Below are 57,671 nucleotides of genomic sequence, written 5' to 3' on the forward strand. Positions count from 1 at the left end.
GTTAACGGGCTGGTCGATTTGGCTTGGCAGGCTTACGGCCAAGAGGGAAACAGTTGATGATTTTGTGTGCTACTGGCGCGGATGGGTGGGTGTAAAACATCGGGTGGTAAGAAAGTGGCTGAATTTGTCTCTGAGCAACGTGAGTTCGACGTGAGTTCGACGGGTTGAAAAAGACAAAAAGCTTGCTATGTATTGATTTGCAAAACTGAGCATTCTCCAGACGATCGCTATAATTGATATCGAACACTCCCGCCATTTTTTAGTTCTATTGAACTCACGTCGGCTTATTGTCCTGTGGTCGATTAGATTAAAACAACTTAATGATGCACACATGATGCAAAAATTGATTCTCCTTTATAACGCTCATAAGGGAACAAAAGATCTAATTCTAGATGGAGAAAATATCCAGTGTTGCGAGCTGACAACTAATCTCTGCCGCTTTGCTGAAGCTGATGCTGTGATCTTTTATCTGCCATTTTTAACCAAGCTCGATCTCTCTGTTATCCGTAAACCTCCTAAACAAAAATGGGTAGCTTGGTCGATGGAAAGCGAGGACAGAATACCATTACTCAAAGATATTGAGTTTATGAGTCAGTTTGACATCACTATATCCTACCGTCAAGACTCAACAATATGGCATACCTATTTTAATCCTGCAACGGTTCGGGAAATGCAAACTACTTTACCTCATCCCAAAACAGAATCGGCTCTAGCTGTGATGTTTATGTCCAGTGGCATTAATAAAAGTAACCGAGAACAATTCGCACTAAAATTAATGCAAAAAATAAAAATAGACTCCTACGGACGCTGGCAGAGGAACAAGACTCTAACAGAAGATAAAGGGCGAGAGACCAAGTTATCTATAATATCTCGATATAAATTTACTTTAGCCTTTGAAAACTCTATTTGTCAGGATTATGTCACCGAAAAAATTTTTGAACCACTCATTGTTGGGTCTGTTCCAGTTTACCTCGGCTCTCCAAATATTGATGAATATGCTCCAGCACCTAAAAGCTTTATTAACGTGCATGATTTCTCTAGTGTGGATGAACTGGCTGAATATTTAACCTTTTTATCTAAAAATGAAGCTGAATATAACCAATATTTGACATGGAAAAAGAATGGGATTAGTGAATATTTTATAGAAAAAGCTGAACAGCATAGATATAGCGCTTTTTCTAAACTTTGTAAGTTCCTTCAATAAAGACTAAGTAGGTTGATATATGCCAATTCCTAAAATCATTCATCAGACTTGGAAAAATGAATCTATCCCCCAAGAAATGGCCACTTTCCAGCAAACTTGGAAAGAACATCACCCTGGCTGGGAATATCGGTTGTGGACTGACCGAGATAACCGCGAATTTATCGAAAATTATTACTCCTGGTTTTTACCTATCTATGATGCCTACAGAGAAAATATCTGTCGTGTCGATGCGGTTCGGTATTTTATCATGTATCATTACGGCGGATTGTATGTCGATTTAGATTTTGAATGTTTGCGACCTGTTGACCAACTATTAGAAGAACATCGCTTAATATTGGGACTAGAACCTTCTGCTCACGTTGATTTACCCCCAGTTAAATTTCGTAATTTCAAACATATTGTCTGTCCTTCTTTTATCGCCTCTGAACCTGCTCATCCTTTTTGGTCGTATTTTTTCCAGTATTTAGTTCTAAATTATTATTTACCAGGACCTTTGGATGCAACGGGGCCATTTGCTTTAACTCGTGCCTACAATGAATACTCTGCACCATCAGAAATCGAGCTATTACCAGCAAAATTGCTTTATCCGGTAACAAAATTTGATTGCTGGGAAGGGAGAATAAATGACCAAAAATTACGCCAAACTTTTGAACAAGAAGCCTTTGCAATTCATCACTGGCATGGGACATGGTTTAAAGATAAAATAGCAGCAAGGGCAGCACAATGGATAAAAAAGTTACCACTTTCATTATTGAAAAAAGGACGTGTTGTTCTGCATTCGAGTTTCCAGTACAACTTGTATCAATCACTGTCTGGTGCAGAGATTGAACTGCCACTCATTTCCTGTCTGATGGTCACTAAAAATCGCGTCGAACAGGCGAAATGTGCTATCCAATGCTTCAGTAACCAAACTTATGCTAATCGAGAATTAGTCATCATAGACGATGGCGAAGATGAGGGTTTAGCAGAATATACCCAACATTTGCAAGACTCACGGATCAAATACCTGCATTTGCCATCAGAGAATAAAACTTTAGGGGAATTGCGAAATCTGGCTGTACAGGCTGCTGGCGGTACTTATATCTGCCAATGGGACGACGATGATTTATCTGACCCCTTACGTCTAGAGGTGCAAATGGCAGCACTATTGGCATTAGCTGCTGAGGCGTGCTTTTTACAACGCTGGATGTTGTGGTGGCCTTCTAGTCGGCGGTGGGCGATATCTCGGAGTCGGATTTGGGAGGGGTCGATTTTGTGTTTAAAATCTAGAGTGCTAGCTTATCCAGAACAGGGGCAAGGCGAGGATACTCCCGTAGCCGGAAAAATTCTCGAACATTGTCGAGTAGCCCTGCTAGACTGTCCGCAACTTTATGCTTACGTTATTCATAATCGCAACACGTTTGATGCGGAGCATTTTGAACAACACTGGCAATTGGCAAGCGAAAGATTTGAAGGTAGCAATTATGACAGTATAATCAGCCAACTTTGCGATCGATTGCCGATAGAATGTTATCCACAGGTAAATGTAACTTCCCAACCCACTTTGCTACCTGTAGCTGAAGTATCAGCAGCAGCACCTAATTTGACATCATTCGTAGCTGAACCTAGCCAAGCACCATTGGTTTTAGACTCGAATGCATTCCCTAAAGTTTTAATATTGACTCCTGTTAAAGAGGCTAGGGAGTTTTTACCCAAATACTTAAAGAATTTGTTGCGTTTAACCTATCCTCATGACAAGATTTCGCTAGGATTATTGGAGAGCGATAGTACAGATGGAACTTTTGATTGGCTACAGGAAAAGTCTAATCAATTTCACCAGAATTTGGCTCGATATACTTTATTCAAACGAGATTTTAGTTTTCACCATACCCAACCTCGTTGGGAACCTAGCTTGCAATTTCAACGCCGCTCTATTTTGGCAAAAAGCCGGAATTTCTTGCTTTCTCAGTCTCTTCAAGATGAAGAATGGGTGCTTTGGTTAGATGTAGATGTGTCTGATTATCCTGAAGATATTATTCAAAGGCTTCTGAGAACAGGGAAAGAAATTGTAGTGCCGAATTGCGTTGTTGAGCCAGGAGGTCAAACATTCGATTTCAATACTTTTAAATTTAAACCGGGCGCTGAGTCGAGAGATTGGAGTGGTTACGTTATAGATGGTATTTTACAACCACCAAAAAGTGAAGGAAGATTTTATCTAAACGATTTGCGAGATCGGGAAATTGTTGAGATTGATGGAGTTGGCGGTACTATGTTGCTAATTAAAGCCGATCTGCATCGAGAAGGATTGATGTTTCCACCTTTTAGTTATAAGCTATACATCGAAACCGAAGGGCTGGGAATGATGGCAAAAGACATGGGTTATCGCTGTTGGGGATTACCTCAACTAGAAATTGTGCATGCTAACCATTAGAGGTTATTTGAAAAGTTATGGCAGGTATAGATCCCTCCTTAGTCCGCTTTCAAGGGTAGGGGTTTAAGAAAGGGGCGAGCAGCAGATAAAATGCAGAACTCAATCAGATTGCAGAAATACGCAAGGCAGACGCGGTGAAGAATTCAAAGGTGTAGGAGGGGGAATGCAGAATTCATTTTTAATTTATTACAAATGTTGCTATGTAGTAAAATAGATATTATTTTTATTCAAGATGGCAACGATTGTTATCACTAGCTCTGGTACACTAGGAGACCACCTGCCCTATGTGGCATTGGGACAAGCCCTGAAAGCGAGAGGGCACAGAGTTCGGATGGCAATTAGCCGACCGATGCATTCCTATGCTGTAAATGCCGGACTCGAAGCCGTTGCTTGCGGTTGCGATATGGGGCAAGAAGAAGCACAGAAATATTCTCAAGACTGGGATCACTGGTCGCCTAAAGGATCTTCATTACAAGAAAAGCTCCTAAAATTTCAGAAATTTGATATTCCCGGTCGTTTTCGAGATATTCTCGCAGCTTGTCAAGATGCAGACCTGTTAATCTCTAATCCAATGCAGGCATTTCCGGCGGCAATGGTTTGTGAAAAAACAGCCATTCCTTTGGTTGTGGCTTTTATGAGCGTTTTGTCAATAAAACCTTTGACAGAGATATCCAAACCAACAATTAACCAGCCCACTCCGTTAGAGGAACGCTTAGATGAAGACCTGCAAAAGCTTCGTGAGGAAGCAGGGCTTGTGAAACGTCCTCGTCCTTGGAGCGAAGGGAGACATACCTTGAAAGCCGACCAGATTATTGTAGCTATCAGCCCTCACTTCTTCAGCGAAAAGTCGGCTTTGTCTTACAATATGACCGGATTCTGGTTTTATGAAGACCAGGCATGGAGTAATTGGCAACCGTCTCAACAGTTGCAAGAATTTTTCCAGCAAGACCAAGAGCCTTTGGTGCTAGCATTCAGCAGTCAACCCCTCAAAAATCCCCGTGAGGTTGTAGAAGTTCATGTGCGAGCCGCAGCCAACTTAGGGCGACCGATTCTCATCCAGCACGGCTGGGCAGGTTTTAGTGAAGACCATTTACCTGCGGACATTGACCGCACGAGGGTGATGTTCGCCGGATTTCTGCCTCAAGATTGGCTGTTTGCCCGTGCTGCTGCGGTAATTCACCACGGTGGCATAGGCACGACAGCGCGAGCGTTGCGTCACGGCTGTCCGATGCTGGTAGAACCTTACGGGAACGATCAATTTATCAATGCCAAGCAGGTTCTCTTGCTGGGTGTGGGAGCTGCTGCACATCCCCACAAATTAAATGAAGCCGGATTGGTACAGATTCTTCAAGAAAAAGTGTTGACTCCTGAGTATAGACGACGTGCAGAGGAAATTGGTGAAAAAATCCAGCAGGAGCAGGGTTTAATCACCGCCTGCGATTTAATTGAAAGCAGTTTATCAACAAAAACGTCAGTAAGGCATTGACTTATGCAAAACCCCTAGAATTAAGGTCGGCAGTGCTTACCTGGCAAAATTACGAGCAATTTGGGATCTACGGGTACGAAACAACATTTTGTTTTACGATACGTCAAAGGAAAATACGGTAACTGACTGCGTGCAGGTATAAAAATCTAAACTCATACTCGTTTTTTTTATAATATGTTAATATCTGTTAAGAGAGCCAAAAAAAACGAGGAAAAAATTACGATGAATAAAGAACATAACGCCACCCCTGAACCTCAAGCATCACCGTTAAGTAGTTGTGAACTCGCTTTAGAGGATCTCGAACTTGTTGGTCGCGAACTTCTGGATGAGGAACTTGAAGTTGTAGTTGGTGGGGATGTTAACTTGGGAGTTTTTGGGTTTAATGTCGGGTTGAATATGCCTGGATTCTTATAGGAGTTGTGATATCAAGAGCCAATTTCTGGGTTGAGAATCATTTTTATTCTCCAATATTACCAAAAGTGTGCATCAAATGCACACGATTCTGTTAGCTTGGATAAACTTCTCTACCACAACTGCCACTTCGCGGCGTTTCAATACCTGGCACTGCTTCCATAGTGCCAACTTACCAGGTGATCAAAAGTGCCTACCTTTATTCGGGCTAATTTTGTGACCAGCTAGCAGCTTGCTTCCCCAATTCAACTTGCTGGCTGGTTTTGTTTTTGGTTTATAAGGCTTAGAGGTTAATTCCCTCCTAAGTCTAATGAAGATTATGTTTTAATCCTCATCCCTCTGGAGACATATCATTAGGCCGCTTTGAAGTCTGCTCTTGTGGCAGAGTACACAGCCAAGAAAACTTCGCCTAAAAGAACTTACGCTCAGCAAGACTTTGATTGCCACTTTCAGGCATCAATAAGTCCCTAATTGAAGAGTGAATGAGCCAACAGCGCGGCTTGAGTTCGATCGCGCAAATTTAACCTACTCAAAATATTCGTTACATAGTTCTTTACCGTGTTTTCCGACAAAAATAAGGTTTGAGCAATCTCTCGGTTGTTCGCGCCTGAAGCTATTAAACGCAATACTTCTAATTCTCTGGGCGTGAGTTGCTCTAATTCTGGCGGAGAAACAACCGTCGGATTGGTTACAGCAGGAGTCATCAGGGCTTTCTCAAATAATCCGGGGCCGAGTTGCGTGTGTCCTTTATAAACAGCGCGAATCGCTAACGCAAGTTCCTCGGGTTCGGTATCTTTGAGCAGGTAGCCTTTTGCGCCCAGCCGCATTGCTTGGCTGACATATTCATCGTCATCAAATGTGGTTAAAACCAGCACTTTTGTATCGGGATAAGATTTGGCGATCGCCCCGGTTGCTGCTACGCCATCCATCACGGGCATCCGAATATCCATCAGCACAATGTCGGGCTGTAGGATGGGAATTTGGGCGATCGCCTCCTGTCCGTTTTCAGCTTCACCAATTACCTGCATATCAGAATAGCATTCCAGGATACTCTTGATTCCCCGGCGAATAATATGCCGATCGTCCACTAGCAAAATCCGAATCATATAGCCTTTCTCAGAAAGATGAGGTACTCATGGGCATAGGGCATAGGGCATAGGGCATAGGGCATAGGGCATAGGGCATACCTCACTTTTTTGAGAACCGCTATATCACAATCCTCGCATCAATTAGCGTGGGAAAAGAACCGCACTGCCTTATCATTTATTCATTCTTTTAGAGAGGAACGAAAGTTTGTTGTATATATGCGGTTTCAACCGCTGAGTCCTATATGTTTTGAGAGGGCAAAGAAACCGAAATCCGGCAACCGTTTTCAGACTTGCTGTAAATCGCAAATTGACCGCCGACAGCGGCCACTCGTTCGCGCATTCCCTGGAGTCCGAATCCAGTGGTATTTTGTGCAGGGTCGAAGCCTTTGCCGTTGTCAGCAACCGACAAATAAATCTGTCCTGCGTGTTGCTGCAACCCAACTGTCACCACCTTTGCATCAGCGTGTTTGTGAATATTTGTGAGCGATTCTTGCACAATTCTGTAAAGTGTTGTATTGATTTCCTGAGATAGTAGAACTGGTAAGCGAATCGAGTTGGAAACTTCGATCGCAGTCATGCGCTGAAAGTCTTGGAGAAGTTTGTCTATCGCACTTTCGAGGGACAATCCTTGCAAAGGATTCGATCGCAACACCGAAACAGATTTGCGAATTTCTAACAAAGCTTCCGATCCGAGTTGTTTCGCCTGTTTCAGAAACGCCAGCGCTTTCTCATCCTCCGATTTCCAAAACAATAGGGCATTATTGAGCTGAATGGTTTGAGCCGCAAGGGTGTGTCCGAGTCCGTCATGGATTTCGCGGGCAATCCGATTGCGTTCCTGCAAAGTTGCCTGGTCTTCAATTCGCAGTGCATAATGGCGGAGTTGTTCGTGAGTTACGGCTAATTTATCGTGAGCGATTTCTAATTGCTCTCGGCTTTGGCGTTCCGCAATCAACGCATTAATTAACAATAAAGCGAACACTAATGTCAAGCCAAATAATAACACATTGCTAAATCGCCATTCCCAAACAGTTGCAATGACTTTTTCAGGTAAAATAGGTTTTAATAACAGTAGCGAGCTATAGGACAGCAGGGCTAAACCCAAGACTGTCACCTGCCCCGGCTGGCGGAAGATCAGACAACTACGCATCAGCAGCACGAGAAAAAGCAAAAAGCTCGATCGGCTAGATAACCCTTCCTGAACAATTGGCAGCAAAATCAAGCCAAATTCTAGGGCTGTAAATAAAACTTTTCTACCTAACCGAACTGTTGGCAAACGCAACCCAATCGCGCCGAAAAGTGCGATCGCGCCAACCCGTAACAGCAGCGACCAGAGCGACTGAAACGGATGCAGCACTTCCATCAAGGCTGCCGTCGCCAGCAGCAGCCACTCCAAATAAAGCAACAAACGAAAGGACGGATAGGTCAAGCGAATCATAGAACTTTTCCCCATCAAAAGCTGGAGCGATTCAAGCAAGGTCGCTGACCTAATTGTAGAAGGTATCTTGGAGTCAAAAAACACGTTACCCCCTTATGTTCAGAAGGAAGTTCGGCAACGCGCAGTGAATCGGGATTTAACGGATGAATGTTGAGGGAATTGGTCATTGAGCAATTCTCCCACTCTCCCACTCTCCCACTCTCCCGCTCTCCCACTCTCCCGCTCTTCCCGCGCTCCCTTTTTGCCATAACAGACAAGTTATGTGTAGCATCTTAGCGAATCTGCCAACGATCGCGCTAGAGCCTTTTCGGGTGATTTTGGCATTTGGGACTAGGAAAAAAGTCACAACCGCAAAGTGCTTTTTGACTGGTCAAGTTAGGAGTCTTGGGTCATGCGCTGGCTGATTTTAGCCTATAAGATTTGGTGGTGAAGGTTAATTAGAGGCAGTAAATCATGAAAAAAACAACGATCGCACCAGCATTTCTCCTCGTCGGTGCACTTTTGGTAGGCGGTTTGTCTGCTTGTACGCAATCCAATGCTTCCGAACCTACCCTACCTGAGACGACGGCGACCAATCCAGTAAGTTCCGACCAAGCGAAGGCGGATTCAGTTTCCACTCAAACTGCTCAACCTGTCGCGGCGACTGCAACTCCAAGTTCAGCGCAACCGAAGGCAACGGATGCAGAACGCGCACAGAAACGCGAGGAACTTCGCAAACAAGTCGAAGCGGTGTTGACGCCCGAGCAGGTACAACAGTTGGAAACTAAAGTCAAGGGAGGTGAAAAAATGCGGAAAGCTTTGTCCGAGCTAAATCTCACCGCCGAACAAAAGACAAAAATTAAAGAAATTCTCAAGACTGCTTATCCTCGGGGGCAAAAGCAGTCTCAAACAAGTTCGCAATAACGTTCTGATTGGGCAACTTGCAGTGCGAAACTGATACAGGACTTGCGCGGGTTCTCCGGCCTACTCCACAAGAAAATTGATGTGTTGTGGAACAGGCATCTTGCCTGTTCTTGAAAATGATAAATGATACAAGATGTTAGTTACAACTGATATCATTTCCGGTAACACCGGAATGATGTTGACTGTTGACTGTTGACTGTTGACTGTTGACGCCGTGAACAGTTGACGCCGTGAACAGTGAACTCGAATTTACTATTCCGATGCTAACGGATTTGATATGAGATGTTGCTCACCTTTTGCACCATCAATAAGCCTTTTATGAACAGGATTTCCGGCCTGTTCCACAAGAAAATTTATCTCCTGTAGAACAGGCCGGAAAGCCTGTTTTTGAGAATAGTGCAAGATGTTAGTTACAAAGGAGGTTTGTGATGATCGAGGAAATTATTAGTGAAAGTCGGAATGGCACTCGCCCTAAAGTTTCTGACGAAAATCTGAAGCTGAACGAGCAACCGACGCACAACGTAGAAATTGTTAGTGAAACTCCAAAAGACGCTCTCCGTGAAGTTTTTCAGGAAGCTCCAACATTGCCGGAGAGCGAACCGGCGGAAAGTGTTGCAGCCAAACAACCGACGGAAAAGGTGCTGGCGAAAGGGCGGATTGCGCTGTTTCTGCTGGGGTTGCTGCTGGTGGGTGGGTTGGGATTTGTGGTTTGGCAGCGATCGACCGCTCCTAAAGCGGAAAAACCGAGCCGCAGCGGTAGACTCCAAGTGACTCCGGTGACAGTGGCAACAGTGACGAAAAAAACGGTTCCGATACAGTTGCAAGCGATCGGCAACGTGCAATCGAGTTCTACTGTATCGGTGACACCACAAGCTAGCGGGCGGATTACAGGAGTTTATTTCAAGAAAGGACAAGAAGTTAAGAAAGGACAACTGCTGTTTTCGATCGACGATCGCTCTCAAACTGCCTCGATCCAGCAAGCTCAAGGAATCGTAGCAAAAAGCCAAGCACAGGTGCAACAAGCCACAGCCAACCTTTCTAAAGACCGAGGAGTTGTCGAACAAGCCAGAGCAACCCTGGACAAAGACCGAGGAATTGTCGAGCAAGCCAAAGCGACCCTGGAAAAAGACAAAGGAGTCGTCGAACAAGCCAGAATGACTCTTGCTAAAGACAAAGGAGTCGTCGAACAAGCCAGAATGACCCTGGAAAAAGACCAAGGCGCAGTCAAGCAAGCGATCGCCACCTTGACCAAGGATCGAGCTCAAGCACAATATGCCGAAGCACAAAGTCAACGGTACGCCGAGCTCTACAAACAAGGAGTAATCAGTCAAGATCAAGCCCAGCAATACGCTACCAGCAGCCGAGCCACCGCAGCAACGGTCGATCTTGACCAGCAAGCGATCGCCAATGCTGAAACTGCGGTAAAGAGCGATCGCATCGGGATCGCCAATGCTGAGGCAGTCGTCAGAGGTGATGAAGTGGCGATCGCCAATGCTGAGACGGCGCTGAAAAGCGATCTCGTGGGGATTGAGAATGCTCAGACGGCGGTGAAAAGCGATCTCGTGGGGATTGAGAACGCTCGGGCTGTCGTGGAGGGCGATCGGGCTGCGATCGAGGGTTCTCAAGCTGGGTTGAGTGCAGACGGCGGTGCCTTGAAAAATGCTCAGGTGCAATCATCCTATACCAAGGTCTATGCGCCGATCGACGGGCGTGCCGGAAATATTCTGGTGACAATCGGCAATGTGGTGCAACCAAGCACCGACAAACCCTTGGTGACAATCTCCACAATTAATCCCATTCAAGTTGCCTTTTCCGTTCCTGAATCCAACCTCCCACAAATCCAAAAATACGCGGACAACGGCAAACTTAAAGTTGATGTCACCTTTGCCGGAAACAATCGTCCGATATCGGGAACCTTGTCATTTGTGAACAATACGGTTGACAATGCCACAGGCTCAATTCAACTGATTGGCGACTTTAATAACGCAGATGGCAAACTTTTCCCCGGTCAATTTGTTAACACAACTCTAACATTAAGTCAACAACCAAATGCGATTGTTGTTCCCTCACAAGCTGTACAGACAGGGCCGAACGGACAATTCGTGTTTGTCGCCCAAGAAGACGATACAGTGGAAAATGTGCCTGTAGTTGTCAGCAATACAATCAACGGCTTAACAGTCATCCAAAAAGGTCTGGATGCGGGTGATGAAGTTGTCACCGACGGACAAGCAAATCTGGTTGATGGTAGCAAGATTCGCATTAAAACCGCAGCGGATGCTAAAGATAATTCAGATAGCACTAAAGGCAATAATAATTCAGACACATCTGGAGCAAAAGAAACTAATGTAAAATCTGGCGGCGACTCTAATTCATCGGGAAATCAGTCATGGAAATCGCGCAAGAATCCCTAGGGCGATCGTTCTTCTCAATTCTTCTATCTGGCGGTGTACTCGTTACCAGGCTGGAGCCTGGTAATGCCGATCGGGAGGCTCTGCCTCCATTTTCCCAGGCGAGGCAGAGCCTCTGGATATGGATTCCCTGGCTGGAGCCTGGGAACCAGTCAATCGATTTTAGATTTTAGATTTTAGATTTTAGATTGACCCCACGGATAAATGCTCTTTCTTGAGGATTTTCGATTTTCGATTTTGGATTGATTTCACGGATAAATCACGTGGCGGGTACCACCTTTGAAATTCGCTTGTCAAAATGCCCGATGCCCGATGCCCAATTCCCCATGCCCAATGCCCAATTCCCCATGCCCAATGCCCAATGCCCAATTCCCAAGAGTACCTCATTTACCAGAGAAAGGCTGATAACTAATGAATCTCTCAGAACCGTTTATTCGCCGTCCAATTATGACCACCTTGGTGATGGCGGCAATTCTGATTTTTGGTTGGATGAGTTATCGCTTACTGCCGATTAGCGATTTGCCAAACGTCGATTATCCCACGATTCAAGTCAGCGCTTCCCGACCCGGCGCTAGCCCGGAAACGATGGCTGCATCGGTGGCGCGCCCGCTAGAAAAGCAATTTTCCAGCATTGCTGGACTCGATACGCTAACCTCAACCAGTACCAGCGGCAAAACTCAAATTACACTTCAGTTCAATCTCAGCCACAATATTGACGATGCGGCGCAAGATGTGGAATCGGCAATTTCCTCGGCCTCGGGCCAAATGCCCAACGATTTGCCAAATCCGCCTACCTACAGTAAAGTCAACCCCGCCGACGGGCCGATTCTTTACCTTTATCTCACTTCCCCAACACTTCCGCTTTCTGAGGTTGATAAATACGCACAAACCTATCTAGCGCAAAAACTCTCGACAATCGCCGGTGTGGCGCAAGTGCAGATTTACGGTTCTCAAAAGTATGCGGCTCGAATTCAACTCGATCCGCAGCAGTTAGCAACGCGGCAAATTGGCATCGATCAAGTGCAAACTGCGATCGAACAAGGAAACGTCAACTTACCCACAGGAAGCCTTTCCGGTAGCCATAAAAACTTTACGGTGCAAACCAACGGACAGCTTCAGGATGCAGCAGCATTCCGCCGTTTAATTGTGACGTATAAAAATGGACAGTCTATTTATCTCGAACAATTAGGACGAGTGGTTGACAGCGTAGAAAATACTCAACTTGCTAGTTGGTATAACAACGATCGCGCAATTATCCTCACGATTCAAAGACAGCCGGGCACGAATACTGTAGAAGTTGTAGAGACGATTCAAAAATTACTGCCCAACTTAAAAACTCAGATTCCGAGTTCGATCGAGCTTGGGGTTATGTACGATGCGTCTCAATCGATTCGCGATTCGGTTGAGGACGTTCGGTTTACCCTCGTTTTGACGATCGCCCTAGTCATCTTAGTAATCTTCTTATTTTTACGCAATCTTTCTGCAACAGTCATCCCTAGTTTAGCGCTGCCGGTTTCGCTGATCGCAACCTTTGGCGTCATGCACTTATTGGACTACTCGCTAGATAACTTGTCGATGATGGCACTGACGCTATCCGTCGGCTTTGTAGTCGATGATGCGATCGTCATGCTCGAAAACATCGTCCGCCACATAGAAGAAGGAGAAAGCCCGCGAGAAGCGGCGCTAAACGGGTCTAGGGAAATCGGCTTTACGATTTTATCGATGACGCTTTCCTTGGTAGCGGTGTTTATTCCGATGTTATTTATGAGCGAGTTGTTGGGGCGCTTGTTTCATGAATTTGCAGTGACGATTGCAGTTTCAATTTTGGTTTCAGGCTTTGTATCTTTGAGCCTGACACCGATGTTGTGCAGCCGTTTTTTGCGTCCGGTAAATCACGCCAATCAAAGCCGGCTTTATCGAGCTTCAGAGTATGTATTCGAGGTATTTTTGAGTTTGTACGATTGGAGCCTCAAGAAAGTTTTAAAATATCACCGCACCACGATGATTTTGTCATTCGCAATGGTGTTTGTCACAGTTGGACTATTTATCGCGGTTCCCAAAGGCTTTATTCCCAGCCAAGACACCGGACAAATCACGGGCATTACTCAAGCTGCACAAGATGCCTCTTTTGATGAATTAGTTCGCCACCAGCAAGCAGTTGTCAGCGCGATTCGCCAAGATCCAAATGTGGAAGCAGTTAACTCGAATATCGGGGCAGGAGCGAGTGCAAATGGCGGCGGGGCGGCAGTTGCCGGAAATTCGGGAAGCTTGTTTATTCGGCTGAAACCCCGATCGCAGCGGCAGATGGGAGCCGATGAAATTGTGCAGAATTTGCGATCGCAACTAGCAGAGATTCCCGGCATTCAAGTCTTCTTGCAAAATCCTCCGGCAATTCCGCTTGGCACTCAACAAAGCACTGGATTGTATCAACTCGCGCTGCAAAGTTCTGACGTAATTCCACTGCGGCAATACGTCCCGCAACTGGTTGACAAAATGAAAGCAATGCCAGAAATTCAGGATGTTAACAGCGATTTGCAGATGACTTCTCAAATCAAAATTGATATCGATCGTGACAAAGCCTCAGCATTAGGAATTACTGCCAGTCAAATTGAAAACACCCTGAGAAATGCTTACGGCGCTTACCAAGTTTCCACGATTTACGGTGCGAGCAACGAGTATCAAGTTATTTTGGAACTAGAACCAAAGTATCAAAAAGATCCCAATGCTTTGATGCAGCTTTACATCGCGACAACAAGCAGTAATTCGAGTGATGCTTCTGACGGTCAAACACAAGTACCGCTAGCAACGTTTGCCAAAATCACTCCGGGAACTGCACCGTTAATTGTCAACCACGTCGGGCGGATGAATGCTGCGACAATTTCCTACAACCTCGCTCCTGGGGTGGCGCTGGGAACGGCAAATAGTGCGATCGACAAAATCGTGAAATCGGTAATTCCTGACAGCATTTCTACCAATTATAAGGGTGCGAGCCAAGTATTTCAAAGTTCGCTGCCGAGTTTGGGTATCCTGTTGGCGATCGCAATTCTCGTCATCTATTTGATTCTCGGTATTTTGTACGAAGATTTCATCCATCCAATTACAATTCTGTCGGGATTGCCTTCGGCGGGATTTGGCGCATTATTAACGCTGATGTTGTTTGGCGTTGAACTCAACGTTTATTCATTCATCGGTATCATCTTGCTGGTAGGAATTGTTAAGAAAAACGGCATTATGATGGTGGATTTTGCGATCGAAGCCCAGCGCAACGACGGCAAAAAACCAGCGGAAGCAATCTATCAAGCCTGCTTAGTGCGCTTTCGACCGATTATGATGACCACAATGGCCGCACTAATGGGAACATTGCCGATCGCCCTAGGAGTTGGTGCGGGTTCGGAATCTCGCCGCCCGTTAGGAATTGCCGTTGTCGGCGGACTTTTGTTTTCACAAGTTTTGACACTGTATCTCACGCCCGTATTTTACATCTACATGGAATCGTGGCGGAAAAAGCTCAATGAGGTGAAGTTTCGGCAAGTTTTTTCGTTTAAATGAGGACGGTAAAATAACCGTTTTAAGAGGACACGGCAATGCCGTTTCCCTACCCCAAAATAATCGATTATCCTCGCGAGGAGGACACGGCAATGCCGTTTCCCTACCCCGATTAATTGTAGGGACACGGCAGTGCCGTGTCCTCACGGTTCGACATCTCACTACCAACCAAGTTTTATGAACCTTTCAGAAATTTTTATCCGCCGCCCCGTAATGACCGCACTGGTCACAATCGGCATTCTAATCTTCGGTTTGATGAGTTATTTCCTGCTACCAATTAGCGCCCTACCTCACGTTGAATATCCCTTTGTCAGCGTCTCCGCTAGCTTACCCGGTGCAACCCCCGAAACAATGTCATCCTCAGTCGCCGCACCGCTAGAAAGACAGTTCACTGAAATAGCTGGCCTCAATTCGTTTAACTCCACCAGTTCCACCGGTAGCGCGAACATTTCCTTACAATTCGACTTCAGCCGCAGTGTGAATTCTGCTGCTAAAGACGTACAAGCTGCGATCGCCGCCGCCGCAGGTTCATTGCCATCGGGAATGCCCAAACCGCCTACCTACCGCAAAGTTAACCCTTCAGTTGCGCCAGTTCTATACCTTTATTTGTACTCCAAAACCCTGCCAATAGCAGAAGTGGATGAAGCCGCAGAAGTGACGATCGCACAACCCATCTCAGCGATCGACGGCGTGGCGCAAGTTCAGGTTTACGGGCAGAAACAATATGCAGTGAGAATTCAACTCGATCCGCGAGAATTGACCTCCAGGGGAATCGGATTAGATCAAGTTAGAACCGCAGTTACGCAAGGAAATGTCAACTTGCCAACCGGAAGCCTTTCTGGCGATCGCAAAAGCTATTTAATTCAGGTAAACGGTCAATTAAATAATGCAGCCGAATATCGATCGCTGATCGTTGCTTACAAAAATGGCGCAGCAGTGAGGCTGCAAGATTTAGGAAACGTGATTGACGACGTGCAGAATAACAAAGTCTTGAATTTGTACACCGATAAAAACGTTACAAATCAACCTGCAATCTTGCTGGCAGTGCAGCCTCAACCCGATGGAAATACTGTCGAAATCGTCGATTCGATCGTGCAAATGTTACCCGCACTCAAACAACAAATTCCCCAATCGATCGAAATGGGAATTATGTACGATCGCTCTCAATCAATTCGGGCTTCTGTAGATGATGTGAAGTTCTCCTTAGTTTTGTCGGTGTGTCTGGTTGTCTTAGTAATTTTTCTATTTTTGCGGAACTTCACAGCGACGTTAATTCCGAGTTTAGCTTTGCCTGTGGCGATTGTCGGCACGTTTGCGGTGATGTATCAGTTGGGATACTCGTTAGATAACCTGTCTCTGATGGCGCTGACGCTTTCAGTGGGGTTTGTGGTGGATGATGCGATCGTGGTTCTCGAAAATATTGTTCGCCACCAAGAAATGGGAGAAGCACCGCTAGAAGCAGCATTAAAAGGGTCGAAAGAAATTGGTTTTACCATTGTTTCAATGACCCTTTCATTGGTCGCCGTATTTATTCCCATCATGTTTATGGGCGGGTTGATCGGTCGGTTATTCCACGAATTTGCTGTGACTATTTCTGTGGCAATTTTGGTATCGGGATTTGTTTCTCTGAGCCTCACGCCGATGTTGTGCAGTCGATTTCTCAAATCGTCCCACCAACACCAACAAAACCGCTTCTACCACCTTTCAGAGCGGGGATTCGAGCTGTTGCTGCAAGGATATGAATGGACGCTAAAACCAGTTTTGAAATACCGTTTCGTGACGCTGATTGGTTCTGTAATTCTGCTGGTGTTTACGGCTTATCTGTTCGTTCTGGTTCCAAAAGGCTTTATTCCGACTGAAGACACCGGACAACTGATGGCTAACACAAAAGGAGCGCAAGATATTTCGTTTGAAGATATGCTGCTTCACCAACAAAAAGTCGTTGATATCATTCGGAAAGATCCAAACATCGCAGCGTTGAACTCAACCGTAGGTGCGAGCGGCCCGAACGCATCCGCGAACAACGGACGCATCACAATTAGGCTCAAACCGCGATCGCAGCGCCGCCTCAGTGCCGACGAAATCATCCAACAACTCACTCCTAAGTTGCGCGGAATTCCCGGCATTCAAGCTTTTTTACGCTCTCCTGCTGCGATTCCGATCGGCGGTCAACAAACGAATTCACAATATCAGTTTACGGTGCAAAGTTTAGACTTGCAAGCGCTGCGTCAAGCGGTGCCGGAATTGTTAGCTAAAATCAAAACGCTACCGGGATTGCGCGGTGTGGATAGCGATTTGCAACTGAGCACGCCTCAGCTTCAAGTTAAAGTCGATCGCGACAAAGCCGCAACCGTCGGAGTTAGCGCTCAACAAGTGCAAAAAACCCTCAGCGCAGCTTACGGTTCTGGACAGGTTTCGACGATTTATACTCCGAACAATCAATTTACGGTTGTGTTAGAGCTCAAGCCTGAGTATCAGCGCGATCCGAGTGCTTTGTCGATGCTTTACGTGCGATCGAACACCGGACAAATGATATCGCTAAGTGCGATCGCAAATGTCACCCAAACAGTCGGCCCGCTAACCGTCAATCACCTAACTGGATTGCCCTCTGCTACAATCTCTTTTGATACTCTTCCAGGCACATCGCTGAGTCAAGCAACCGCAGCTATCGAGAAAGTTGCAAAGGATGTTTTGCCGCCGTCAGTGACAACAAGTTTCCAAGGTGCAGCACAGGTATTCAACCAATCTTTTAACGATCTAGGTTGGTTGTTGCTGGTTTCTATTCTGGTGATTTATTTAATTCTCGGCATTTTGTACGAGGATTTCATTCACCCGCTGACAATTTTGTCAGGTTTGCCGTCAGCCGGATTTGGTACACTGTTAACGCTGGTAATCTTTCAGGTTGAACTCAATCTCTATTCGTTTATCGGGATTATTCTGCTGGTGGGAATTGTCAAGAAAAACGGTATCATGCTGGTAGATTTTGCGATCGAGAAACAGCGCCAAGAAGGCAGAAGCGCGTTTGAGGCCATCTACGAAGCCTGCATCGTCCGCTTCCGTCCGATTATGATGACAACGATGGCGGCTTTAATTGGAACTTTGCCGATCGCCCTGGGAGTTGGTAGCGGTTCCGAATCGCGCCGCCCGTTGGGAATTGCGATCGTCGGTGGATTGCTGTTTTCGCAAGTTTTAACGCTGTATCTTACTCCGGTATTTTACACTTATATGGAAGCGTGGCGCAAACGGCTAGGTCAACCAAAAATGAAGCTGTCTGAATTTTTCTGGCGTCCGAAAACTCGACCTTCGAGCCGAAATTAAAACAGGTGTTTGTAGCGAGGACTTTAGTCCTTAGGTTTTATAGATAGACTTATTCTATTAAGTCCGATCGAACTTTCAAATGCTGCAATGACAAGTAATACCAAAAAGGGGGTAGTAAACCGGGATTTGATATTAGTCATTAGTTATGCGGCTAATTAACCAACTTTCAAACGATCGTTGACTTTCACTGCTGCGTCGGCCGGCTAGCAAACCTTCAACTCCAATATGTTCGTCTAAATCAACCCATTCAATGGCATAACCATCTCCAAGTAGCTGCCAATTATGTCTTTCCTCCGGGGAACCGTGCAACAAACGGGGATACCAAGCTAAGGGCACGCTCAAACTGCGACCATCAACTAAGTCCACAATTACTTTTTCATCTGTCACCGTGACTTTAATTACGAGGGGTTCTGTTTCAAGTACCAAAGTAGTCATTCGATTTTAGATTTTAGATTTTAGATTTTAGATTGACCCCACGGATAAATTCGGGGGCTTGAGGATTTTAGATTTTAGATTTTGGATTGATTCCACGGATAAATCCGGGGGCTTGTACCATCAACAAATTTTTGGTCATGCCGCCTCCAACAATATTTGTTCGTATTCCTCTACAAGACGAGCAATCTGGTTTAATTCATGCTCTTTGAAGCCTCGATTTTTTTCTAGAGATACAGGATTAATCCAAAATTTGGCAAGTTGCCGATCGCGCTTAACATGAATGTGGGCTGGTTCGCCTCGATCGGAACTAAAAAAGATGAAACTGTATGGTCCAACCTGAAGAACCGTAGGCATTAGCTGTTATCAGAGTTAATTTTCTCCTAAGTTTAACTTGCGATCGCTCTTAAATATTAGCTACTTTTCAAAATTAATAATCAGCGGGCGATCGCCTTTTTACATCTCTGCTTTGATTCGTGCGATCGCGGTCTTTTTTCCTGCCTTTTTTAATTTGCTGGCTCATCTCGACAAACAAATCCCTGCGTAAATAAGGATAGTCGCTCACCCACACGTCGCGGCTGGGAATATAAATATCTGAAACTTTGGCAATCCGGCCCAAATCTTCTTGATTTGACATGATTAACATTAAAGCAGCTTGGCCGGGGGCAATTCCTTGGTGGTTTTTCTGCAAGGGAGCTCGGAGTGTAGTAGTAAATCCCGTTTTGTCGCCAACTTCTAAATTAATTCGCGGTTCTAAGTTGTCAACAATTACGAGTTGTCCTTTTTGATTGACTGTTTCTTCTTGACTTGTGACTTCATCTGTGATGTAAATATCCAAAACTCGCCCTTGCCAAAAACCACAATATTGATATTTGCGGCATTCTGCATTCCGCAAGCTCGCCCACAAAATCGGCCCCCACAGCCAATACAAACCTGCAATCAATCCGGTAATCAAAACTAGCGGCCCGACATCGGAACCTGCGAAGTTGTAGAGGATAAGTAGGAAGACTACAGCTACCGCAGAGATTAACATTCTCCTCAAAAAATCGGGCGGTTTTCCCCAGATATATTTGTATTGCGCTCCCGTGGCGACGGCGGGAATTAGTTCTTGAAAGGTTTCGCGGGTTAAGGGAATTAGCATAAGAAGTTATTGGGCATGGGGAATTGGGCATGGGGCATGGGGCATGGGGCATGGGGAATTGGGCATGGGGCATGGGGCATAGGGCGTTAGTTATTGATTATTAGTGATTAGTGATTACAATACTTCGGACAGTTTTATATCTAATCGAGTGTCCGAAACCCAGACTGGCTATATGGTGGACTATTATTTCAAGGTTTAAGTCCAGCCCTAAGTTTCCTAAAATGCGTTAAAAATGGCAGGGCTTTCTCTGTAAGGCTTACAGGGCCGTTAAAAAACTGTCCGAAGTATTGTGATTAGTGATTAGTGATTAGTGATTAGTGATTAGTGATTGGTTATTTACTAGAAATTAGGGATTAGGAATTAACAACTAGCAATTCTCCATGTCCAATGCCCAATGCCCAATGCCCAATTCCCAATTCCCAATTCCCAATTACCTAGAGTATCTTTTCCAGGCCGTAAACGAGCGATCGCAGTTCAAGGACTTTGCGTATAGACAGCAACACTCCGGGCATATAACAAGCTCGATCGCTCGTATCATGTCGTAAAGTATAAACTTGACCGGGGCCTCCAAAAATTACCTCTTGGTGGGCAATTAAACCGGGTAAACGGATGCTGTGAATGCGAATCCCTTCATCGGCCACTGAACCCCGAGCTCCGGCTAATTTTTCGGTTTCCTCAACTTCTGGCAGATTGAAAGTTTTTCCCATTTCTGCTAACATTTGGGCAGTTTGAATCGCCGTGCCGCTGGGAGCGTCGGCTTTTTGATTGTGGTGCAGCTCGATAATTTCTACGTGTTCAAAATACTGAGATGCCGTGACGGCGGCTTGTTGGAGCAAAACCATGCCGATCGAGAAATTTGGTACAATCAAACAGCCAGTGCTGGCTTTATCAGCGAATTCAGCTAAGTTTTCAATTTGCTTGCTGCTCAATCCGGTAGTGCCGACTACGGGGCGAATCCCGTAAGCTATAGCCGATCGCACGTTTTCATAAACCGACTTCGGGTGCGTAAAATCTACCATTACCCCTAACTGCTTTTCCTGAGCTGCTAATACCAGCATTCCTTGCAAGTCGTCAGTGATGGGAACTTCTAACGGGCCGCATCCGGCTAATTCCCCGGCATCGGCGTTGAGGCACTCAGGAGAGCGGTCTACAGCCCCAAATAAGGTCATGTCACTAGCATGGGCGATCGCCTTAATTACTTCACGGCCCATTTTGCCTGCGGCACCGTTAACAATCACCGGAATCGGAAGTTGATTCGCCATAATCTCAAAAATATCCAGAAAGTTTGATCGACTAAATTTTAACGCTTGTGGGAATTTGGGGAAACAAGGAATGAAAGACAGAATTTGTCGGCAAATCTTCTGAAACCCGGTTCCCATCCGAGAAATACTTTGCCAAATCGAGTTATTAGCTTAAAGAAACTCGGTTGTGGCACAAGTTCTGAAAAAATTATATTCAATCTCATATTAAGCCCAATTCTGTAAGAACAGACTTGGGCAAAGCTAATTTGCACCGACATATTTTTTTTGTGACTGCCAACTTCTCTCGGAATCTTCGATTTGTAATGTCTGTCGCAACTGGCTTCGACCTGAGTTCTCAAAACCGACGGGTCAGGATTTTGCCTGCAATGCTGGCGGGCGCGACAGTAACGCTGCTAAATATGGGAGTTAGGCAGTTGGGAGGCCTGCAAAGTTGGGAATTGGGGAGTTTTGACTCGTTAGTGCGCTTGCAGCTAGATTCCGGCCCCGATCCGCGGCTGCTGGTAGTGGCAATTTCTGAGGCCGATATTCAAGCTTTGGGGAGATTTCCGATTTCCGACAAGGCGATCGCTCAAACCTTGACAAAACTGCAAAAGTATCAGCCAAAAGTCATCGGTTTGGATTTGTACCGGGATTTGCCTCAAGCCCCGGGACACCAAGAATTGCTGGCTCAATTGAAAGCATCAAATGTGGTGGCGATCGCCAAATTGAGCGATTCAGAAAGTCCAGGAGTGCCGGCGCCTCCGGGGATACCGCCCAATCGGGTTGGTTTTAACGACTTCGTGCTCGATGCTGACGGCGTTGTGCGCCGCAATTTACTTTTCGTCTCCCAAGCAGAGAAGAATACTGCTTTCTCGTTTTCAATGCAAGTGGCTTTGTTGTATCTCAAAGACAGACTGCTGCCGAAAAATAGCCCTATTAATCCCAAGCAAATCAACTGGGGCAAAGCAGAATTTGTGCCTTTAACTTCTGACAGCGGTGGCTATGCAAATATTGACGCCAGAGGCTACCAAATTCTGCTCAAATACCGTTCTGGCAATCATGTGGCGCGACAAGTCAGTATCAGGCAGGTGTTGAACGGAGAAGTTGACCCGAGTTGGATAAGGGACAAGATTGTGTTGATCGGGACGACGGCACCGAGTACCAGAGATTTGTTTTTGACGCCCTACAGCCCGGTTAAAAAGCAAAGTCCGAAAATGCCGGGGGTGCTGGTGCACGCGCAAATGCTCAGCCAAATATTGAGTGCGGTTTTGGATGGACGATCGCTGTTTTGGGTGTGGCCGGAATGGGCGGAAATTTTGTGGAACGGTGCTTGGGCGATGGTTGGCGGGGTTGTGGCTTGGCGGATTCAGCACCCTGCGAGGGCGGGATTAGTTGGCGGTGCGGCGTTGATGGGTCTGTTGGGGATTGGTTTTGGGATTTTTACTGGAGGTGGGTGGGTGCCGCTGGTGTCGCCGGCTTTGGGTTTGGTGTTGACTGGTGGGGGCGTCAGCGCTTACAGGAAGCTTTACGATGCTTTTCACGATTCTCTGACGGGTTTGCCCAACCGGGATTTGTTCGTGGATTGCCTGGGGCGGGCGATCGCCAATACTAGGGGCCGCCGCAGCTATCTGTTTGCGGTGCTGTTTTTGGATTTAGACAGGTTTAAGGTGATTAATGATTCTTTGGGTCATTTGGCGGGGGACGAACTGCTGATGTCGGTAGTGCAGCGGTTGAGGGCAAGTATTGGCTCCGGGGATACTGTGGCGCGGGTGGGGGGTGACGATTTTGCGATTTTGGTGAGGAATGTTGATGTTGGCAGTGCGGTGGATTTGGCCGATCGCATTCACCAAGCTTTAATTGTGCCTTTTGATTTGAAGGGGCAGGAGGTGTTTGTGACGGCGAGCATCGGGATTGCGCTGGGGGGCGAACCCGCTGCTACTGCGAGCGAACAGCCGGAACACTTGCTGAGGGACGCCCACACGGCGATGTACCGGGCGAAGGCTTTGGGAACGGGAAGGTATCAGGTGTTTAATGCTTCGATGCACGCTTTGGCAGTGGAGAGGTTGCAGTTGGAGACGGATTTGCGGATGGCTCTCAAGCGTCGGGAGTTTTTGCTGCACTACCAGCCTTTTGTATCTTTGGCAAGCGGGAGGATTATTGGGTTTGAGGCTTTGGTACGCTGGCAACACCCGCTGCGCGGTTTGATTTCGCCGATAAAGTTTATTCCGGTGGCTGAGGAAACGGGGGCAATTGTGCCGCTGGGCGAGTGGGTACTGGAGGAGGCTTGCCGGCAGTTGCGGCTGTGGGAGGAAATGTTTGATTTTGATCCGCCTTTGATTATGAGTGTAAATTTATCTGGGAAGCAGTTTGCTCAGCCGGATTTAGTCGATCGCCTGAAGGCTATTTTGGTGGCAACGGGTATGAGTGCCGAGAGTTTGAAGTTGGAGATTACTGAGAGTGTGGTGATGGATGATGTGGAGTCGGCGATCGCGGTTTTGAAGCAGATGAAAGCGTTAAATGTCAAGTTGGGAATTGATGATTTTGGCACTGGTTATTCGTCGTTGAGTTATTTGAGTCGGTTTCCTACGGATACTTTGAAGGTTGATAAGTCGTTTGTGGGGCGGATGGAGATCGAAAGCGAGGGGGAGAATGTGGCGATCGTGCGGACGATTGTGGCGCTGGCTCACGCTTTGCGTATGGATGTGATTGCTGAGGGTGTGGAGACGGCGGCACAATTAGCTAGGTTGAGGTCGATCGGCTGCGAATACGGTCAGGGTTATTTTTTTGCTAAGCCGTTACCGAGCGAGGCTGCGACTGCTTTGATGGCTTCTGAGCCGCAGTGGTAGTCGTTAGTTATGAGTTATTGTACGTTAGAGCTAAAATTGAAAGTCGATCGGGTTCCCAAAACAGATCTTTAATCTGTTGGATGCTAAAATAAGTGTTATGTAAACAAACATGAAGCTGAAAGAACTTGTCAGCCATCTCGTTATCGATACTCGAAAATTAACAGAGTATGCTCTTAATTTAGATAATCCAGTCGGTAGCGATAAAGCTGTAATATTTCAGCGGCGTTTAGGATTTAGCCAAGAAAACTATGAATTGCTGTTAGCACAGATTTCAGCTAAAACTCTTGATGCTGAAGCAGTTTTAGGACTAAATGACAAACACGGACAGCGCTATACTGTAGACTTAGAAATTGTGGGCGCACAGGGACAGCAGGGGATTGTCCGTACAGGTTGGATCGTAGAACCGGGTAGTAATTGGGCGAGACTGGTAACACTATTCGTTCGGAGGTAAGCACGATCGTGCCAGAATTATTTGATGTAGTCGAATTGCTAGTAACATTGCCTGAATCTAATTTACACCTGGGTGTTAGAGGGGCAATTGTAGATTGTTATGATGATGGAACATACGAGGTAGAATTTAGCGATGGCTGTGGCGAAACGATAGCTTTGTGTACTCTGTCTACCGAGCAGTTTTTAGTTGTTTGGAAGTCGAAAGAAAGGCGGTGGTTGTCTGTATCTGAGCTATTAGCTGGGATGGTTGAACGTTTGTCGGATGAACGTCAGCAACAAATTTTAGAGTTTGCGCGTTCTGTGTCTCAGAAATAGTCTGTTTTTGGCGGGGTTTTGAGAGGAATCAGAGAAACTCTGTACTTGGATTTCAAGGCTGCAGATCGACTGTTGTCCGCTTGTATGTCACAATAAACAAGCAATTATTATATTTTGAGTTATCCTGTGAGTCCTACTGCCGAAGTCAGCAATACCCTAAATGCGGGCGCTTTACCAACCGTTACCGCTACCGCAGCCCGCCGCGCTGTTTTTCCCTTCACTGCGATTGTTGGCCAGGAGGAGATGAAACTGGCGCTGCTGTTGAATGTCATCGATCCCAAAATTGGCGGGGTGATGATTATGGGCGATCGAGGTACTGGTAAATCTACCACAATCCGCGCCCTCACTGATTTGCTGCCGGAAATTGAGGTGGTGGCTGACGATCCTTTTAACAGTCATCCCACCGATCCGGATTTGATGAGTGATGAGGTGCGCGATCGCACTTTATCTCAAACTGAGATTAAAATCGCCCGCAAAAAAGTCCAAATGGTAGATTTACCCTTGGGCGCGACCGAAGACCGAGTTTGCGGTACGATCGACATTGAGAAAGCTTTGTCGGAAGGAGTTAAAGCTTTTGAACCAGGCCTTTTAGCTAAAGCCAACCGCGGCATTCTTTACGTCGATGAAGTCAATTTGCTCGACGATCATTTAGTCGATGTTTTGCTCGACTCGGCCGCCAGCGGTTGGAATACTGTTGAAAGAGAAGGCATTTCTATCCGCCACCCGGCTAAGTTTATTTTAATCGGTTCCGGGAATCCAGAAGAAGGAGAATTGCGGCCGCAGTTGCTCGACAGATTCGGGATGCACGCAGAAATTCGGACTGTAAAAGACCCGAATTTAAGAGTGGAAATTGTCGAACAGCGATCGAGTTTTGACCAAAATCCGCCGGAGTTTCTCGCGAAATATCAGCACGAACAAGATGATATGCAGCAGAAGTTGGTGGAGGCTCAGGAAAGGTTGAAATCGGTAACTATCGATCGAGATTTGCGAGTAAAAATCTCCCAAGTTTGCGCGGAATTGGACGTAGACGGGCTGCGGGGCGATTTGGTGACAAATCGGGCTGCGAAAGCTTTCACGGCTTTGGAATGCCGCACAGAGGTGACTGTGGACGATATTCGCCGGGTGATGACTCTGTGTTTGCGGCACAGGTTGCGGAAAGACCCGCTAGAATCAATAGATTCGGGGTATAAAGTGACCAAAGTGTTCGATCGGGTATTCGGCCTAGAAACAACTGAGGGGTAATTGGTAATTGGTAATTGGTAATGGGTAATTGGTGGTGATGAAACCTTCCCAAAATTTCATACCTAATTCCCCGTTTCCAATTACTAATTCTGGCAATGGAAAAACGAATTTTAGGATTAGATCCGGGCTTAGCAAATCTCGGCTACGGGGCAATTTCCTGTCAAATTGTCCCCGGCAAACAAGATAAAAACAGCGTTTCCCTGATTGATTGCGGCGTCATACAAACAACGCCAAAACAGGAAATGGGACAGCGGTTGAAAACAATTTACGACGATTTGCACGAGGTAATTGAACAGATTAAACCCGATCTAGCAATTGCCGAAAAACTGTTCTTTTACAAGATGGGAAATACGATACTTGTAGCCCAAGCGCGGGGCGTTTTGACGCTAGTATTGGCGCAGTGTGGAGTGCCGCTGTTCGAGTTTACGCCGGCTCAAATTAAGCAAGCTTTGACCGGCCGCGGTAATGCGGATAAATCTGAAGTGCAAGAGGCCGTGGCGCGGGAGTTAGAGTTGGGTTACATTCCGAAACCCGACGATGCGGCGGATGCTTTGGCAGTGGCTTTGACTGGTTGGTACGATGATGATATTTGTCCGAAGAAAATACAGTTGGAAACAGGAAAAATTTGATACAATATCAAATCATCGGCAAATTAAGCACAAATCCGGGCAAGACATCTTCTCCCGATAAACTCACAGGAAATTGTACAATCTCTACTTCGCGAGAATGGCGATAAATTTCTACTTGTTGGTCTTGTGGATTAATCAGCCAACCCAAGCGTAAACCGCTGTTTAGATACTCCTGCATTTTCTCCTGAAGGGGTCGCAACGGGTCTGTGCGCGATCGCAATTCTATGACAAAATCAGGACAAATCGGCGGAAATTTCTCTTGTTGTTCTTCTGTTAAAGCCAACCATCTTTCCAAGCTAACCCAAGCCGCATCAGGTGATCGATCGCCATTATTAGGCAAGCGAAAAATTGTGGAAGAACTAAACACTCTCCCTAGCTGCGTTTGACGGTTCCACAAGCCCAACTCTGTAATTAAATAGGCTTCTCGATTGCCGCTGACTCCGCCTACGGGTGACATAATAATGATTTCTCCTTTAGGTGTCCGTTCAAATTGCCAATCTCGATTCATTTGGCATAAACGGTAAAACTGTTCATCTGTTAGTTCAACAGTATCTAAGTTTAAAGTAACGGTTGTCATTTTTCCTAACTCCCTAGAAATATGAGTCCTACTAACCTATTTTAGCGCCGCTTTTTGTCAATTTTAACATCCCTCCTCATAGCTCTGACTTAAGCTTTAATACGGGGTTCAAGCCCCAGCCCGACTATTACGAAGTGCAAAATATCCGTGGAAAAGGTAATTAAGTTCGATCGCCCAATTCCCACGTAAATCAAAAAAATGCTATAATAGCAACTTTAATTGCTAAACTTATCCCGCAAGCAGAGAAAACAGGAAAATAATATGGTGATTATTACCTCACAACAAATTGCCCAATTTCGCTCGCAATTAGCGGAATATCCCGAAGCCCTAAAAGCCCTAGACGCAATCGAAGATTGCGAAGGTAATATCGAAGATGCAGCGATATCTCTAGCAATTCAAGCCGGACAAGAACCGAATATATCAGAAAATTGGTTAGACGGATTGGCCAAAAGATGCCGCGTTGCTATTTGCAAATCAGAGGTTAAAGAAGAGTTGACAAACGGAGAATTGAATGCTGCTTTTAGAGATTTAGTTGCAGCAAAAACTTGCCCGGAGATTTTGGTGACTTCGGTGATTATTTATGTATTTAAAACTGGGGTGAATGAGTTTTGTGAACCTCTAGAATATAAACTGTAAAGCCATCGCTACATTTAAAAAGTAGGTGAGGCGAAGCTATCCCGAAGGGTAGGGAATCGCCCTCATTTCTCAAAACATGATACAACGAGGCGATCGCAATTCTTGTCTACCCCTGTGCACTGCTGTACCCAGCCGGCACCAAATCCGGCGACAAACCCAAAGATTTCCCCAGCAAACGAGCAAGTTGCACTAAAAAATTAGCAGTATCTTCGTCACCTTCGCGGGCCATTGAAGCCGATATCTGGATTAGCATTTGCACAAATCCCGCATCAATTAAATCGGAACAGGAACTCAAAACCTCTGGTTCTTGGCCGTTGGGACAGGTAAGCACTCGCTCGATTAAGTTCAAATAAGCCTCTTGGCGTTCTGGATTCATTTTGGGAGGATCTGTACAGTAAATAATTTATTATTACGTTTAACTCAGTCCTGTCAATCAGGCGATCGAATATGCGATCCCCATCTTTCCTCTAGAAACTCCATTCAGTCGGGAATAGACAGAAGCTTAAAGAAAATCTTAAGTTTCTCCATGCTAGTTTAGTCGAGGTAAGGTGGGCCTCGGCGCACGCTAGGATTGAAGGTAAGGTGCGCCCATAAACACCCTACGATTCAAAGGAATTAAGAATATACAAAATGAAAATAGGAATATTTTTAGGCAATCTAGGAAATCCCGCTATCTACTATCCCAAACTAGCCAAAATCACCGGCGGAGTCACAGCCAGTATTTTTCTGTGCCAATTATTGCAATGGCAAGCACAACATTCTTACTCCGGCGAATGGGTGAAAACTAACACCACAGAAATAGAAAAAGCCACGGGTTTAAATCAGGAAGAACAGGAATTAGCGAGACAGCAACTCAAAGTGCGATCGCTCCTCAAAGAAAAATTAACAAATCCCAACTCCGACAGCCTAGAACTTTGGGCGGATATTGACACTTTTGAGGAAAAACTTAATAATTTTTGGATAGCCAATCCTGGCGAGATTATAACACAGACAAGCCTCGAAAACAACAATCACCCTGTAGAAATATTCCCCGAAACTTCACCCCCAGATCGTGCAGTTAAAACCGACAAATATTTCGGGCAACCCCGCCAGCAAATAGCCGTTGCTGTCACCCCAAATTACCGATTTAGCGGCCCTTGGAACTCCCAAGAACAACTGCACAACTTTCAGCGAGCTTTAGAAGAATACGCAAAAGAACACAGCTTAGGATTCGGTCATCCTTCGGGATGGGCATTTAAAATTATTGACGGTATGACAAAAGGCTTAACCTCGACTTTTTGGGAGGAATTTGTCGCCGGAATCCCTTTAGGAGAAAGTCAGAAAGTTAAGCGAGATTGGGAAATCGAGCCGGAAGTGCCTTATCCGGCCTTTGAAGAAGAGCGAATTCAGTATTACGTCCACAAAGGAGAACCGCTAGAAGCAGCAGTCTCCAGAGCTCGTGCTGACTTGAGAAATCCGGTTTTGGGGAAAGATTTGTGGGAGGGATTTTTGCGAAAGTGCGATCGCATTGCTGATGATGCACTCAAAGCCAAAAGCCAAGGCGTTGACACACCATATCTGCCCTCTTCCTTCAACGAAAAACCGCAAATTACCAAGGATAGCGTGATGCGGAAATTAGGGGCGATCGCGCCTCAATGGGCATTAAATCAATCGAGATATGAAACAATTTATGAACCGCCAAAACTCGAACAAAAAGAGCTGCAAACCGCCGCCGAAATCCCCAGTATTTCCTCTTTGCAAAAAGCTTACCAAACTCCTCTCGGTCGAAGTCTAGTAGAAAAACAAATCGCTGCAAACCCAGAATGGGGCTATGAAATAGTTGACGGTGAGATAGTCGAATCAATCCCTTTTTGAAGAGGCGGATATGAAACGAATTAGCGATATCAATCCGCTGGGAGAAGAGCGACCAAACCCTTCTGAGGAAGAGAGAGAAAAACTGCGGCGGGAAAGGTTGCAGCGAGAAAGAGATGAAGGATATCAAAAGTTAGTTGAACTCTGCAATTTAGGCGAATATGATATGGCCCAGCAGTTGGCAAATCGACAGTTTAATTGGGGTTATGAAATAGTTGATGGGATTGTGATGCAAAGGATAGATTAGATATTACCCAAAGTCAGGACACGGCAGTGCCGTTTCCCTACAATTAATCCCGCGATGGTTACATCAGAAAAGGAAGATTGATGATTATGGGGTAGGGACACGGCACTGCCGTGTCCTCCTTATCATTCCGGTACTTGTGCTACTTATCATTCCGGTACTTGTGCTACTTATCATTCCGGTACTTGTGCTACTAGACTACCGCAATCTCTATGTTAGAATTCTAACTAAAACTTAAATAACTATCAAACTATGACAACTATTAACGCCAAAAATCTAACGTTATCAGAAGTACACCGTCTGTTCGGCTTTCAAAAACAGTACACTAATTCATTTACCTCTCTGTTATTCCTTGAAGATATCACAGAACACGAACAGCAAGAACTTATACAAATTAGGGATGACTTCGATGACTACATTTCAACGGATCGAGTTTCTGAAGGACTGGTAAAAGCTCTGACTACCTTTCCCCTAATGCGATTGGCTGGCTTCTACCGCCACCCGATTAAAATTAGTTTAGAACAAGACATAGCCGAAATTAGCATTGAAGATGAAGATACTATCATTAAAGGACGGTTTGATATCTTAGCTGTCAACAGGATAAAACCCATCAGAAGCGATACATATTTTTGGGTTTTGGTCATTGAAAGTAAAAATTGTGGAATCAACGCATTGATGGGTTTATCCCAATTGCTAACCTATGCTTATCAAAATTTAAAATATCAGGACACAATCTGGGGCTTGACAACAAACGGAATGCACTATCAGTTCGTCAATATTCAGGGGGGCAATAACCCAACCTATCAGTTAATGCCTTTGCTAAACCTGATGGAGTCCGACTCTTCAATTTTGTTGCTGCAAGTGTTAAAAGCTATTTGTAAACTATAAAAAAAAGAGGCAGAGAAAATTCCCCACCTCTAATCTGCAATGACTGTTAACCTAAAAGTTAGATTAGCCAGCCAATACTTTTTAGTAGCCTCTGGTGTTAGGCTTGTGGACGATGAAGCTCAGCACTTGGCACTGCTTCACGTTGTCAAAACCCATGACGCGGATGTAGCACGTCGGATTTTCTTGGCGGCAAGATTGAATTTCAGACATGATTTCTTGGACGCTGCGAGCACCAAACAAAGGCAACTTCCACAAAGTCCAGTAGCGCATTTCAGCAGCAGAGGTTTCGTTGAATTCTACGCCGGGAATGTAGCCTTGATCCAGGATGTACTGGAGTTGCTTGGCAATTTGCGCGTCTGTCAGCGGGGGCAAATATGACAGAGTTTCGTAACGACGCTCTTTAGGTAAAGTCTTCATTTTTTGTATCTCTAAGGTGTGTGTTCGATCGCACTTGTCGATCGATTAACTCGACAAATTATCCAGATTCGGTTCAGAATCTATTGAGGATGTTTCAGGATTACTGCTAGAAACAGACCAATTAAGTTGCGTAGTTCGCTCTAAATGCTGGCGTCTGTGTTCCATATTCGCCTGTTGAATGCCAGTAGAAACCATTTCTGGCAAATATTCTGTCACATCGTGAGCCAGATACTCTCGCACAGTCATGATCCGAAATCCTAAATCTTGATTTTCCCTCAGCAACTCTTGAATGTAAGCTTCTCCATCTTGGATTTTGCCCTTCGTGGAAAAGTCGTTCAACCAGATTGCCAAAGGAGGATTGGTTTCGCTCAACTGAGCGACCACAATCCGCACGGATTGATAGGTTAGGTAACTTGCCAGCACCTTAGCGGTGTCTTTCGCAACTTGTTTGAGATCCATTTTTGACCCCAGCTCCCTCAAATTTTAGATTTTGGATTTTAGATTTTGGATGCAAACTTACAAGTAAATCTTCTTCAAAGATAAAGACTTCCCAGCAAGTTTGCGACCTAAAACCTAAAATCTCAAACCCAAAATCATCAAACGGTATCCATTGCCTCGAACTCAAACTTGATTTCTTTCCAGAGTTCGCAAGCAACAGCCAATTCAGGGCTCCACTTACAAGCTTCGCGAATAATGTCTCCGCCTTCGCGCATCAAGTTGCGGCCTTCGTTACGAGCTTGGACGCAAGCTTCCAAAGCAACGCGGTTAGCAGTTGCACCAGGTGCGTTGCCCCAAGGGTGGCCCAAGGTGCCGCCGCCGAACTGCAAGCAGGAGTCGTCGCCGAAGATTTCCACCAAAGCCGGCATGTGCCAGATGTGGATACCACCAGAAGCAACCGGCATGACACCGGGCATGGAGGCCCAATCTTGGGTGAAGTAAATACCGCGGCTGCGGTCTTCTTCGATGTGGTCTTCGCGCATCAAGTCTACGAAGCCCATCGTGATGCCTTTTTCGCCTTCGAGTTTGCCCACAACTGTACCGGAGTGCAGGTGGTCGCCGCCGGACATCCGCAAGCACTTGGCAAGCACGCGGAAGTGGATACCGTGGTTTTTCTGACGGTCGATAACTGCGTGCATGGCGCGGTGAATGTGCAGCAAAATACCGTTGCGGCGGCACCATTTAGCCAAGGTGGTGTTTGCAGTGAAACCACCGGTCAGGTAGTCGTGCATGATGATGGGGGTTTTGATTTCCTTAGCGAACTCAGCCCGCTCCATCATTTCTTCGCAGGTGGGGGCGGTTACGTTGAGGTAGTGACCCTTGACTTCGCCGGTTTCAGCTTGGGCTTTTTCAATAGCTTCTTGAACGAACAAGAAACGATCGCGCCAGCGCATGAACGGTTGCGAGTTGATGTTTTCGTCGTCTTTGGTGAAGTCCAAACCGCCGCGCAGAACTTCGTAAACGGCACGGCCGTAGTTCTTAGCAGACAGACCCAATTTGGGCTTAATTGTACAACCCAGCAAAGGACGGCCGTACTTGTTCAATTTGTCCCGCTCAACGGTAATACCGTGAGGAGGGCCTTGGAAGGTTTTCAGGTAAGCAATGGGAATCCGCAAGTCTTCCAACCGCAGAGCGCGCAGAGCTTTGAAACCGAACACGTTACCGACCAAAGAGGTCAGCAAGTTGGTGACGGAACCTTCTTCAAACAAATCCAAAGGATAAGCAATGAAGCAGATGTACTGGTTGTCTTCACCGGGAACTGGTTCGATGTCGTAGCAGCGACCTTTGTAGCGGTCGAGGTCGGTCAGGAGGTCAGTCCAAACAGTCGTCCATGTACCTGTAGAAGATTCAGCAGCCACAGCAGCTCCAGCTTCTTCTGGGGGAACTCCAGGCTGCGGTGTGACGCGGAAAGCAGCCAAAATATCTGTATCTTTCGGCGTGTAGTCCGGCGTGTAATACGTTAGTTTATAGTCTTGAACTCCGGCTTTATACCCAGCCTTTGATTGAGTTTGGGTTTGCGCGTAAGCCATATCTCGCTTCCTAGTATTCGCTTAATTTTTTTGCCCGATCGCAGGCTGTTAAAAATATATCAATAAAGTGGCGCTCTGGAATTTTAATATTCTTTTAATCATCATAAGTATTATTTATTTTGCTTTACATTAGGAAAATATTTGTAACATATCTTATAAAATGTAAGCGACCAAGGATGCAGGAGGAAAGGCTGGGGATCGCAGAGCCGGAAGAGGAATTTCGCTCGATCGAAATATATTGTGCAGCGAGCCGAACAGCGGATAAATACGGTTTATGTAAAGAATTTAATACTTAAAAATCAGAATTGGTAATGGGTAATGGGCCAGCGGGAATTAGTTAGAAATACCTAAAGTTGTGGTTTGCAGTTGAGATCGATCGCCCGATCGATCTCAACTACAATTTAGTATGTAGCAATTTAAAATTTAAAATCTAAAATTTAAAATCCCGTGACTCTCAGACTGCCAACTCAAAAATCGACAGCATAGCACATAATATGGACAGGACTTGTGCAGCAAGCTTGTTTCTCCAACCAAATCCGTCCTTACAGCAATTTAACCTCGCTGAAAACCTGGTTTCTGCCTTAGCTGCGCGTAAGTCTACTATGGATATTTAGCCCCATTTTTACTCTGGTTGTGCCTCACCCCCCTTCAAAAGCCGTCCACTGCATCAATCCAGATTGCCCAAGGCCCTACCCTCAGACTTGGGGCAACAATTTTTGTCATAGTTGCGGGGCTCCGCTGCGGCTAAAAAATCGCTACGTGCCTCTACAAGGCCTCGGTTCCGGGGGTTTTGCAGCGATTTTCACAGTTTGGGACACAGAAACTCAAACCGAGCGCGTCCTGAAAGTGTTGCTCGAAACTTCCCCGAAAGCGCTGAAACTGTTCGAGCAAGAAGCTTGGGTTTTGGCACTTTTGCGGCACCCGGGCGTCCCTAGAGTCGAGCCTGACGGTTATTTTCACGTCCAAACGCAAAATTTTGCAGGCGGGGATGGAAATCCTGCTGCGAAGCGGCTGCCTTGTTTGGTAATGGAAAAGATTCACGGCAAAACTTTAGAAGAGGTTCTCAACGAGCACCCTGAAGGATGTCCGCAGGAATGGGTGTTTAGTTGGCTGAGTCAAGCTGTGGAAATTTTAGAGGAATTGCACAGGTGTCAAATTATTCACCGCGACATTAAACCCTCAAATTTGATGCTGCGAGACCCGGAATCGCCCCAAGTTTTGCTTAACAAGGGTTTGGGCGGACTGCAATTGGTGGCGATCGACTTTGGGGGAGTTAAACAAATGGGCGGTGTCGAACGGGTGGGGAAAGATTCTCCGAGTTCGACGCGGTTGATTTCGCCCGGGTACAGTCCCCCGGAACAAATTGTGGGAGGCGGTGTCGTGCCGGCGACGGATTTTTATGCCCTCGGGCGGACTTGCATTCACTTGCTGACGGGGAAGTATCCGGCGGAAATTGAAGATCCGATGACGGGAGAATTGCGGTGGCGGCACATTGTATCTGTGAGTCCGGCTTTGGCGAATTTGTTGGACGATATGGTGCGATCGAACGTGCAGCAGCGTCCGGCGACTGCTGGTGATGTTCGGGCGCGTTTGCAGGAGATTTATGCTAGGAGTAACGGCAAAATCGCGCTCGCCCCAATGGGTCAAGCTATTGTAGAATTCTGCCGGCAAGTAGTGGTGGCAGGGGCGCAAAAAACGGCAAATTTGACGGTTTTGCTGTTCGGCGCGATCGCCCAAATCGTGGTAGCTTCTCTGGATACCGGCTGGGAAATGGTGCTCGGTGGCGTTGGTGGAAGTGCGGGGGCGATCGGCGGTTTGGTTTTGGGCTATGCTTCGCCTCTAGGCCCGGAAATTGCCAGTTTTCTGAATGAAGGTTTGCACCAATTAATGCCTAACATGACTTTCGCTGTCGGGCCCGAAGTGCTGCTGTTTGGGTTTGCGGGGTTGGGAACTGCGATCGGTTTGACGGATGCGGGGAGTTTTCGCCAGCAAAAACAGTATTGGCTGTCTGGATTGATGGGAGCTCAGGGTTATTTGTTAGCGGGTTTGTGCTGGATGGAAGCAACAGCTTCTAGCGGTGTGCAGGGGGTTATTTTGGGAGCTTTTGCGATCGCCTCTCTGACTGTGGGAATGGGTTTGCGCAGCCATCAATTAGTTCACGCTTTGGTAGTGGCTGTTTTCTCTACGGGAATGTTTTTGTTTCTGAATGCTTGGAACATTTTTCCGGCTAGTTTCTTGGGAATTTTGTCACTGTCTAACGCTACATTAGGCTGGCTGCAAATTTGGGGTTCAATTGTGTTCTTTGGTTTGTTGGGAAGTGCGATCGGACTTTGTTTGGGAGTTAGTCATTATTTAGTTGTTCCCGTGCTTAGGTGGTTGGGATGGCGGTAGAAATTAACACCAAATCAGTATGCTAATCAAGTCGCTGTCAATTAAATCCCTCTCAAGATTTTCAATGGTTTGTACTCTCGCGATCGCCCTTGTGCTCGGTGGGTCCAATTTAGCCAAAGCCGAATCGCGCGATCGAACCGTCGATAGATTAACGGATTTCTTGTTCTACAAGGTTAATCCTGAACTCAACAATCGCAAACTGCAAGCGGGCGATCGCGACTATATAAATGAATGGCAGAGATTACGCGCAGAAATCGATCTGCGAGTTAAGTCAGTACAAGAAGTCTGCTATGGGTCCAAACCAGGAGATACAGGATGGGAATTCACCACCATTAACGGGCAGACATACGAGCAAACCTACGATCGCCTTGCAGATATAATTTTTTATAGCCGTCATCCTCAAACGACAGGGCAGCAAATTAGTATAGGTGATCGAGCCAGCAGCAATGAATGGTTAGCAATTCGACGCGAAATGTATATTTCCAATTGTGGAATATGAAACTCGATCGTCTTACTCCGCAGCATTAATCGAAGATAACTCCTAGAGGTCATCTTTACACAACTCTGTAAAAAGAAAGGTTTTAAACCGATGAGTATGAAAAATTGGATATGCGATCGCACTCTTGTTACAACCAGAATTATTGCAGCCTTGCTTGGACTAATCGCCATTGGATCTACAAGTTTTGCAGGTGCTGCCCCACAGCAACAAATTCCTAGCATAAATAGTGCAAACCTCGATACAGGAAGTAAAAAAAAAATCCTCAATAATCCAGAAAAAAATTCAACAATCGTTGCTTTAAGTGAAAAGGTTCAAGTCAGCCTTGAAAATTCTGTAAATGCCCCTGAAAAAATACCTCTTAAACAAGGTATGCCATACAAAGAGGCGCGTCAAATCCTGATTCAACAAGGGTGGCAGCCAAGCTTACAGGGTCAACCTAACCTCAGAGATCGTTCGGTTAAAGAGCTATTTGATTTAGGATATAAAGAGATTAAGGATTGTTCTGGTACAGGAGAGGGGCCTTGTCGTTTTGAGTTTATCAATAAACAAGGAGAACTGCTAGTTATAGTCGCTACGACAAGAGGTTCTGAAAATACAAAACGTTTTGTGAGGAATTGGTGGATTGAGAAAAAGACAGAGAGTAATCAACAAAACTCGTCATCAAACATAATTCAAGAAGGTCGTTATTGGTTGGGAGGTACCGATCGGGGTTTAGAGGTCAAGGGAAAACAATATCGATATTATGACGAGTCTAATATCGATCGACCGTGGCAACCTCTATCTGAGTTACAATATATCAAAAAAGGCGTTGTGTTTGATGGGAAAAATTATTGGTGCTTATCTACGCTCGCACCTAAAACAGGAGGAATTTCTTGTTCTAAAAATGGATGGTAACATAAGATTTATCACCAGCTATATCGGGAAAATTGACAATTTTTATTGGGTTTGCTCGTGCCAATTAAATCACTTTCAATTAAGTCAATATCGAAGTTTTTAGGGGTGTGTGCGTTAGCTATAGCCCTTGTAGTCGGTGGTTCCAATCTAGACAGTGCTACAGCGCGCGATTATGAATCACGCACTCAAGCTGTGGATAGGTTTACTGATTGGTTTTTTTATAGAGTGAATCCTCAATTAGGAGGTCGCAAATTGCGATCTGACGATTCTTCTGCCTACATCCGCGAATGGAATGCTATTCGTAGTACAGTCGATCGAGAAATGATTACTACACAAGGAGATTGCGTCGGTGATGCTTTCTGGGACTTCGATTATCGTTCTCATGGGCGATCGCTCGCTCGGATTGCAGATACAATTTGGGATATCCGCGATCCATCGGGTGACAAAACTCGTGCAGATGTTTCTAAACAAGAATGGCAGAAGCTTTGTAATTCAATAATTAGAGAGCACTTTTGCTATTAATTTACAACATTTCTCACCCCAAATTATACAATAAAGAACAACAGCGCTCTCAGTTACAAATATTGTTAAAACATAGAATATGTACCCTGAATTGTACGACCGCTCAGTTAAGTTTAACCCTAGTTGGTGAAATCGAAGAAAATACAGCAATAGGAATCAGAAAATTTCGTCTGTTCAAAAATGTTGGTCTTGCCGTATCTGGACGAGAATACAGGTATGATTGTGTAGAACTTCCCGCAGGAGAAAAACCTTTACTAGGCTTAATTATTCAGGAAGATTTGGGTTGAGAAGGGGACTTGAAAAATCAGCGGTTGATTGTTTTGCCTGCTGAGGGAATGCAAAGTTATATTCGCGTAGAAAATTTATATAATTTTCTCTTCTTACTCTTAGTCCCCCTCTCCTGGAACGAAACTTTGACTCTTAAGCGATTTCAATAGCCGAATGATAAATAATATAACCTGCGATCGCCCGGATTTGATATCATAAGTAATAGGGGGAGATAATATTATATTTTTGCACTAAAATGTCAGTCACTACTCATCAATTAATTCAGTGGAAACAACAAGGGCGGTCAATTGTTGCCCTGACAGCTTATGATTATGCGATCGCCCAACTCATCGATCGAGCAGGCGTAGATATCATCCTAGTCGGCGATTCCCTCGCCATGACAGTCTTAGGCTACGACACAACCCTACCCATAACCCTCGATGAAATGCTGCACCACGCTAAAGCAGTGCGTCGTGGAGTTAAACAAGCATTAATTGTTGTAGATTTGCCGTTTTTGACTTACCAAGAAAGTCCCCACCAAGCCATGCACTCGGCCGGGAGAGTTTTGAAAGAAACAGGCGCTCAAGCTGTAAAATTAGAAGGTGGATATCCAGCAATGGCCGCCACAGTTTCGCAGCTAACATCCGCCGGAATTCCGGTGATGGGACACGTCGGTTTAACTCCGCAGTCGGTACACCAACTCGGCTACAAAAAACAAGGAAAAACGACCCAAGCAGCCGATCGCATCATAGCAGAGTCGATCGCGCTTCAAGAAGCCGGTGCTTTTGCGATCGTGCTAGAACACATTCCCGCAGACTTAGCCGCTCAAATTACCCAAAAACTAACTATTCCCACCATTGGTATCGGGGCCGGGCCGCACTGCGACGGTCAAGTTTTAGTTACTTCCGATTTGTTGGGACTTTCTGAAAAACAACCGCCTTTTGCGAAAGCTTACGCCAATTTGCGAGAAACGATTACCCAAGCTGTCAAAGATTATTCTCTCGAAGTTAGAGAACAAAAATTTATAGAATAAATTCGTAGTGAGGGCTTCAGCCCTCATAAAACTCGCTCAAACTAAGCTGTGGCGGCATTTATATTTAACTTTTGGGGCGCGTTTTACTGCCCCCACACGATAGTTTCAAGAAATAGGACCGTCAAAATTAAGTCCTGTAAATCTTAATATTAAATGTGGCTTAAATACCCCTTTCTTTCTTAGCCTCTTGGAGAGGAAAGAAAATTTGTTTAGGATCGTTTCAACCGCACACTTAATACCAAAACGGGCTTAAACACGCCTTATTTCTTAATCTTTTAGAGAGGAACGAAACTTTGTTGAGGAGCGGTTTCAACCGCAGACTTCATACCAAATCTGGCTTAAATACCCCCTTTATTTGTTAGTCTCCAAGAGAGGGGCGAAAGTTTGTGTACGAGCAATTTCAACCGCTGAGTCAGAGCGCGGATTTCTAACCCGGATTCGGTATAAGTTCCTCACTACAAACCTAATTTACACCTTCGGCTGACCCTCTTCCTCATTCTCCTTCTCCTTCTGGACAGATTCATCATCACCTAGACCTACCCCTTCCTTGAAACTCCGCAGCGTTTTGCCCAAAGCATTTCCTAACTCAGGAATCTTCTTGGGGCCGAAAATTAGAATAGCGACTACCGCAATAATGCCCATTTCAGGCAATCCCAGACCAAACATACAAAATCTCCTGTAAAACTTGCTCGATCGTAAGTCAATCTACTGATATTGTTAAAGTATCTACCTTTTTTCCTGCATCCTGCAACAGTAGAATCAAGTTTTATTAAGCTATCCCCCGATAAATAGGAATGTTAGAAATATCCCAGCCTTCCCTCCGCGAACAACAGCACTACCTCATCCGCAATTTAGCAGACCGGATGGAAGCAGTATGGCACCGCTATCTAGACCTGGAACCCTACCACCTGCCCGCTGAGTTGGGATACGTAGAAGGGCGCTTGGAAGGAGAAAAACTGATCATTGAAAACCGCTGCTATCAAACGCCCCAGTTCCGCAAAATACACCTCGAACTCGCTAAAGTCGGGCCGGTACTTGACATACTGCACTGCGTGATGTTTCCCAGACCGAATTATGCTTTGCCGATGTTCGGTACGGATATAGTAGCAGGCAAAGGCCAAGTTAGCGCCGCGATCGCAGACCTTTCTCCCCTCAATCGAGATCGAACTTTGTCGGAAACCTACCGAACTCAACTGGAAATTTTGCCGGTCAATCAATTTTCTTCTCCCCGCCAAATTCCAGAATGGGGGGATATTTTCTCAGAATTTTGTCTGTTTGTGCGGCCAGAGTCGATGGAAGAAGAAAACAGATTTCTGGACATAGTTGAATCCTACGTGGAAATTCACTGCCAACAGGCAGTCGCCTCTGAACCAGTCTCTGCGGCCGAAGAATCGAAAATTCTCGACGCTCATATTTACTACTGCAGCCAGCAGCAGCAAAACGACAAAACCCGCCGCGTACTCGAAAAAGCTTTCGGTCAAGATTGGGCCGAACATTACATGACTGAGGTGCTGTTTGATTTTCCTAAATAGCTGAAATTTGTTTACAATACTTAATAGTAGGTGGACAAAACTTAATTAGGAAATCACCTACTTTATAAGTAATGGTAAAGGAATCACGGGTCAAGGATAAATCATTTTTAAAACCCCCAGGGCGAGGAGTCATCGGTTTAGCGATCGCGGCAACTCTCATTACCACAGGGGTGGGTTTTTGGCAAGTATCTCAAATTAGAAAAGCCGAAGAGTTAAAGGCGGCGGCTGCAACGGCTGCTGCAACTCCCGCAGCCACCCGCACCAGCGTCACAGCTTTGGGTAGGTTGACTCCGCAGGGGGAAGTTATTAAATTGTCGGCTCCTTCGGCGTCTGAGGGAGCAAGAATTGAACAGTTGCAAGTGGAAGAGGGCGATCGAGTTATTCAAGGACAAATCATAGCAGTTCTCGATACGCGCGATCGGCTCCAAGCAATCCTCCAACAAGCCGACAAAGAAGTCAAAGTAAAACAAGCAGAATTAGCGAAAATTCAAGCAGGCGCCAAAACAGGTCAAATCGGCGCTCAAAAAGCAGAAGTTGCCAAGTTTGAAGCACAAGTGCAAAGGGAAACCGAAGGCGAAGCAGCCAATGTCGCCCGCTTAGAAGCTCAACTGCGAAGAGAAACCGAAGCCGAACAAGCTAACGTCGCCAAGTTTGAGGCCGGGCTGCAAAGAGAAACCGAAGCCGAACAAGCTAATCTTGCCAAATTTGAGGCACAACTAGAAAGAGAAACAGAGGTGCAGCAATCCAAATTGGCTAGGTTAGAAGCTCAATTGCGCGGCGAAATTGCCTCTCAAAACGCTACAGTCGATCGGCTAAAAGCCGAATTGACGAACGCCGAAGCCGAGGAACAACGCAATAAAGAACTCTCAGAAACAGGCGCAATTTCTGCTTCCGCCTACGACACCAAACGCTTAGTAGTAGATACGGCTCGCCACAAAGTCAAAGAAGCTCAAGCTATTTTAAATAAAACCGTACAAACTTTACAAGAGCAAATAGTCGAAACTAAAGCGACAGTCAAACAAACAGTAGAAACAGGCAAGCAGGAAATCAATCAATCCCGAGCCAATCTCCGACGCAAGTTAGAAACAGGCAGGCAGGAAATTAACCAAGCCAGAGCAACCTTAAATCAAAAGATAGAAACCGGTAGAGAACAAATCAATCAAGCCGAAGCAATACTCAAACAAAAAGCAGAAACCGGCCAAGAACAAATCAATCAAGCCAAAGCAAATCTAGACCAAATTGCCGAAGTACGTCCCGAAGACGTGCAAGCCGCCCAAGCCGCCGTAGAAAGTGCGATCGCCACCAAACAAAAAGCTCAAGTAGACTTAAACTTAAGCTACGTCAAAGCCCCCGTATCCGGCTACATCCTCAAAGTTCACAGCCGACAAGGAGAACGTGTCAACACTCAAGACGGCATCGTAGAACTAGGCGGCACCGATCAAATGTACGCCATAGCAGAAATTTACGAAACCGACATCGCCAAAGTGCGAAACGGCCAGCGCGCTACCGTCAGCAGCCCCGTATTTGCAGGCACTTTGGAAGGAACAGTCGCTCGCATCGGCAAACAAATCAGCAAAAAAGATGTCCTTAATACAGACCCCGCCGCCGACACCGACGCGAGAGTTATCGAAGTTAGAATTCGCCTCGATCCGGAATCGAGCAAGAAAGTTGCAACCCTAACAAACTTGCAGGTTGAAGTCAAAATAAATATCTAAATTTTACGTTTAGAAGACTTACGAATCGGGACTCTAGCAACCGAGTGTTTTACCGATATTAAGGGTTTGAATTAAATATAAGGGGAAAAAACTGGTTTATCAACACTCGTGCTTAAGTCCTAAAATTATTCAATCCGAAATCCCCAATCTAAGATCTAAAATCTAAAATCTAAAATTGACTCTTATGGCCAAAATACCACTAGCTTGGGCACAATTAACGCGCGAAAAAATGCGCTTAGTAATCGCGCTAGCCGGCATTGGATTTGCCGACTTGCTGATGTTTATGCAGTTTGGATTTAGAGACGCCCTATTTGAAAGCTCCATTAGCTTTCACTCGAAGTTAAAAGGGGATATTTTTATCACCAGCACTCAGTCAACGGCTTTAATAGCCATGAAAAGCTTTCCCCAGCGCCGCTTGTATCAAGCTTTGAGTTTTGACGGCGTTACAGCAATCAGCCCGGTATATTTAGGCTTTGGATTGTGGAAAAATCCCGATCCAAAGCAGCGCAATACCCGCCAATTGATGGTTATCGGTTTTGACCCGACTCATCCCATCTTTGATATGCCTGAAATCCAAAATAATTTGGACAAAATCAAAATGGCGGATGTGGTTTTATTTGACCAAGCTTCTCGTCCGGAGTTTGGGCCAGTAGCAGAATATTTCCAGCAGGGAAAAATTGTCGAAGCAGAAGTTGACAACCGCCGCGTTACTGTAGATGGTTTATTTACTTTAGGGGCATCTTTCGGTGCCGACGGAAATCTTGTCACCAGCGATTTGAACTTTCTGCGGATTTTTTCGACGCGGAGAACAAGAGGTCTAATTGATATAGGTGTTATTAACTTGGAGCCGGGAACGGATGTTAAGGCAGTTGTTGATAAAATGAGGGCTACTTTGCCGAAAGATGTGAGAATTTCTTCTAAAGAAGAGTTTGTAGCTTTTGAAAAAAAATATTGGCAGGAAAGTACCTCAATCGGATTTGTTTTTACTCTCGGCGCGGCAATGGGATTTATCGTTGGGATAGTGATTGTTTATCAAATTCTTTATACTGATGTTACCGATCATTTACCCGAATACGCTACGCTAAAGGCGATGGGATATAAGGACATTTACTTTTTGGGCGTGGTGTTTCAAGAGGCTTTGATTTTGGCAATTATTGGTTATTTGCCGGGGTTTGGGGTTTCTGTTCTGCTGTACAATTTAGCGAGAAGTGCTACGAGTTTGCCGATGTACATGACTTTGATGAAAGCTGGAACTGTTTTTGCAATGACAGTTGTCATGTGTTCTGTGTCGGGGGCGATCGCAGTTAGGAAGTTGCAGGCGGCTGACCCGGCGGATATTTTTTAAGGAAGGAAGAAGGAAGTTAGGCAATGGATTATGTAGCGGATTTAACGGATGGATGTTAAAGGAAGAAGTCTCAGAAACCCGGTTTATTCCTATATTTATACTTAATAAATGCAAAATTTGTAGAAACCCGGTTTGTAGGTCATGAGCGCGTAAGCCCATCAACTGTCCGAAGTGTTGGTATATAGAACATAACAAATCAATAGTCCGGACAGTTTTTATAGGGCCCAATGGCTTATGTTCTAAGACTTCGCAGCCCCTGTGGATAATTAAATCAATGTCAGCTCCACCCCTGACTTACATTTAATTCGACTTTTTTATGCTCCTTGCCCCGCGTAAGCTTGTAGTATCGTTCCAAAAACTGTCCGGAGTATTGACAAATAACAAATAACAAATAACAAATAACAATGAACACTTTACCAGTTGTATCGATTAAAAATCTCAATCATTCCTTTGGGGAAGGACAACTTCGCAAACAGACATTATTTGACATCAACCTCGAAATTTATCCGGGCGAAATCGTGCTGATGACTGGGCCTTCTGGGTCTGGTAAAACAACATTGTTAACCTTGATAGGAGCTTTGCGAGCGATCCAAGAAGGTAGTCTTAAAATTCTCGACCAAGAATTGCGGGGAACCGGGAAAAATAAATTAGTTAAAGTCCGCCGCGACATCGGCTATATTTTCCAAGCTCACAATTTGCTCAAATGCTTGACAGCTAGGCAAAACGTGCAGATGTCTTTAGAACTGCACAGCCATCTTTCTCGCCAAGAAACTAATGATAAAATAGAGGGAATGCTGCAAGCTGTAGGCTTGGGAGAAAGAATAGATTATTACCCGGACAGTCTTTCTGGCGGACAGAAACAAAGAGTTGCGATCGCCCGGGCTTTAGTGAGCCAGCCGAAATTAGTATTAGCGGACGAACCCACAGCAGCACTAGATAGTAAATCAGGTCGAGATGTGGTAGAAATTATGCGAGGTTTGGCCAAAGAACAGCACTGCACTATTTTGCTTGTCACCCACGACAACCGCATTTTAGACATAGCCGATCGCATTATTCACATGGAAGACGGCTACCTCGCACAAGATACATCAACAGCGGCTGCCACAGGCGTTCTTTCGGAAAAATAAAATTAATGAACCTAAACTTATTTCCGAGAACCGGGACGCTTTCCTCCTACCTTAGCAGGACTTTTTGTTGCACCTTTGGCTGGACTTTTAGAACTACTTTTGCCGTTTTTTTGGCCTTTCGCTCCTGTCAACTGGCTCTCAAGGTCATTTGCAGGTCGGCCGGCAGGCGTTCTCGTAGTCCTAAAGGTAACATTCACCCCTTCATTCGACTGTTCCAGCACCAACATCGGCGTCGGCTTTGCTTTTTGATCCCACTCAATATGAACGATGCGACCTTGAATTGTCGGCTGCCAACTGTCGTGGTCGTCAGAAGGACTCAGATAAGTTTCCAAACAGTCAATAATTTGATTAATTGTCGCCGATGTTGCCTGAGTCGGCAGTTTCATCAGCTTAATTTGAATCCGAAACAGCACTCGTTTTTCTATTTTTACTGCGGGATCGCCAGTTTCGTATTCGATATCAAACATCGAATCCACTTGCCTGCCGCTGCCCGCCGACCCGTTTTTCTCTCCCACCGCGCTCTGCGTCGGACGTAGGGCAATACTAATTTTTTCTTTGACTTTTTGCTTGATCTGGTTCACAATGCCAAAGTGAAAAACTTCTTCAGCCATCCGCATTCTTAGGTAGTCTAAATTAAAGTCTCGAGAGTGGATAAGGTCGGGATTCTTTTCCATTTTTGAGATGGTTTCCAGAGCCATTTTGTATTTTTTCTGGAGTTCTCGATTTCTAAACTCCTCAAATGTGAGCTTTTTTCTCAAATCGTCGAGTTTTAGCTTGGTAAACACCGCTAAACCGATAAGCAATAACAACAGTAATCCCGAGGCTCCCATGAAGAGTTGGTCTGAGGACGGATGTCCCGGTTTAGCCTGTTTAGGTTTGGGAGAGGCTACTGCCAACCTTGGTTCTACAAGGATTATTTGGGTTGACATGGGCTTTTAAAGGGTAAAATTTGACGCTATATTTATACAGGACTCCAGAGTAGAGCTGGTAGTGCAACTCGATCAACCAACATTGACATCATTCCACCATCATCTTGGTACAACTGGATTTCTGCAACAGGAGCACGCACCCTCTAATTAATACTTTATCTTTAACTGCAAGCAGGTTTCCGAAATATCGAAAAATCCCGCGCTGGCACAGGCCAAAAGAAATGGTGAATTGTCTGTAATATATTATACCAATAGAGCTAAAAAAAAATGTTTGTTCGGCGGTCTCCGTTTCTAGCAAAATAAAAAGAAATACACATAAATTAATAGTAACTCTGGGAGCGAGCAGCGGAAAACATCAAGGAGAACAGTCGATCGCCCGGACGATCGAGGCGCGGACGTTGGGAGGGTGCTAATTCCTACTGTGCGCTCGCTCCCGCCTTGCAAGCCCACCGGGTGGCTTGCTGTGAAAGTCGAGCTATGGTGCGATCGAACAACGTCTCCTTAGCTAAGATTACAGCTAATACCACCCATATTCGATCGTGACCTACGAACCCCTGCATCACAAATATCGCCCTCAGACATTTGCCGAATTAGTCGGTCAAGAGGCGATCGCCCAAACCCTCACCAGCGCCATCCTGCAAGAGCGCATAGCACCAGCATATCTATTCACCGGCCCCAGAGGCACCGGTAAAACCTCCAGTGCCAGAATTTTCGCCAAATCTCTCAACTGTATTTCTACGGTTGCCCCCACCCCGACACCCTGCGGCAAATGCAACGTTTGCCAAGAAATTGCCCGAGGTTCGACGCTAGATGTCATCGAAATTGACGCCGCCAGCAACACGGGAGTAGATAACATTCGGGATTTAATCGAACGAGCTCAATTTGCCCCCGTACAGTGCCGCTATAAAGTATATGTAATAGACGAAGTTCATATGCTCAGTACCCAGGCATTTAATGCCTTATTAAAAACATTAGAAGAACCGCCCGATCGCGTTGTATTCGTCCTCGCAACAACCGATCCACAAAGAGTCTTACCAACTATTATTTCTCGTTGCCAAAAGTTCGACTTCCGCCGCATCCCCCTCGACTCAATGACCGCACACTTGCACAAAATTGCCAAATTAGAAAATATCAATATTGCCAGCGACGCAGTACAAATGGTCGCTCAAATCGCCCAAGGAGGTCTGCGAGATGCCGAAAGTTTGCTAGACCAACTGAGCTTATTTCCCGGTCAAGTAACAGTCGAAAAAGTTTGGGATCTAGTCGGTGCAGTCCCTGAAAATGATTTAATGGATTTGCTGCAAGCTATTGATACAGATAACGCTACAGCATTAATAGACATGACCCGCCACCTCATGGATCGCGGTCGGGAACCGCTAATAGTGCTGCAAAGTCTCGCCAGCTTTTACCGAGATTTGCTAATAGCCAAATCTGCACCAGAACGGTCAAATTTAGTAGCTTTAACCGATGCAACTTGGGAAAAACTTTGCAATTTTGCCCTGAATTGGGAGACCGAGTTAATTTTGGCCGGTCAGAAACATTTGCAAACCCATGAAGTGCAAATAAAAAATACCACTCAGCCGCGTTTGTGGCTGGAAGTAACGCTATTGGGATTGTTGCCCTCAGCAATTAGAACTCACCAGCAATCGGCAGCCGAACCAGCTAAAAATATTGCTCCATCACAAATTCACCCCCCCCAGCCCCCCCTTGCTAAGGGGGGGAGCCAGACATCTAATATTGAACAATCTTCAGTTCCCAATTCGCAAAATCCTCCACCTCAGCCGCCGCCTGTGGCTAATAAAACAGAAAGCACACCTCCTGCAGCAATTCCCGCACCTGTACCAACTGCTGAAACGAATCAAACAAATTATTCACCGACTAATTCAGCCGATGAAATCGATTTAAATCGAGTGTGGGAACAGGTACTTGACCGCGTGCGGCCGCACGGAACTCAATCGCTGCTTCGCCAACACGGACAGCTAGTAATTTTTAGCAATAATACTGCTTATGTTAAGATTAGTTCGCAGCCGTTGCTCAATATGGTTAAAGACAAAGTAGCTAATATTGAAGAAGCTTTTTTGCAAGTTTTTAACCGTCGAGTAACTGTAAAAGTGGGATTGACAAATCCCGCTGAAACTAATAGTTCCCGCGCCAATAATTTGCCAACTTCTAACGGACGTGTTGGCGAAAATCCCAGGAATTCTAATCCTGCGGATGATGCGGGCCAACAGGTGCAAAACTCGGCGGGTTCTGAGATTACAGATGATTTTTTGGGGAATGGTGGAGAAGAACAAAAATACCCGCCAGCGGCTGAAAATACCGCCGTTAATGTGCCGGCAATTTCCGAATCACGATCGCCCACAAACGCCTCTACAGACTCTCAAAATGACTCTAACGCTCAGGCTGTAGCGGTGCGTGATGACGCGCGAGATGTCGCAAATTCGGCTAGGAAGTTGGCTGATATGTTTGACGGGGAAGTAGTCGATTTGTCGGAGGACTTGGAGATTTGGGAGTCGGAAACTTTTAGATTGGAATCTGAACCGGATTTTTCCGAGTTATCTTCTGAGTTAAATGAGGATGATTTTATAGATTGGTAAATCTATGCTTGCGGCAGCGAAATGTGCAAAATTTCGCCGATCGCACAAAATCCAGCGCGGGTGTAAACTCGGAATTCCTCCTCGTGTCCCGCCATCAAAAACGCCACCGCAACACCCGCGTCGAAAGCTTCTCGCAGCAGCCGGACCGTCAAGGCCCCTGCTATGCCCCGCCGGCGAAAAGGGACGCGCACACCGATACCGGCGATTTCTGTCGTCTGATTTGCCGGCACAGTAAACATTCCAGCCCCCGCAGGTTCGCCCGTTGCTGCTACGCGGGCGAGTACCGCGATGCTGCCTGCTGCCAGACTTTTCCGAAGACTGTCAACGTCTCCAGGGCTTGGTGCAGCCTCTGTGAAAGCCTCGTGTTGCGCCGCCGCTGTACCGAGGATCTCGGCCTCGGAAACTGGCAAAATTAGTTCGATGCCCGGGGGGACGGGAAGCAATTGCTCGGAACCCGGAGTGCAAGTCATCAGCGGCAAGCATCCCTCAACGGTGAAACCGGCTGAGATCAGCGTTTCTTCGACAGCCGGCGCTAGTTTCGCGACATACTCCAAACGCGGCTGTCGCCCGCGCTGAGAGTACGCAGCGATTAGGGCGTTGACATCGGCGAGCGAGGGTGCGGCGCCGTCGTCGGGAATTGCATAGTTCAGATAAGGGTTGGCGCTGTGGCCGCTGAAGGTAGCGAGGAACGGCCCGATCCGCTCGGTGTCGCGCTGCTGGCTCGCCGCAAAGCGCAGGTATGATTGAATGCGAGATTCCATAGCTATGCTGAAAACCTTGCTTTTAAGCTGACTCTGGCTTGGGAAGCGAAGACGGAAGTACCAACAACTCGGCGGTCGATCGCTTCTCGACCATTTCCTTAGTAATCGTACACCTGGCAACATCCTTGCGCGACGGCAACTCGTACATCACATCCAACATCAATTCTTCGACAATTCCCCGCAGCGCCCGCGCTCCAGTTTTGCGGCGGTATGCCTCCTGGGCGATCGCCCGAATCGCATCCGGCTTAAAGTCCAACTGCACGTTATCCATCTTCAGCAGCTTTTGATACTGCTTAACCAAAGCATTGCGCGGCTCAGTCAAAATCGCCATTAGCGTTTCCTCATCCAACGGCTCTAACACCGCCGCCACCGGCACCCGCCCAATAAACTCCGGAATCATCCCAAACTTCACCAAATCATCGGGTTCCAGTTGCTTGAGTACATCAGCAGCCCGCTTTTCCTTCGGCTGAGCTTCTCCGGGCTGAATGAAACCCATTGACTTTTTACCCGTTCTCTGCTCTATCACTTTCTCCAGACCGACAAAAGCGCCGCCGCAAATAAACATGATATTGCTGGTATCAATTTGGATGCAGTCTTGATAGGGATGCTTGCGGCCGCCTTGGGGAGGTACATTGGCGATCGTCCCCTCCAGCATTTTCAGCAGCGCCTGCTGCACGCCTTCACCCGACACATCCCGCGTAATCGAAGGATTTTCGCTCTTGCGGGCAATTTTGTCAATTTCATCAATATAAATAATTCCGCGCTGCGCCTCTTCCACGTCCATATCTGCCACTTGCAGCAGCCGCAGCAAAATATTTTCCACATCTTCCCCGACATAGCCAGCTTCCGTCAGCGTCGTCGCGTCAGCCACCGCAAACGGCACGTCTAGCATATCCGCCAAAGTCTGAGCCAGCAGCGTTTTTCCGCAGCCCGTCGGCCCGATTAACAAAATATTCGATTTTTGCAGTTCTACTTCTTCCGGCGGGTGCTTGCCGCTATTTTTTGCATGGATAAAGCTGAGGCGCTTGTAGTGGTTGTAAACTGCCACCGAGAGCACCTTTTTCGCCTCATCTTGCCCGATCGCATTTTCGTCGAGGTAATTTTTAATTTCCCTCGGCTTCGGAATTTGGCTCATCGACATACTTTTGCCCGAGGTAGCGCGGCGCTTTTGCGTCGTTTCCTGCTTCGGAGCCGCCGCCGCTGCCGGCACTGCACTCGAGTCAAACAACTCCTCATCTAAAATTTCATTGCACAAGTCCACGCATTCGTCGCAGATATACACCCCTGGCCCTGCGATCAACTTGCGTACTTGCTCTTGAGACTTGCCACAAAACGAACATTTTAGATGGGAGTCGTACTTAGACATAACAGCCTCTTAATTCAGTGCAGTGACATTCTCTCCCGCTGCCGGAAGGTTTTCCTTTTCGATAACTCGATCGACCAAACCGTAATTTTTGGCTTCCTCGGCTGACATAAAAAAGTCGCGCTCTGTATCAGCCTCTAATTTGTCGAGCGGTTGACCCGTGTGGTGCGCTAGCAGTTGATTCAGCTTACGCTTATGATAAAGGATTTCCTTGGCTTGAATCTCAATATCAACTGCTTGACCTTGAGCGCCTCCAAGCGGCTGGTGGATCATAATCCGGGAACTCGGAAGAGACATCCGCTTCCCGTGGGCTCCTGCTGTCAGCAGAAATGCGCCCATACTCGCTGCCAAACCGTAACAAATCGTCACCACATCCGGGCGGATTTGCTGCATTGTGTCATAAATTGCCATTCCGGCCGTCACCGAGCCGCCGGGGGAATTAATGTACATTTGGACATCTTTTTCTGGGTCTTCGGCATCTAGATACAATAGCTGAGCCACTATCGAGTCAGCAACTTCGTCGGTTACGGGAGTCCCTAAAAACACAATTCGCTCCCGCAGCAAGCGCGAGTAAATATCAAACGCCCGCTCGCCCATCCCCGACTGTTCTAGTACCATCGGCACTACATTGCTGGGGCGGTCGCTGACATCAAAATCGTTATAGCTTGTAATTAGGTAATTGGAAGATTGAGATACAACCATAAGACACCAGTCAAGGATTCTAGACAATTTGCTGCTGCTGATTTTGCTTTAAATTAAGCCGCCAGCTTTTAACTATTATGCCTCTTCTGAACGGATATCGGGGGAATGCGGAGTTTTGAGTTTTGAGATTGCTTTCTGTGTTCGGCGCAACGCTGGCGTTAGTAGCAAGCCTCGCGGGGTGAATGAGTTAAAAGACTTACTTGTAAATCATCGCTGCTTATAGTGGACACCCCGAGCTTGTAGTAAGGATCGGGTGCGCCGTGCGCACCCTGAGCTTGTAGTTAAGGATCGGGTGCGCGGTTAAAACCACGGTTGATTTCATGCCCCCAATTAGGACATTGGAACACATTAAGTTCTATTCTTCGCCTACGACTTCCACTTCGACGCTCGTGGCTGCTTCTGCTGAATCTTCAGCGTCTGATTCTTCTGGTTCTTCTGCTGCAGGAGCTAGAGAGCCTTCAGGTACGAGTTCGATTGTTCCTTTTTCTTCTAACCATTTCAGGGTTTTTTGTTTGAGCAAGTCTTCCCTTACAAATTCCTGCAACCTTTGGGGGTCAAAATCTCCTTTGGGAAACTGCTTTCTGACTTTTGCTACTTCTGCTGCTACTTCTGCGTCTTCCACAGATAAGGATTCCAGCTTAGCTACTTCTGCCAGAGCTAGAGTCTGCTTGAGCCGATCGACTGCTTCCGGGCGCGAGCGTTCCCGCATCGGGCCCATATTTTCTTCGGTAAACAGTTGGTTGATATCTATGCCGTAATTTTTCAATTGGACGGCTTGTTGATTCAGCAAATAATCGATTTCGCGATCGAGCATTGTTTCGGGAATTTCCACTTCTATTAGCTGCACGAGTGCTGCTGATATAGCTTTTTCCTTATTTGCTGATGTCTTGTTTTCTTGCTCTGCTTTAAACCTAGTTTCGAGGGATGCGCGGAGTTCTGCTAAAGTTTCAAACTCGCTGACTTCTTGGGCGAAGTCGTCGTCCAACTCCGGCAATTCTTTTTCCTTAAGTTCTTTGAGGGTAATCGTAAAGACTGCTGGTTTTCCCGCTAATTCTTCACTGCTGTACTCCGGCGGGAACTGCACGGAAACTTCTCTGGTTTCTCCCGGATTCATCCCGATCATGCCTTGGATAAAGCCCGGTACAAACTGATTTTCCGACAATTCTACTTGAAAATCTTCTGCTTGACCGCCGGGAATTTCTGCGGGAGTTTCGCCTTCGGGTGCTTCCGCAAATCTCCCGGAAAAATCAACCAAAGCCATATCTCCCAACTGAGCCGGCCGGCTTTCTACGGGGATTAAAGTAGCTTTGTCCGATCGATATTTAGCCAGTACCTCATCTACCTGAGCCTCATCATACTTAGCTTCTTCTGCTTGAAGCTGCAAACCTGTGTACTGACCCAATTTCACTTCGGGTTGTACGTCAACCTTAGCCGAAAAAATCAGAGGCTGTTCTGGATCGAACTTAGCTAGTAATTCTTCAAACTCGGTGCGCAATTCAAAACTGCCAATTGCCGGAATTTTTTCTTGTTCGAGGGCTTTTTGCAGCGAATCATTAATCAAATTTTCCAAAGCCGTCGCCTTCAAGCGAGTCTGGCCCAGGCGCTGTAGCAAAACTTGGCGGGGAACTTTGCCTTTGCGGAACCCAGGAATATTGACCTCGCGAGCGAATTGTTTAATTACTTGCTCGTAAGCTTGTTTTGACTTTTCTGATGGAATTTCGATTTCCAGACCTATTTGGCTGGCTGGAAGTTTTTCCTGGGTTACTTTCATCGGCTTTTTTGATATTTAACAATAGTAATAAAATACATACAAATCTGACTTTGCCTGCATTTTAATTTTGTACGCTTTGACTCGTAACGGCACAACTACAAACACCTTTACCGGATGAGACTGTCAGTCATTGCCGGCTACTTTTTTGGCTCTTGCCAAATAGTTTTGGTTTGATGATACTAGCTTTTGCTGCTAGGAATGTGGAGGTTAAGTCCACTAATTGCCGATGCACCATAGCACATATCGCCTTGTGATGTCAATCTTGCCGACCTCCGCAGCCAGTTAAAGTCAATGGATGCGCCTGCTAAAATGCAGATATATCGCAAAACCTAACCGGATGCGGATTGGGCGTGGGCGATCCTCTTCGAGGGCAACGCTTACGGCAAAAGATGCTAAACTGGCATTGGGTACGATCGCACGGATCAATCGGGAAGTCCGATCGCCCGTTTCGGTTAACTGCACCATTGCCATCCTCTCATGCTCCTGATGTCGCATAACATTAATTAAGTTTGATATTGAGAATTGCAGTTATTTAAATTTTTGATTTCGATCGTTTAGACTCTAATTTGTGGAGGAAAGTAATTTGTCTCAATCCTATCGAGTTGCTATTTTAGGAGCCACCGGCGCAGTCGGGGCCGAGTTGCTAGAACTCTTGCACAGCCGGAGTTTTCCGATTTCTAACTTGAAGCTGCTGGCTTCGGAACGTTCAGCAGGCACTACGTTGCCTTTTGGCGGCGAGATGCTGTCGGTCGAAGCAGTTTCGGGGCGATCGTTTGATAATGTAGATCTGGTGCTCGCTTCTGCAGGCGGCTCTACTTCTAAATTATGGGCTCCGCAAGCGGTGGCAGCCGGAGCAGTGGTCATTGACAATTCTAGCGCTTTCCGCATGGATGCGACCGTACCGCTAGTGGTTCCAGAAGTCAATCCCCAAGCGGCGGCAGCTCACCGAGGTATAATTGCTAATCCCAACTGCACGACGATTTTGATGGCAGTTGCCGTTTGGCCGCTTCACAAAGTTAGGCCGATACAGCGCATCGTTGTAGCGACTTACCAGTCTGCCAGCGGGGCCGGGGCAAGGGCGATGGAGGAAATGAAAGCTCAAGCAAGAGCAATTTTGCAGGGGGAAACTCCCAAAACAGATATATTTCCCTACCCCTTAGCATTTAATTTGTTTCCGCACAACACCCCGATTAATGATTTGGGGTATTGTGAAGAAGAGATGAAAATGGTAAACGAAACTCGGAAGATATTTGGTACGGACGAGATTAAAATTACGGCCACTTGTGTGCGGGTTCCCGTACTGCGGGCTCATTCGGAAGCGATTAATCTAGAGTTTGCAGAGCCTTTTAGCGCGCTCGAGGCCAAGGAAATCTTAAAGCAGGCAAGCGGGGTTAAGGTGGTAGAAGACTGGCAAGCTAATTATTTCCCGATGCCTGCAGAGGCCAGCGGTAAGGATGAGGTGTTAGTCGGCAGGATTCGCCAAGATATTTCTCACCCCTGCGGGTTGGAGATGTGGCTGTCTGGCGATCAAATCCGCAAAGGGGCGGCTTTAAATGCGGTGCAGATAGCTGAGTTGCTGGCCCAAAAAGATTTGTTGCGAACCCCAGTGGCTGCGGCTTCTAATTAGGGGGAAGCCTCGCAACTTGAAAATTGAAATGGGGGATTTTAGATAAACCTTTCATCTGAAATCAAAAATTTAAAATCAAAAATCAACAGTCTAAAATCGGAGAAAGTGTGGTAAAGTTTGGACGGGTTCTGACTGCAATGATTACGCCGTTTAAGGAAGACGGCAGCGTTAACTATGCGGTAGCAGAACAATTGGCAGTTCATTTAGCCGATCGCGGTACGGATAGCTTGGTAGTGTGCGGCACAACGGGCGAGTCTCCCACTATGACCTGGGATGAAGAGTACGAATTATTTCAGGTGGTACAAAAGGCGGTGGCCGGTAAGGCGTTGGTAATCGCAGGAGCCGGATCGAATTCGACAAAAGAAGCAGTAGCAGCTACCCAAAAAGCAGCTAAACTCGGGTTAGACGGCTGTTTGCAGGTGGTTCCTTATTACAACAAGCCGCCGCAAGAAGGTTTGTACAATCATTTTCGGGCGATCGCGCAATCTGCTCCAGAATTGCCTATAATGTTATATAACATCCCCGGTCGCACTGGTCAGAATATGTTGCCGGAGACGGTTGCTCGATTGGCAGAAATCCCCAACATTGTGGCCGTAAAAGAAGCAAGTGGCAACTTGGATCAAGCAAGTCAAATTCGGTGCTTGACATCCCCTGAATTTGCCATCTATTCTGGAGATGATTCCCTAACTTTGCCGATGTTGGCGGTAGGAGGATCTGGTGTAGTTAGCGTAGCCAGCCATCTGGTAGGAGAACAACTGCAACAGATGATCGAAGCTTTCGAGACCGGTCAAGTTCAAGTCGCTACCCAGATTCACTTGCAACTTTTTGACCTGTTTAAAGCTCTTTTTCTCACCACAAATCCCATTCTCGTCAAGACAGCTCTTAAACTTCAAGGCTGGGATGTAGGTTCCACCCGTCTGCCCCTGTGCGATCCGCCCGTTGAAATGACTCAAAAGTTAAAGGACGTACTGAGCCAGCTAGCCACAGTATCAGCTATCTAGACAGGCGAGAACGAGTTTTCAGACAACTGAATATTGGTTGTGATCGGTCATTAGTTGTTAGTCATCCGTCCTTAGTAATTAATTGTTAGTAATTGGCTAACAGTCAAAAATTAAAGACAGAGGATTAAAGACTGAAGGCAAAAGACAACTGACTGTAGGGGAAAGTAAAACCCCCAGGGGAGTTTTCCATAAATATTTGGAAAATAATCGCCCTACCAACAAACAAAAGACGAAAGACGAAAGACAACAGACAACAGACAACAGACAAATAACAAAAATAACTAACAAAGGATACGCATGATCACAAAAAATACAACTGCATCTGCTCTAAAAATTATTCCCCTAGGTGGACTGCACGAAATCGGTAAAAACACTTGTGTGTTCGAGTACGGCGACGAAATAATTCTTTTAGATGCAGGTTTAGCCTTCCCGACAGATGGAATGCACGGGGTAAATATTGTCCTCCCAGACATGACTTACCTGCGGGAAAACAGCCATAAAATTCAAGGCATGATCGTGACACACGGTCACGAAGACCACATCGGCGGCATCCCTTATCACCTCAAACAATTTGAAATTCCGGTCATTTACGGCCCGCGTTTGGCGATGGCTTTGCTAGCCGGAAAATTGGAAGAAGCGGGAGTGTCTCACCGCACAGAATTGAGGACTGTTCGACCGCGGGATACGGTAAGAATTGGCAAGCATTTCTTAGTCGAATACATCCGCAACACTCACTCGATGGCTGACAGTTTTACGGTGGCGATTCACACTCCCGTGGGAATTTTGATTCACACCGGAGACTTTAAAATTGACCACACTCCTGTAGATGGCGAGCATTTTGATTTGCAAAAGCTGGCCGAGTACGGCGAGAAAGGCGTGCTGTGCTTGATCAGCGATTCTACTAACTCGGAAGTTCCGGGTTTTACCGCTTCGGAACGTTCTGTTGCGCCGAATTTAGACAGAATTATCGCTCAAGCACCGGGACGGGTGATGCTGACGACTTTTGCTTCTTCGGTACACCGATTGCAAATTGTTTTGGACTTGGCTAAGAAAAACAATCGGTATGTCGGAGTGGTTGGCCGGTCGATGCTTAACGTCATCGCTCACTGCCGCAATCTCGGCTACATCAAATGCGAAGATAGTCTTTTCAAACCTCTGAAAGAAATTCGCAATTTGGCTGAAGACAAAGTTTTGATTTTGACTACGGGTTCCCAAGGCGAACCGATGGCGGCGATGACTCGCATTGCTAACGGCGAACATCACGAACTGAAAATCAGAAAGGGCGATACAGTCATTTTTTCGGCTAATCCGATTCCGGGAAATACGATCGCAGTGGTAAACACGATCGATAAACTGATGATGCTGGGAGCACACGTGGTTTACGGCCGCGATAAAGGCATTCACGTTTCGGGTCACGGCTGTCAGGAAGACCAAAAGTTAATGATTAACATGACTCGTCCCAAGTTCTTCTTGCCAGTGCACGGGGAACACCGGATGCTGATCCAGCACTCCAAGACGGCTCAAAGCATGGGCATTCCCGCTAGCAATATGGTGATTATTGATAACGGCGATGTCGTAGAATTAACTGAAAATTCGATGCGAGTTAGCGGTAAAGTGCCTTCAGGAATTGAATTAGTAGATTCTTCTCGATCGGGCGTTGTGAAAGCGAACGTCCTCAAGGAACGCCAGCAGTTGGCCGGAGATGGCGTTGTAACTGTAGCGGCGGCTTTGAATTGGGAAGGCAAATTAGTTGCTAAGCCGGAAGTACACTTGAAAGGTGTAGTGACATCAGCCGATCGCGCGGAGGTGATCGGATTAATCACTCAAACCATTGAAACAGTTTTGAGCGATCGGTGGTCAGAATTTGTGAAACCTGCAGCTACTGCTGACTCACAAGTTAATGTTGACTGGGTAGGAGCTCAAACCCAAATAGAACGGGCAATTCAGCGAGTGATGCGCCGGGAACTACAAAGCAATCCCTTGCTGGTATTCCTGATGCAAATTCCTGAAGAAGCGTCCTTTGTGCGATCGGAAAATGCAGCAGTAGCTCCAGGTTCCTTGGAAGCACCTAAGCTATTATCATCGCCATCATCGCCATCATCGCCATCATCGCCATCATCACCATCGCCATCTTTGCCATCTCCTGCCAATCAGGTGACGGGTCGGCGCCGTCCCCGGACTGCTGCAAGGGCAGCTTCCTAGTGGGATAATTCCCTAACGCACTGCGCAAAGAAATAAGTTTTAGATTTGTAGTTGCGCTTGGGCGCCCAAGCGCAACTACAAGCCTCGATTTGGTTTCATAAGTAAGTAGGGTTTGCTGAATAAGCGATCGCTTTCCAAAGAGCAAGAGCGATCGATATATTCAAGCTGGATTTAAAATAAGCTTTTCTTACATTAATCTTTTCCCAAGATAAGTGGAGAATATCTTGAATCCAAAAACAGGTGTTGTT

At 46.2% G+C, this 57,671-nt stretch carries 49 protein-coding genes (1 of these 49 only partly in view); 31 read left to right on the plus strand and 18 right to left on the minus strand.

Annotation, left to right across the window (positions count from 1 at the left end; all coding sequences use genetic code 11):
* The 5 genes from QUA78_RS06365 to QUA78_RS06385 form a co-directional block, all read left to right on the plus strand.
* Positions 1–57: the final stretch of a precorrin-8X methylmutase gene (locus QUA78_RS06365; RefSeq protein ID WP_172191877.1), read on the plus strand. 567 nt of this gene lie to the left of the window's left edge; 57 of the gene's 624 nt are visible here — the last part of the coding sequence; the start codon falls outside the window, past its left edge; it ends in the stop codon at positions 55–57.
* Positions 58–331: 274 nt separating this feature from the next.
* Positions 332–1,204: a glycosyltransferase family 10 domain-containing protein gene (locus QUA78_RS06370; protein ID WP_333302626.1), complete on the plus strand. Its 873-nt coding sequence runs from the start codon at positions 332–334 to the stop codon at positions 1,202–1,204.
* A 19-nt stretch (positions 1,205–1,223) separates the two neighbouring features.
* A complete protein-coding gene (locus QUA78_RS06375; protein ID WP_333302624.1) occupies positions 1,224–3,614 on the plus strand; it encodes a glycosyltransferase in 2,391 nt (796 codons plus the stop codon).
* 232 nt (positions 3,615–3,846) lie between these two features.
* Entirely contained in the window at positions 3,847–5,100 is a 1,254-nt protein-coding gene (locus tag QUA78_RS06380) for a glycosyltransferase (protein ID WP_333302622.1), read from the plus strand.
* Between the two features lie 222 nt (positions 5,101–5,322).
* The gene (locus tag QUA78_RS06385) at positions 5,323–5,514 is read left to right on the plus strand and encodes a hypothetical protein (RefSeq protein ID WP_333302620.1); all 192 of its coding nucleotides are present in this window, start codon (positions 5,323–5,325) and stop codon (positions 5,512–5,514) included.
* A 464-nt stretch (positions 5,515–5,978) separates the two neighbouring features.
* On the opposite strand, the gene QUA78_RS06390 is transcribed toward QUA78_RS06385, so the two are convergent.
* Positions 5,979–6,617, minus strand: coding sequence for a response regulator transcription factor (locus QUA78_RS06390; RefSeq protein WP_333302619.1), 639 nt, complete (start codon positions 6,615–6,617; stop codon positions 5,979–5,981).
* A gap of 220 nt (positions 6,618–6,837) precedes the next feature.
* A complete protein-coding gene (locus tag QUA78_RS06395; protein ID WP_333302617.1) occupies positions 6,838–8,034 on the minus strand; it encodes a sensor histidine kinase in 1,197 nt (398 codons plus the stop codon).
* A gap of 453 nt (positions 8,035–8,487) precedes the next feature.
* Here QUA78_RS06395 and QUA78_RS06400 point away from each other — a divergent pair, with 453 nt between their 5' ends.
* The 4 genes from QUA78_RS06400 (at position 8,488) to QUA78_RS06415 (ending at position 18,209) form a co-directional block, all read left to right on the plus strand.
* Complete coding sequence (locus tag QUA78_RS06400) at positions 8,488–8,937, plus strand: hypothetical protein (RefSeq protein WP_333302615.1); 450 nt, start codon at positions 8,488–8,490, stop codon at positions 8,935–8,937.
* A 428-nt stretch (positions 8,938–9,365) separates the two neighbouring features.
* Positions 9,366–11,348 carry an efflux RND transporter periplasmic adaptor subunit gene (locus QUA78_RS06405; RefSeq protein ID WP_333302613.1) on the plus strand — a complete coding sequence of 661 codons (1,983 nt, stop codon included), beginning with the start codon at positions 9,366–9,368 and terminating at the stop codon, positions 11,346–11,348.
* A gap of 408 nt (positions 11,349–11,756) precedes the next feature.
* Positions 11,757–14,894 carry an efflux RND transporter permease subunit gene (locus QUA78_RS06410; RefSeq protein WP_333302612.1) on the plus strand — a complete coding sequence of 1,046 codons (3,138 nt, stop codon included), beginning with the start codon at positions 11,757–11,759 and terminating at the stop codon, positions 14,892–14,894.
* A 174-nt stretch (positions 14,895–15,068) separates the two neighbouring features.
* Positions 15,069–18,209, plus strand: coding sequence for an efflux RND transporter permease subunit (locus QUA78_RS06415; protein ID WP_333302610.1), 3,141 nt, complete (start codon positions 15,069–15,071; stop codon positions 18,207–18,209).
* A gap of 132 nt (positions 18,210–18,341) precedes the next feature.
* Here QUA78_RS06415 and QUA78_RS06420 read toward each other — a convergent pair whose 3' ends face one another.
* The 4 genes from QUA78_RS06420 to dapB all read right to left on the minus strand — a co-directional run bounded on the left by QUA78_RS06420 (position 18,342) and on the right by dapB (position 21,044).
* Positions 18,342–18,644, minus strand: a complete 303-nt coding sequence (locus QUA78_RS06420; RefSeq protein WP_333302609.1) for a DUF2442 domain-containing protein — start codon at positions 18,642–18,644, stop codon at positions 18,342–18,344.
* A gap of 135 nt (positions 18,645–18,779) precedes the next feature.
* Complete coding sequence (locus QUA78_RS06425) at positions 18,780–18,998, minus strand: DUF4160 domain-containing protein (protein WP_333302607.1); 219 nt, start codon at positions 18,996–18,998, stop codon at positions 18,780–18,782.
* A 73-nt stretch (positions 18,999–19,071) separates the two neighbouring features.
* On the minus strand, positions 19,072–19,782 hold the full coding sequence (locus QUA78_RS06430; protein WP_333302606.1) for a phosphate ABC transporter permease: 711 nt from the start codon (positions 19,780–19,782) through the stop codon (positions 19,072–19,074).
* A 434-nt stretch (positions 19,783–20,216) separates the two neighbouring features.
* Positions 20,217–21,044, minus strand: coding sequence for a 4-hydroxy-tetrahydrodipicolinate reductase (gene dapB, locus QUA78_RS06435; RefSeq protein WP_333302604.1), 828 nt, complete (start codon positions 21,042–21,044; stop codon positions 20,217–20,219).
* Between the two features lie 302 nt (positions 21,045–21,346).
* Between dapB and QUA78_RS06440 the strand changes: the two genes are divergently transcribed.
* From QUA78_RS06440 to ruvC, 5 genes are all read left to right on the plus strand, one after another.
* Positions 21,347–23,869 (plus strand): EAL domain-containing protein, encoded by a 2,523-nt coding sequence (locus tag QUA78_RS06440; protein ID WP_333302602.1) that lies wholly within the window; start codon positions 21,347–21,349, stop codon positions 23,867–23,869.
* A gap of 109 nt (positions 23,870–23,978) precedes the next feature.
* Positions 23,979–24,320, plus strand: a complete 342-nt coding sequence (locus QUA78_RS06445; protein ID WP_333302601.1) for a DUF6883 domain-containing protein — start codon at positions 23,979–23,981, stop codon at positions 24,318–24,320.
* Positions 24,321–24,328: 8 nt separating this feature from the next.
* Positions 24,329–24,634: a DUF4926 domain-containing protein gene (locus tag QUA78_RS06450; protein ID WP_333302599.1), complete on the plus strand. Its 306-nt coding sequence runs from the start codon at positions 24,329–24,331 to the stop codon at positions 24,632–24,634.
* Between the two features lie 126 nt (positions 24,635–24,760).
* Positions 24,761–25,876: a magnesium chelatase ATPase subunit I gene (bchI, locus tag QUA78_RS06455; protein WP_333302597.1), complete on the plus strand. Its 1,116-nt coding sequence runs from the start codon at positions 24,761–24,763 to the stop codon at positions 25,874–25,876.
* Positions 25,877–25,971: 95 nt separating this feature from the next.
* Positions 25,972–26,505 carry a crossover junction endodeoxyribonuclease RuvC gene (ruvC, locus tag QUA78_RS06460; RefSeq protein ID WP_172187982.1) on the plus strand — a complete coding sequence of 178 codons (534 nt, stop codon included), beginning with the start codon at positions 25,972–25,974 and terminating at the stop codon, positions 26,503–26,505.
* A gap of 7 nt (positions 26,506–26,512) precedes the next feature.
* On the opposite strand, the gene QUA78_RS06465 is transcribed toward ruvC, so the two are convergent.
* Positions 26,513–27,082, minus strand: a complete 570-nt coding sequence (locus QUA78_RS06465) for a Uma2 family endonuclease (protein ID WP_333302595.1) — start codon at positions 27,080–27,082, stop codon at positions 26,513–26,515.
* A 261-nt stretch (positions 27,083–27,343) separates the two neighbouring features.
* On the opposite strand from QUA78_RS06465, the gene QUA78_RS06470 reads away from it, so the two are divergent.
* Positions 27,344–27,718, plus strand: coding sequence for a hypothetical protein (locus QUA78_RS06470; protein WP_333302594.1), 375 nt, complete (start codon positions 27,344–27,346; stop codon positions 27,716–27,718).
* A 106-nt stretch (positions 27,719–27,824) separates the two neighbouring features.
* Here the strand turns inward: QUA78_RS06470 and QUA78_RS06475 are convergent, their stop codons facing one another.
* Positions 27,825–28,094 carry a hypothetical protein gene (locus QUA78_RS06475; protein ID WP_172187985.1) on the minus strand — a complete coding sequence of 90 codons (270 nt, stop codon included), beginning with the start codon at positions 28,092–28,094 and terminating at the stop codon, positions 27,825–27,827.
* Positions 28,095–28,348: 254 nt separating this feature from the next.
* Between QUA78_RS06475 and QUA78_RS06480 the strand changes: the two genes are divergently transcribed.
* The 3 genes from QUA78_RS06480 to QUA78_RS06490 all read left to right on the plus strand — a co-directional run bounded on the left by QUA78_RS06480 (position 28,349) and on the right by QUA78_RS06490 (position 30,701).
* Positions 28,349–29,572, plus strand: a complete 1,224-nt coding sequence (locus QUA78_RS06480) for a hypothetical protein (protein ID WP_333302592.1) — start codon at positions 28,349–28,351, stop codon at positions 29,570–29,572.
* A 10-nt stretch (positions 29,573–29,582) separates the two neighbouring features.
* A complete protein-coding gene (locus tag QUA78_RS06485; protein WP_333302590.1) occupies positions 29,583–29,816 on the plus strand; it encodes a hypothetical protein in 234 nt (77 codons plus the stop codon).
* 249 nt (positions 29,817–30,065) lie between these two features.
* On the plus strand, positions 30,066–30,701 hold the full coding sequence (locus tag QUA78_RS06490; RefSeq protein WP_333302588.1) for a restriction endonuclease subunit R: 636 nt from the start codon (positions 30,066–30,068) through the stop codon (positions 30,699–30,701).
* A gap of 81 nt (positions 30,702–30,782) precedes the next feature.
* Here QUA78_RS06490 and QUA78_RS06495 read toward each other — a convergent pair whose 3' ends face one another.
* The 3 genes from QUA78_RS06495 to QUA78_RS06505 all read right to left on the minus strand — a co-directional run bounded on the left by QUA78_RS06495 (position 30,783) and on the right by QUA78_RS06505 (position 33,145).
* Complete coding sequence (locus QUA78_RS06495) at positions 30,783–31,118, minus strand: ribulose bisphosphate carboxylase small subunit (protein ID WP_333302587.1); 336 nt, start codon at positions 31,116–31,118, stop codon at positions 30,783–30,785.
* A gap of 45 nt (positions 31,119–31,163) precedes the next feature.
* Complete coding sequence (gene rcbX / locus QUA78_RS06500) at positions 31,164–31,577, minus strand: RuBisCO chaperone RbcX (protein ID WP_333302585.1); 414 nt, start codon at positions 31,575–31,577, stop codon at positions 31,164–31,166.
* Positions 31,578–31,714: 137 nt separating this feature from the next.
* Positions 31,715–33,145, minus strand: a complete 1,431-nt coding sequence (locus QUA78_RS06505; protein ID WP_333228667.1) for a form I ribulose bisphosphate carboxylase large subunit — start codon at positions 33,143–33,145, stop codon at positions 31,715–31,717.
* Positions 33,146–33,778: 633 nt separating this feature from the next.
* Here QUA78_RS06505 and QUA78_RS06510 point away from each other — a divergent pair.
* The 5 genes from QUA78_RS06510 (at position 33,779) to panB (ending at position 38,751) form a co-directional block, all read left to right on the plus strand.
* Positions 33,779–35,536, plus strand: a complete 1,758-nt coding sequence (locus QUA78_RS06510; protein ID WP_333301723.1) for a serine/threonine-protein kinase — start codon at positions 33,779–33,781, stop codon at positions 35,534–35,536.
* A 64-nt stretch (positions 35,537–35,600) separates the two neighbouring features.
* Positions 35,601–36,035 (plus strand): hypothetical protein, encoded by a 435-nt coding sequence (locus QUA78_RS06515; protein WP_333301724.1) that lies wholly within the window; start codon positions 35,601–35,603, stop codon positions 36,033–36,035.
* A gap of 96 nt (positions 36,036–36,131) precedes the next feature.
* On the plus strand, positions 36,132–36,929 hold the full coding sequence (locus QUA78_RS06520) for a hypothetical protein (RefSeq protein WP_333398672.1): 798 nt from the start codon (positions 36,132–36,134) through the stop codon (positions 36,927–36,929).
* Positions 36,930–36,986: 57 nt separating this feature from the next.
* The gene (locus QUA78_RS06525) at positions 36,987–37,451 is read left to right on the plus strand and encodes a hypothetical protein (RefSeq protein WP_333398673.1); all 465 of its coding nucleotides are present in this window, start codon (positions 36,987–36,989) and stop codon (positions 37,449–37,451) included.
* A gap of 523 nt (positions 37,452–37,974) precedes the next feature.
* Positions 37,975–38,751, plus strand: a complete 777-nt coding sequence (gene panB, locus QUA78_RS06530; RefSeq protein WP_333301728.1) for a 3-methyl-2-oxobutanoate hydroxymethyltransferase — start codon at positions 37,975–37,977, stop codon at positions 38,749–38,751.
* 468 nt (positions 38,752–39,219) lie between these two features.
* Here the strand turns inward: panB and tatA are convergent, their stop codons facing one another.
* Positions 39,220–39,417 carry a twin-arginine translocase TatA/TatE family subunit gene (tatA, locus tag QUA78_RS06535; RefSeq protein ID WP_333301729.1) on the minus strand — a complete coding sequence of 66 codons (198 nt, stop codon included), beginning with the start codon at positions 39,415–39,417 and terminating at the stop codon, positions 39,220–39,222.
* A 128-nt stretch (positions 39,418–39,545) separates the two neighbouring features.
* Between tatA and QUA78_RS06540 the strand changes: the two genes are divergently transcribed.
* The 4 genes from QUA78_RS06540 to QUA78_RS06555 all read left to right on the plus strand — a co-directional run bounded on the left by QUA78_RS06540 (position 39,546) and on the right by QUA78_RS06555 (position 44,470).
* Positions 39,546–40,283, plus strand: a complete 738-nt coding sequence (locus tag QUA78_RS06540) for a phycocyanobilin:ferredoxin oxidoreductase (protein ID WP_333301730.1) — start codon at positions 39,546–39,548, stop codon at positions 40,281–40,283.
* Positions 40,284–40,354: 71 nt separating this feature from the next.
* Positions 40,355–41,998, plus strand: a complete 1,644-nt coding sequence (locus QUA78_RS06545; protein WP_333301731.1) for an HlyD family efflux transporter periplasmic adaptor subunit — start codon at positions 40,355–40,357, stop codon at positions 41,996–41,998.
* A 184-nt stretch (positions 41,999–42,182) separates the two neighbouring features.
* Entirely contained in the window at positions 42,183–43,343 is a 1,161-nt protein-coding gene (gene devC, locus QUA78_RS06550) for an ABC transporter permease DevC (protein ID WP_333301732.1), read from the plus strand.
* 404 nt (positions 43,344–43,747) lie between these two features.
* Entirely contained in the window at positions 43,748–44,470 is a 723-nt protein-coding gene (locus QUA78_RS06555) for a DevA family ABC transporter ATP-binding protein (RefSeq protein ID WP_333301733.1), read from the plus strand.
* A gap of 17 nt (positions 44,471–44,487) precedes the next feature.
* On the opposite strand, the gene QUA78_RS06560 is transcribed toward QUA78_RS06555, so the two are convergent.
* Complete coding sequence (locus tag QUA78_RS06560) at positions 44,488–45,399, minus strand: hypothetical protein (RefSeq protein ID WP_333301734.1); 912 nt, start codon at positions 45,397–45,399, stop codon at positions 44,488–44,490.
* 539 nt (positions 45,400–45,938) lie between these two features.
* Between QUA78_RS06560 and QUA78_RS06565 the strand changes: the two genes are divergently transcribed.
* Positions 45,939–47,996: a DNA polymerase III subunit gamma/tau gene (locus QUA78_RS06565; protein WP_333301735.1), complete on the plus strand. Its 2,058-nt coding sequence runs from the start codon at positions 45,939–45,941 to the stop codon at positions 47,994–47,996.
* Positions 47,997–47,998: 2 nt separating this feature from the next.
* Here QUA78_RS06565 and QUA78_RS06570 read toward each other — a convergent pair whose 3' ends face one another.
* From QUA78_RS06570 to QUA78_RS06590, 5 genes are all read right to left on the minus strand, one after another.
* Positions 47,999–48,757 (minus strand): GNAT family N-acetyltransferase, encoded by a 759-nt coding sequence (locus QUA78_RS06570; protein WP_333301736.1) that lies wholly within the window; start codon positions 48,755–48,757, stop codon positions 47,999–48,001.
* 22 nt (positions 48,758–48,779) lie between these two features.
* On the minus strand, positions 48,780–50,123 hold the full coding sequence (clpX, locus tag QUA78_RS06575) for an ATP-dependent protease ATP-binding subunit ClpX (RefSeq protein ID WP_333301737.1): 1,344 nt from the start codon (positions 50,121–50,123) through the stop codon (positions 48,780–48,782).
* 9 nt (positions 50,124–50,132) lie between these two features.
* Positions 50,133–50,822, minus strand: coding sequence for an ATP-dependent Clp endopeptidase proteolytic subunit ClpP (gene clpP / locus QUA78_RS06580; protein ID WP_333301738.1), 690 nt, complete (start codon positions 50,820–50,822; stop codon positions 50,133–50,135).
* A gap of 355 nt (positions 50,823–51,177) precedes the next feature.
* Positions 51,178–52,593 (minus strand): trigger factor, encoded by a 1,416-nt coding sequence (tig, locus tag QUA78_RS06585; RefSeq protein ID WP_333301739.1) that lies wholly within the window; start codon positions 52,591–52,593, stop codon positions 51,178–51,180.
* A gap of 288 nt (positions 52,594–52,881) precedes the next feature.
* On the minus strand, positions 52,882–53,058 hold the full coding sequence (locus tag QUA78_RS06590; protein WP_333398675.1) for a hypothetical protein: 177 nt from the start codon (positions 53,056–53,058) through the stop codon (positions 52,882–52,884).
* 118 nt (positions 53,059–53,176) lie between these two features.
* On the opposite strand from QUA78_RS06590, the gene QUA78_RS06595 reads away from it, so the two are divergent.
* The 3 genes from QUA78_RS06595 to QUA78_RS06605 all read left to right on the plus strand — a co-directional run bounded on the left by QUA78_RS06595 (position 53,177) and on the right by QUA78_RS06605 (position 57,423).
* On the plus strand, positions 53,177–54,220 hold the full coding sequence (locus tag QUA78_RS06595) for an aspartate-semialdehyde dehydrogenase (RefSeq protein WP_333301741.1): 1,044 nt from the start codon (positions 53,177–53,179) through the stop codon (positions 54,218–54,220).
* 107 nt (positions 54,221–54,327) lie between these two features.
* Positions 54,328–55,221, plus strand: a complete 894-nt coding sequence (dapA, locus tag QUA78_RS06600) for a 4-hydroxy-tetrahydrodipicolinate synthase (RefSeq protein ID WP_333301742.1) — start codon at positions 54,328–54,330, stop codon at positions 55,219–55,221.
* 297 nt (positions 55,222–55,518) lie between these two features.
* A complete protein-coding gene (locus QUA78_RS06605) occupies positions 55,519–57,423 on the plus strand; it encodes a ribonuclease J (RefSeq protein WP_333301743.1) in 1,905 nt (634 codons plus the stop codon).
* Positions 57,424–57,671 lie beyond the last annotated feature (248 nt).

The sequence above is a fragment of the Microcoleus sp. K4-B3 genome (assembly GCF_036704615.1).
In the GTDB taxonomy this organism is placed as follows: domain Bacteria; phylum Cyanobacteriota; class Cyanobacteriia; order Cyanobacteriales; family Microcoleaceae; genus Microcoleus.

Bases quoted from the DNA above. Each gene is read 5' to 3' on its own strand.
- QUA78_RS06370 (WP_333302626.1), top strand. From the start codon at position 332: ATGATGCAAAAATTGATTCTCCTTTATAACGCTCATAAGGGAACAAAA.
- QUA78_RS06375 (WP_333302624.1), top strand. From the start codon at position 1,224: ATGCCAATTCCTAAAATCATTCATCAGACTTGGAAAAATGAATCTATC.
- QUA78_RS06380 (WP_333302622.1), top strand. From the start codon at position 3,847: ATGGCAACGATTGTTATCACTAGCTCTGGTACACTAGGAGACCACCTG.
- QUA78_RS06385 (WP_333302620.1), top strand. From the start codon at position 5,323: ATGAATAAAGAACATAACGCCACCCCTGAACCTCAAGCATCACCGTTA.
- QUA78_RS06390 (WP_333302619.1), bottom strand. From the start codon at position 6,617: ATGATTCGGATTTTGCTAGTGGACGATCGGCATATTATTCGCCGGGGA.
- QUA78_RS06395 (WP_333302617.1), bottom strand. From the start codon at position 8,034: ATGATTCGCTTGACCTATCCGTCCTTTCGTTTGTTGCTTTATTTGGAG.
- QUA78_RS06400 (WP_333302615.1), top strand. From the start codon at position 8,488: ATGAAAAAAACAACGATCGCACCAGCATTTCTCCTCGTCGGTGCACTT.
- QUA78_RS06405 (WP_333302613.1), top strand. From the start codon at position 9,366: ATGATCGAGGAAATTATTAGTGAAAGTCGGAATGGCACTCGCCCTAAA.
- QUA78_RS06410 (WP_333302612.1), top strand. From the start codon at position 11,757: ATGAATCTCTCAGAACCGTTTATTCGCCGTCCAATTATGACCACCTTG.
- QUA78_RS06415 (WP_333302610.1), top strand. From the start codon at position 15,069: ATGAACCTTTCAGAAATTTTTATCCGCCGCCCCGTAATGACCGCACTG.
- QUA78_RS06420 (WP_333302609.1), bottom strand. From the start codon at position 18,644: ATGACTACTTTGGTACTTGAAACAGAACCCCTCGTAATTAAAGTCACG.
- QUA78_RS06425 (WP_333302607.1), bottom strand. From the start codon at position 18,998: ATGCCTACGGTTCTTCAGGTTGGACCATACAGTTTCATCTTTTTTAGT.
- QUA78_RS06430 (WP_333302606.1), bottom strand. From the start codon at position 19,782: ATGCTAATTCCCTTAACCCGCGAAACCTTTCAAGAACTAATTCCCGCC.
- dapB (WP_333302604.1), bottom strand. From the start codon at position 21,044: ATGGCGAATCAACTTCCGATTCCGGTGATTGTTAACGGTGCCGCAGGC.
- QUA78_RS06440 (WP_333302602.1), top strand. From the start codon at position 21,347: ATGTCTGTCGCAACTGGCTTCGACCTGAGTTCTCAAAACCGACGGGTC.
- QUA78_RS06445 (WP_333302601.1), top strand. From the start codon at position 23,979: ATGAAGCTGAAAGAACTTGTCAGCCATCTCGTTATCGATACTCGAAAA.
- ruvC (WP_172187982.1), top strand. From the start codon at position 25,972: ATGGAAAAACGAATTTTAGGATTAGATCCGGGCTTAGCAAATCTCGGC.
- QUA78_RS06465 (WP_333302595.1), bottom strand. From the start codon at position 27,082: ATGACAACCGTTACTTTAAACTTAGATACTGTTGAACTAACAGATGAA.
- QUA78_RS06470 (WP_333302594.1), top strand. From the start codon at position 27,344: ATGGTGATTATTACCTCACAACAAATTGCCCAATTTCGCTCGCAATTA.
- QUA78_RS06475 (WP_172187985.1), bottom strand. From the start codon at position 28,094: ATGAATCCAGAACGCCAAGAGGCTTATTTGAACTTAATCGAGCGAGTG.
- QUA78_RS06480 (WP_333302592.1), top strand. From the start codon at position 28,349: ATGAAAATAGGAATATTTTTAGGCAATCTAGGAAATCCCGCTATCTAC.
- QUA78_RS06485 (WP_333302590.1), top strand. From the start codon at position 29,583: ATGAAACGAATTAGCGATATCAATCCGCTGGGAGAAGAGCGACCAAAC.
- QUA78_RS06490 (WP_333302588.1), top strand. From the start codon at position 30,066: ATGACAACTATTAACGCCAAAAATCTAACGTTATCAGAAGTACACCGT.
- QUA78_RS06495 (WP_333302587.1), bottom strand. From the start codon at position 31,118: ATGAAGACTTTACCTAAAGAGCGTCGTTACGAAACTCTGTCATATTTG.
- rcbX (WP_333302585.1), bottom strand. From the start codon at position 31,577: ATGGATCTCAAACAAGTTGCGAAAGACACCGCTAAGGTGCTGGCAAGT.
- QUA78_RS06505 (WP_333228667.1), bottom strand. From the start codon at position 33,145: ATGGCTTACGCGCAAACCCAAACTCAATCAAAGGCTGGGTATAAAGCC.
- QUA78_RS06515 (WP_333301724.1), top strand. From the start codon at position 35,601: ATGGTTTGTACTCTCGCGATCGCCCTTGTGCTCGGTGGGTCCAATTTA.
- QUA78_RS06520 (WP_333398672.1), top strand. From the start codon at position 36,132: ATGAAAAATTGGATATGCGATCGCACTCTTGTTACAACCAGAATTATT.
- panB (WP_333301728.1), top strand. From the start codon at position 37,975: ATGTCAGTCACTACTCATCAATTAATTCAGTGGAAACAACAAGGGCGG.
- tatA (WP_333301729.1), bottom strand. From the start codon at position 39,417: ATGTTTGGTCTGGGATTGCCTGAAATGGGCATTATTGCGGTAGTCGCT.
- QUA78_RS06540 (WP_333301730.1), top strand. From the start codon at position 39,546: ATGTTAGAAATATCCCAGCCTTCCCTCCGCGAACAACAGCACTACCTC.
- QUA78_RS06545 (WP_333301731.1), top strand. From the start codon at position 40,355: ATGGTAAAGGAATCACGGGTCAAGGATAAATCATTTTTAAAACCCCCA.
- devC (WP_333301732.1), top strand. From the start codon at position 42,183: ATGGCCAAAATACCACTAGCTTGGGCACAATTAACGCGCGAAAAAATG.
- QUA78_RS06555 (WP_333301733.1), top strand. From the start codon at position 43,748: ATGAACACTTTACCAGTTGTATCGATTAAAAATCTCAATCATTCCTTT.
- QUA78_RS06560 (WP_333301734.1), bottom strand. From the start codon at position 45,399: ATGTCAACCCAAATAATCCTTGTAGAACCAAGGTTGGCAGTAGCCTCT.
- QUA78_RS06570 (WP_333301736.1), bottom strand. From the start codon at position 48,757: ATGGAATCTCGCATTCAATCATACCTGCGCTTTGCGGCGAGCCAGCAG.
- clpX (WP_333301737.1), bottom strand. From the start codon at position 50,123: ATGTCTAAGTACGACTCCCATCTAAAATGTTCGTTTTGTGGCAAGTCT.
- clpP (WP_333301738.1), bottom strand. From the start codon at position 50,822: ATGGTTGTATCTCAATCTTCCAATTACCTAATTACAAGCTATAACGAT.
- tig (WP_333301739.1), bottom strand. From the start codon at position 52,593: ATGAAAGTAACCCAGGAAAAACTTCCAGCCAGCCAAATAGGTCTGGAA.
- QUA78_RS06590 (WP_333398675.1), bottom strand. From the start codon at position 53,058: ATGGTGCAGTTAACCGAAACGGGCGATCGGACTTCCCGATTGATCCGT.
- QUA78_RS06605 (WP_333301743.1), top strand. From the start codon at position 55,519: ATGATCACAAAAAATACAACTGCATCTGCTCTAAAAATTATTCCCCTA.